61 protein-coding genes, 2 tRNA genes and 1 pseudogene (2 of these 64 running past the window's edge) are annotated in these 56,376 nt (G+C 61.9%); 37 read left to right on the top strand and 27 right to left on the bottom strand.

Annotated features, from left to right (window positions below):
- A protein-coding gene (locus tag O1W68_RS07055; RefSeq protein ID WP_269302187.1) for a MerR family transcriptional regulator crosses the window boundary here: on the top strand, window positions 1-451 show its 3' portion. It extends 293 nt beyond the left edge of the window; 451 of the gene's 744 nt are visible here — the last part of the coding sequence; its start codon lies beyond the left edge, outside the window; it ends in the stop codon at window positions 449-451.
- 3 nt (window positions 452-454) lie between these two features.
- On the top strand, window positions 455-1,120 hold the full coding sequence (locus tag O1W68_RS07050; RefSeq protein ID WP_269302186.1) for a pyridoxamine 5'-phosphate oxidase family protein: 666 nt from the start codon (window positions 455-457) through the stop codon (window positions 1,118-1,120).
- Here O1W68_RS07050 and tgt read toward each other — a convergent pair.
- The 7 genes from tgt to O1W68_RS07015 all read right to left on the bottom strand — a co-directional run bounded on the left by tgt (window position 1,117) and on the right by O1W68_RS07015 (window position 10,331).
- Complete coding sequence (gene tgt, locus O1W68_RS07045) at window positions 1,117-2,382, bottom strand: tRNA guanosine(34) transglycosylase Tgt (protein WP_442972293.1); 1,266 nt, start codon at window positions 2,380-2,382, stop codon at window positions 1,117-1,119. The two genes, O1W68_RS07050 and tgt, sit on opposite strands and share 4 nt — an antisense overlap.
- Window positions 2,363-4,294: an ABC transporter ATP-binding protein gene (locus O1W68_RS07040; RefSeq protein ID WP_269302862.1), complete on the bottom strand. Its 1,932-nt coding sequence runs from the start codon at window positions 4,292-4,294 to the stop codon at window positions 2,363-2,365. Before O1W68_RS07040 ends, tgt begins: the two co-directional genes overlap by 20 nt.
- A 23-nt stretch (window positions 4,295-4,317) precedes the next feature.
- Window positions 4,318-6,048, bottom strand: a complete 1,731-nt coding sequence (locus tag O1W68_RS07035; RefSeq protein WP_269302183.1) for an ABC transporter ATP-binding protein — start codon at window positions 6,046-6,048, stop codon at window positions 4,318-4,320.
- Window positions 6,049-6,131: 83 nt separating this feature from the next.
- Entirely contained in the window at window positions 6,132-8,450 is a 2,319-nt protein-coding gene (locus O1W68_RS07030; protein WP_269302182.1) for an MMPL family transporter, read from the bottom strand.
- A gap of 11 nt (window positions 8,451-8,461) precedes the next feature.
- Window positions 8,462-9,085 carry a TetR/AcrR family transcriptional regulator gene (locus O1W68_RS07025; RefSeq protein WP_269302181.1) on the bottom strand — a complete coding sequence of 208 codons (624 nt, stop codon included), beginning with the start codon at window positions 9,083-9,085 and terminating at the stop codon, window positions 8,462-8,464.
- A gap of 115 nt (window positions 9,086-9,200) precedes the next feature.
- A complete protein-coding gene (locus tag O1W68_RS07020) occupies window positions 9,201-9,656 on the bottom strand; it encodes an RrF2 family transcriptional regulator (protein ID WP_269302180.1) in 456 nt (151 codons plus the stop codon).
- A 168-nt stretch (window positions 9,657-9,824) separates the two neighbouring features.
- Window positions 9,825-10,331 carry an alpha/beta fold hydrolase gene (locus O1W68_RS07015; protein ID WP_269302178.1) on the bottom strand — a complete coding sequence of 169 codons (507 nt, stop codon included), beginning with the start codon at window positions 10,329-10,331 and terminating at the stop codon, window positions 9,825-9,827.
- A 147-nt stretch (window positions 10,332-10,478) separates the two neighbouring features.
- Here O1W68_RS07015 and O1W68_RS07010 point away from each other — a divergent pair, with 147 nt between their 5' ends.
- Window positions 10,479-11,015 carry a DUF3558 domain-containing protein gene (locus tag O1W68_RS07010; protein ID WP_269302176.1) on the top strand — a complete coding sequence of 179 codons (537 nt, stop codon included), beginning with the start codon at window positions 10,479-10,481 and terminating at the stop codon, window positions 11,013-11,015.
- A 30-nt stretch (window positions 11,016-11,045) separates the two neighbouring features.
- Window positions 11,046-11,429, top strand: a complete 384-nt coding sequence (locus O1W68_RS07005; RefSeq protein ID WP_269302175.1) for a hypothetical protein — start codon at window positions 11,046-11,048, stop codon at window positions 11,427-11,429.
- A gap of 39 nt (window positions 11,430-11,468) precedes the next feature.
- Here O1W68_RS07005 and O1W68_RS07000 read toward each other — a convergent pair whose 3' ends face one another.
- Entirely contained in the window at window positions 11,469-11,819 is a 351-nt protein-coding gene (locus tag O1W68_RS07000; RefSeq protein WP_269302173.1) for a VOC family protein, read from the bottom strand.
- Window positions 11,820-11,910: 91 nt separating this feature from the next.
- A complete protein-coding gene (locus O1W68_RS06995) occupies window positions 11,911-12,597 on the bottom strand; it encodes a YceI family protein (RefSeq protein WP_269302171.1) in 687 nt (228 codons plus the stop codon).
- A gap of 164 nt (window positions 12,598-12,761) precedes the next feature.
- On the opposite strand from O1W68_RS06995, the gene O1W68_RS06990 reads away from it, so the two are divergent.
- The 5 genes from O1W68_RS06990 to O1W68_RS06970 are packed head-to-tail and all read left to right on the top strand — an operon-like array spanning window position 12,762 to window position 16,394.
- A complete protein-coding gene (locus tag O1W68_RS06990) occupies window positions 12,762-13,424 on the top strand; it encodes a hypothetical protein (protein ID WP_269302168.1) in 663 nt (220 codons plus the stop codon).
- Window positions 13,421-13,909, top strand: a complete 489-nt coding sequence (locus O1W68_RS06985) for an RDD family protein (protein ID WP_269302166.1) — start codon at window positions 13,421-13,423, stop codon at window positions 13,907-13,909. Before O1W68_RS06990 ends, O1W68_RS06985 begins: the two co-directional genes overlap by 4 nt.
- A 4-nt stretch (window positions 13,910-13,913) precedes the next feature.
- Window positions 13,914-14,924 (top strand): PHP domain-containing protein, encoded by a 1,011-nt coding sequence (locus O1W68_RS06980; protein WP_269302164.1) that lies wholly within the window; start codon window positions 13,914-13,916, stop codon window positions 14,922-14,924.
- The gene (locus O1W68_RS06975) at window positions 14,921-15,826 is read left to right on the top strand and encodes an alpha/beta hydrolase family protein (protein WP_269302163.1); all 906 of its coding nucleotides are present in this window, start codon (window positions 14,921-14,923) and stop codon (window positions 15,824-15,826) included. Before O1W68_RS06980 ends, O1W68_RS06975 begins: the two co-directional genes overlap by 4 nt.
- 31 nt (window positions 15,827-15,857) lie before the next feature.
- Window positions 15,858-16,394, top strand: coding sequence for a hypothetical protein (locus O1W68_RS06970; RefSeq protein WP_269302162.1), 537 nt, complete (start codon window positions 15,858-15,860; stop codon window positions 16,392-16,394).
- A gap of 47 nt (window positions 16,395-16,441) precedes the next feature.
- Here the strand turns inward: O1W68_RS06970 and O1W68_RS06965 are convergent, their stop codons facing one another.
- The 6 genes from O1W68_RS06965 to O1W68_RS06940 form a co-directional block, all read right to left on the bottom strand.
- A complete protein-coding gene (locus tag O1W68_RS06965) occupies window positions 16,442-16,930 on the bottom strand; it encodes an FBP domain-containing protein (protein ID WP_269302160.1) in 489 nt (162 codons plus the stop codon).
- A gap of 7 nt (window positions 16,931-16,937) precedes the next feature.
- A complete protein-coding gene (locus tag O1W68_RS06960) occupies window positions 16,938-17,516 on the bottom strand; it encodes a TetR/AcrR family transcriptional regulator (protein ID WP_269302158.1) in 579 nt (192 codons plus the stop codon).
- A gap of 157 nt (window positions 17,517-17,673) precedes the next feature.
- Window positions 17,674-17,764, bottom strand: a tRNA-Ser gene (locus O1W68_RS06955).
- Between the two features lie 59 nt (window positions 17,765-17,823).
- Window positions 17,824-18,021: a CsbD family protein gene (locus O1W68_RS06950; protein ID WP_269302156.1), complete on the bottom strand. Its 198-nt coding sequence runs from the start codon at window positions 18,019-18,021 to the stop codon at window positions 17,824-17,826.
- A 95-nt stretch (window positions 18,022-18,116) separates the two neighbouring features.
- Window positions 18,117-18,569, bottom strand: coding sequence for a nucleoside deaminase (locus tag O1W68_RS06945; RefSeq protein WP_269302154.1), 453 nt, complete (start codon window positions 18,567-18,569; stop codon window positions 18,117-18,119).
- 6 nt (window positions 18,570-18,575) lie between these two features.
- Window positions 18,576-19,139, bottom strand: coding sequence for a tRNA adenosine deaminase-associated protein (locus O1W68_RS06940; RefSeq protein ID WP_269302152.1), 564 nt, complete (start codon window positions 19,137-19,139; stop codon window positions 18,576-18,578).
- Window positions 19,140-19,222: 83 nt separating this feature from the next.
- Between O1W68_RS06940 and O1W68_RS06935 the strand changes: the two genes are divergently transcribed.
- Window positions 19,223-20,179, top strand: coding sequence for a prephenate dehydrogenase (locus tag O1W68_RS06935; protein ID WP_269302151.1), 957 nt, complete (start codon window positions 19,223-19,225; stop codon window positions 20,177-20,179).
- Here O1W68_RS06935 and O1W68_RS06930 read toward each other — a convergent pair.
- Entirely contained in the window at window positions 20,152-20,667 is a 516-nt protein-coding gene (locus tag O1W68_RS06930) for a putative glycolipid-binding domain-containing protein (RefSeq protein WP_269302148.1), read from the bottom strand. The genes O1W68_RS06935 and O1W68_RS06930 overlap by 28 nt on opposite strands.
- Window positions 20,668-21,002: 335 nt before the next feature.
- Here O1W68_RS06930 and O1W68_RS06925 point away from each other — a divergent pair, with 335 nt between their 5' ends.
- Entirely contained in the window at window positions 21,003-21,329 is a 327-nt protein-coding gene (locus O1W68_RS06925; RefSeq protein ID WP_269302146.1) for a hypothetical protein, read from the top strand.
- 13 nt (window positions 21,330-21,342) lie between these two features.
- Here the strand turns inward: O1W68_RS06925 and O1W68_RS06920 are convergent, their stop codons facing one another.
- From O1W68_RS06920 to O1W68_RS06910, 3 genes are read right to left on the bottom strand one after another with little or no spacing between them, the layout of a single operon-like run.
- Window positions 21,343-21,774: a MepB family protein gene (locus tag O1W68_RS06920; protein ID WP_269302144.1), complete on the bottom strand. Its 432-nt coding sequence runs from the start codon at window positions 21,772-21,774 to the stop codon at window positions 21,343-21,345.
- 45 nt (window positions 21,775-21,819) lie between these two features.
- Window positions 21,820-23,646 carry an ABC transporter ATP-binding protein gene (locus tag O1W68_RS06915; protein ID WP_269302142.1) on the bottom strand — a complete coding sequence of 609 codons (1,827 nt, stop codon included), beginning with the start codon at window positions 23,644-23,646 and terminating at the stop codon, window positions 21,820-21,822.
- The gene (locus tag O1W68_RS06910; RefSeq protein WP_269302140.1) at window positions 23,639-25,444 is read right to left on the bottom strand and encodes an ABC transporter ATP-binding protein; all 1,806 of its coding nucleotides are present in this window, start codon (window positions 25,442-25,444) and stop codon (window positions 23,639-23,641) included. The genes O1W68_RS06915 and O1W68_RS06910 overlap by 8 nt, the downstream gene beginning before the upstream one ends.
- A 213-nt stretch (window positions 25,445-25,657) precedes the next feature.
- On the opposite strand from O1W68_RS06910, the gene O1W68_RS06905 reads away from it, so the two are divergent.
- Genes O1W68_RS06905 through O1W68_RS06880 form a run of 6 tightly spaced genes read left to right on the top strand, consistent with a single transcriptional unit; the run spans window position 25,658 to window position 29,536 of the window.
- Window positions 25,658-26,806, top strand: a complete 1,149-nt coding sequence (locus O1W68_RS06905) for a DNA cytosine methyltransferase (RefSeq protein ID WP_269302860.1) — start codon at window positions 25,658-25,660, stop codon at window positions 26,804-26,806.
- Window positions 26,803-27,642 carry a hypothetical protein gene (locus O1W68_RS06900; protein ID WP_269302138.1) on the top strand — a complete coding sequence of 280 codons (840 nt, stop codon included), beginning with the start codon at window positions 26,803-26,805 and terminating at the stop codon, window positions 27,640-27,642. Before O1W68_RS06905 ends, O1W68_RS06900 begins: the two co-directional genes overlap by 4 nt.
- Window positions 27,643-27,647: 5 nt before the next feature.
- On the top strand, window positions 27,648-28,082 hold the full coding sequence (locus O1W68_RS06895; protein ID WP_269302136.1) for a very short patch repair endonuclease: 435 nt from the start codon (window positions 27,648-27,650) through the stop codon (window positions 28,080-28,082).
- 10 nt (window positions 28,083-28,092) lie between these two features.
- On the top strand, window positions 28,093-28,749 hold the full coding sequence (locus tag O1W68_RS06890; RefSeq protein ID WP_269302133.1) for a DUF998 domain-containing protein: 657 nt from the start codon (window positions 28,093-28,095) through the stop codon (window positions 28,747-28,749).
- 60 nt (window positions 28,750-28,809) lie between these two features.
- Complete coding sequence (locus O1W68_RS06885; protein WP_269302131.1) at window positions 28,810-29,034, top strand: DUF1049 domain-containing protein; 225 nt, start codon at window positions 28,810-28,812, stop codon at window positions 29,032-29,034.
- A gap of 10 nt (window positions 29,035-29,044) precedes the next feature.
- Complete coding sequence (locus O1W68_RS06880) at window positions 29,045-29,536, top strand: GAF domain-containing protein (protein ID WP_269302129.1); 492 nt, start codon at window positions 29,045-29,047, stop codon at window positions 29,534-29,536.
- On the opposite strand, the gene O1W68_RS06875 is transcribed toward O1W68_RS06880, so the two are convergent.
- Window positions 29,519-31,201, bottom strand: coding sequence for a dihydroxyacetone kinase family protein (locus tag O1W68_RS06875; protein ID WP_269302128.1), 1,683 nt, complete (start codon window positions 31,199-31,201; stop codon window positions 29,519-29,521). The two genes, O1W68_RS06880 and O1W68_RS06875, sit on opposite strands and share 18 nt — an antisense overlap.
- 103 nt (window positions 31,202-31,304) lie before the next feature.
- Here O1W68_RS06875 and O1W68_RS06870 point away from each other — a divergent pair, with 103 nt between their 5' ends.
- The 3 genes from O1W68_RS06870 (at window position 31,305) to O1W68_RS06860 (ending at window position 33,538) form a co-directional block, all read left to right on the top strand.
- Complete coding sequence (locus O1W68_RS06870; RefSeq protein WP_088942628.1) at window positions 31,305-31,661, top strand: hypothetical protein; 357 nt, start codon at window positions 31,305-31,307, stop codon at window positions 31,659-31,661.
- 86 nt (window positions 31,662-31,747) lie between these two features.
- Window positions 31,748-32,647 (top strand): oxidoreductase, encoded by a 900-nt coding sequence (locus O1W68_RS06865; RefSeq protein ID WP_269302127.1) that lies wholly within the window; start codon window positions 31,748-31,750, stop codon window positions 32,645-32,647.
- Window positions 32,648-32,725: 78 nt separating this feature from the next.
- Entirely contained in the window at window positions 32,726-33,538 is an 813-nt protein-coding gene (locus tag O1W68_RS06860) for a maleylpyruvate isomerase family mycothiol-dependent enzyme (protein WP_269302126.1), read from the top strand.
- A 12-nt stretch (window positions 33,539-33,550) separates the two neighbouring features.
- Here the strand turns inward: O1W68_RS06860 and O1W68_RS06855 are convergent, their stop codons facing one another.
- A complete protein-coding gene (locus tag O1W68_RS06855; RefSeq protein ID WP_269302125.1) occupies window positions 33,551-34,060 on the bottom strand; it encodes a TetR/AcrR family transcriptional regulator in 510 nt (169 codons plus the stop codon).
- Between the two features lie 33 nt (window positions 34,061-34,093).
- Here O1W68_RS06855 and zapE point away from each other — a divergent pair, with 33 nt between their 5' ends.
- A complete protein-coding gene (gene zapE, locus O1W68_RS06850) occupies window positions 34,094-34,975 on the top strand; it encodes a cell division protein ZapE (protein ID WP_269302124.1) in 882 nt (293 codons plus the stop codon).
- Window positions 34,976-35,147: 172 nt separating this feature from the next.
- On the opposite strand, the gene O1W68_RS06845 is transcribed toward zapE, so the two are convergent.
- Window positions 35,148-35,576 carry a hypothetical protein gene (locus tag O1W68_RS06845; RefSeq protein WP_269302123.1) on the bottom strand — a complete coding sequence of 143 codons (429 nt, stop codon included), beginning with the start codon at window positions 35,574-35,576 and terminating at the stop codon, window positions 35,148-35,150.
- Window positions 35,577-35,943: 367 nt separating this feature from the next.
- Here O1W68_RS06845 and O1W68_RS21580 point away from each other — a divergent pair, with 367 nt between their 5' ends.
- The 4 genes from O1W68_RS21580 to O1W68_RS06825 all read left to right on the top strand — a co-directional run bounded on the left by O1W68_RS21580 (window position 35,944) and on the right by O1W68_RS06825 (window position 39,563).
- Window positions 35,944-36,237 (top strand): hypothetical protein, encoded by a 294-nt coding sequence (locus O1W68_RS21580; RefSeq protein WP_269302122.1) that lies wholly within the window; start codon window positions 35,944-35,946, stop codon window positions 36,235-36,237.
- A 586-nt stretch (window positions 36,238-36,823) separates the two neighbouring features.
- Window positions 36,824-37,723 carry a PrsW family glutamic-type intramembrane protease gene (locus tag O1W68_RS06835; RefSeq protein ID WP_269302121.1) on the top strand — a complete coding sequence of 300 codons (900 nt, stop codon included), beginning with the start codon at window positions 36,824-36,826 and terminating at the stop codon, window positions 37,721-37,723.
- A gap of 303 nt (window positions 37,724-38,026) precedes the next feature.
- A complete protein-coding gene (locus O1W68_RS06830; protein ID WP_269302120.1) occupies window positions 38,027-39,121 on the top strand; it encodes an LLM class flavin-dependent oxidoreductase in 1,095 nt (364 codons plus the stop codon).
- The gene (locus O1W68_RS06825; protein WP_269302119.1) at window positions 39,099-39,563 is read left to right on the top strand and encodes a MarR family winged helix-turn-helix transcriptional regulator; all 465 of its coding nucleotides are present in this window, start codon (window positions 39,099-39,101) and stop codon (window positions 39,561-39,563) included. The genes O1W68_RS06830 and O1W68_RS06825 overlap by 23 nt, the downstream gene beginning before the upstream one ends.
- 1 nt (window position 39,564) lies before the next feature.
- Here the strand turns inward: O1W68_RS06825 and O1W68_RS06820 are convergent, their stop codons facing one another.
- A complete protein-coding gene (locus tag O1W68_RS06820) occupies window positions 39,565-40,128 on the bottom strand; it encodes a ribonuclease H family protein (protein WP_269302118.1) in 564 nt (187 codons plus the stop codon).
- A gap of 57 nt (window positions 40,129-40,185) precedes the next feature.
- On the opposite strand from O1W68_RS06820, the gene O1W68_RS06815 reads away from it, so the two are divergent.
- The 3 genes from O1W68_RS06815 (at window position 40,186) to O1W68_RS06805 (ending at window position 43,408) form a co-directional block, all read left to right on the top strand.
- A complete protein-coding gene (locus tag O1W68_RS06815) occupies window positions 40,186-41,250 on the top strand; it encodes an acrylyl-CoA reductase family protein (protein ID WP_442972292.1) in 1,065 nt (354 codons plus the stop codon).
- An 85-nt stretch (window positions 41,251-41,335) separates the two neighbouring features.
- Window positions 41,336-42,211 carry a DNA-3-methyladenine glycosylase family protein gene (locus O1W68_RS06810; RefSeq protein ID WP_269302858.1) on the top strand — a complete coding sequence of 292 codons (876 nt, stop codon included), beginning with the start codon at window positions 41,336-41,338 and terminating at the stop codon, window positions 42,209-42,211.
- 246 nt (window positions 42,212-42,457) lie between these two features.
- Window positions 42,458-43,408 carry an aldo/keto reductase gene (locus O1W68_RS06805; protein ID WP_269302116.1) on the top strand — a complete coding sequence of 317 codons (951 nt, stop codon included), beginning with the start codon at window positions 42,458-42,460 and terminating at the stop codon, window positions 43,406-43,408.
- 20 nt (window positions 43,409-43,428) lie between these two features.
- Here the strand turns inward: O1W68_RS06805 and O1W68_RS06800 are convergent, their stop codons facing one another.
- On the bottom strand, window positions 43,429-43,812 hold the full coding sequence (locus tag O1W68_RS06800; protein ID WP_269302115.1) for a hypothetical protein: 384 nt from the start codon (window positions 43,810-43,812) through the stop codon (window positions 43,429-43,431).
- A gap of 69 nt (window positions 43,813-43,881) precedes the next feature.
- Here O1W68_RS06800 and O1W68_RS06795 point away from each other — a divergent pair, with 69 nt between their 5' ends.
- The 3 genes from O1W68_RS06795 (at window position 43,882) to O1W68_RS06785 (ending at window position 46,385) form a co-directional block, all read left to right on the top strand.
- Window positions 43,882-45,162: a multidrug effflux MFS transporter gene (locus O1W68_RS06795; protein ID WP_442972291.1), complete on the top strand. Its 1,281-nt coding sequence runs from the start codon at window positions 43,882-43,884 to the stop codon at window positions 45,160-45,162.
- 6 nt (window positions 45,163-45,168) lie between these two features.
- Window positions 45,169-45,639: a DUF309 domain-containing protein gene (locus O1W68_RS06790; protein ID WP_269302114.1), complete on the top strand. Its 471-nt coding sequence runs from the start codon at window positions 45,169-45,171 to the stop codon at window positions 45,637-45,639.
- 77 nt (window positions 45,640-45,716) lie between these two features.
- Entirely contained in the window at window positions 45,717-46,385 is a 669-nt protein-coding gene (locus O1W68_RS06785; protein ID WP_269302113.1) for a hypothetical protein, read from the top strand.
- Here O1W68_RS06785 and O1W68_RS06780 read toward each other — a convergent pair.
- A pseudogene (locus O1W68_RS06780) lies at window positions 46,382-47,146 on the bottom strand (deoxyribonuclease IV). The gene O1W68_RS06785 and the pseudogene O1W68_RS06780 sit on opposite strands and share 4 nt — an antisense overlap.
- Window positions 47,147-47,222: 76 nt before the next feature.
- Here O1W68_RS06780 and O1W68_RS06775 point away from each other — a divergent pair.
- The 5 genes from O1W68_RS06775 to O1W68_RS06755 all read left to right on the top strand — a co-directional run bounded on the left by O1W68_RS06775 (window position 47,223) and on the right by O1W68_RS06755 (window position 54,969).
- On the top strand, window positions 47,223-47,954 hold the full coding sequence (locus tag O1W68_RS06775) for an ABC transporter ATP-binding protein (RefSeq protein WP_269302112.1): 732 nt from the start codon (window positions 47,223-47,225) through the stop codon (window positions 47,952-47,954).
- A 2-nt stretch (window positions 47,955-47,956) separates the two neighbouring features.
- Entirely contained in the window at window positions 47,957-50,494 is a 2,538-nt protein-coding gene (locus O1W68_RS06770) for an ABC transporter permease (RefSeq protein ID WP_269302111.1), read from the top strand.
- A 148-nt stretch (window positions 50,495-50,642) separates the two neighbouring features.
- The gene (locus O1W68_RS06765; protein ID WP_269302110.1) at window positions 50,643-53,225 is read left to right on the top strand and encodes a non-ribosomal peptide synthetase; all 2,583 of its coding nucleotides are present in this window, start codon (window positions 50,643-50,645) and stop codon (window positions 53,223-53,225) included.
- Between the two features lie 188 nt (window positions 53,226-53,413).
- Complete coding sequence (locus O1W68_RS06760; RefSeq protein ID WP_269302109.1) at window positions 53,414-54,331, top strand: alpha/beta fold hydrolase; 918 nt, start codon at window positions 53,414-53,416, stop codon at window positions 54,329-54,331.
- A 2-nt stretch (window positions 54,332-54,333) separates the two neighbouring features.
- Window positions 54,334-54,969 (top strand): LON peptidase substrate-binding domain-containing protein, encoded by a 636-nt coding sequence (locus O1W68_RS06755; RefSeq protein ID WP_269302108.1) that lies wholly within the window; start codon window positions 54,334-54,336, stop codon window positions 54,967-54,969.
- Between the two features lie 60 nt (window positions 54,970-55,029).
- Here O1W68_RS06755 and O1W68_RS06750 read toward each other — a convergent pair.
- Window positions 55,030-55,106 (bottom strand) — tRNA-Met (locus tag O1W68_RS06750).
- 138 nt (window positions 55,107-55,244) lie between these two features.
- On the opposite strand from O1W68_RS06750, the gene O1W68_RS06745 reads away from it, so the two are divergent.
- Entirely contained in the window at window positions 55,245-56,003 is a 759-nt protein-coding gene (locus O1W68_RS06745) for a class I SAM-dependent methyltransferase (RefSeq protein WP_269302107.1), read from the top strand.
- Between the two features lie 9 nt (window positions 56,004-56,012).
- Here O1W68_RS06745 and O1W68_RS06740 read toward each other — a convergent pair whose 3' ends face one another.
- A protein-coding gene (locus O1W68_RS06740) for a DUF998 domain-containing protein (protein ID WP_269302855.1) crosses the window boundary here: on the bottom strand, window positions 56,013-56,376 show its 3' portion. It continues 173 nt past the right edge of the window; 364 of the gene's 537 nt are visible here — the last part of the coding sequence; its start codon lies beyond the right edge, outside the window; its stop codon occupies window positions 56,013-56,015.

The raw sequence follows: 56,376 nt of genomic DNA, 5'->3' as shown, positions 1-56,376 counted from the left end.
GGTTCCACTCTCGCTCGTCGACGAATTCCTGGGTGACAGTGGCCAACTGACGCGCCTACAGTCACTCGGCCTTGCACGAGTCGAGGGCGACACCTGCGTCTTCACCGATCCGGAACTCCTCGGAAGTTTCTCGTCACTGTCCGAGTACGGTTTGACGATCGGTCAGCTCATCGACGTCCACGAGCGCATTCACGCCGCCGTCGACGGCATCGCCAAAGATATGATCGGTACCGCAAAGAAACACATCACCGACGTGCACGGCGAAGGCTGGCTGCCGGGTGACGATGAAGTCGGTGCCACTGCGGACATGCTGGTCAAGATGCGTGAGCTCGCCGTTCATTCGGTGAACGCGACCCTCGCGCGAGCGCTCGACGAGAACCTCGGGCGCGAACTCGGCGACTACCTCGCCCAAGCTATGGAACAAAAAGCTGAGCATCAGGACCAGGCCTGAGCCATGCCCAACAACCACTATCACCATCTGATGTTCGGGCCTTCCACCATCGAGCGGCAGACCGCGACCGGGAGCTACACCGCGTACGGTTCACAGACCGAACGCGCCGACGACGGCCCCATGCCGCTGGATACCCGAGAGAAACTCATCATCCGTGAGGCCGATCAGTTTCACATCGCCTCAGTCGCCGAATCCGGCTGGCCGTACATTCAGTATCGCAGTGGCCCACAGGGTTTCCTTCAGGTACTCGACGATTCGACGCTGGGATTCGCTGATTTCGCCGGCAACAACCAATATGTGACCACGTCGAATATCGATCACGACGGCCGCGTTGCGCTATTTTTGGTGAACTATCCACTGCGCCAGCGACTCAAGCTCTACGGCCGAGCACGTGTGATCGAAGCGGACGCCGACCCCGAGCTGCTGGCAAGGCTCAAGGATCTGGGAACTCGAACCGTTGCCGCGAAGTCCGATCGCAGCATCGTCATCGACGTCGAGGCGTTCGACTGGAATTGCTCGCGCAGCATCATTCCGCGATACGACAAGGCATACCTCTCCGAGTTGTCGAAGGTGTACCAACGCAAGGCGGCAGAACGTGAAGCCGAGCTGCTCCAGCGGATCGCAGATCTGAAAGAGCAACTTGCCCAGTCCAAACGGACTACCGGCTAGCGCTTTGCGTAGAAGCGACCGAGATACTCGGTCTTGAACTCCTCGAACCGTCCCTCGTTTATCGACGCTCGGATATCGTCGACCAGTTTCACGGTGAATCGCTCGTTGTGAATGGTGCACAGCGTCGAGGCCAACATTTCCTTCGCCTTGAACAGGTGGTGGATGTAGGCCCGCGTGTAGTGCCCACATGTGTAGCAGTCGCAGTGTTCGTCGATCGGTGTGAAATCACGACGATTCTTTGCCGTATTTATGTTGAAACGTCCTGTTGGGACATAGATTGCTGCATTGCGTGCGACGCGAGAAGGGTTGACGCAGTCGAAGGTATCGGCGCCGTTCTCGATGGCAGTGAAGAAGTCGTCCGGCTCACTGATACCGAGCATGTGACGCGGCTTGTGTTCGGGCAGTTCTTCGTTCACCCAACGCACGATCGTCCCGAGGTTCTGCTTCTCGAGTGCGCCGCCGATGCCGTAGCCGTCGAAACCTCGCCCGGTCTCACCGGTGATCGTCTCCAGGTCGTGTGCGGCCTTGCGTCGTAGATCTTCGTACTGCGCGCCCTGCACCACACCGAACAAAGCCTGATACGGCTTCCCGACGCGTTCTGCGGTGAGCCTCTCGTGCTCCTCGACGCACCGGACGGCCCATGCTTGGGTTCGGTCGACCGATAGTTCTTGGTAGCCACGGGTGTTCATCAGCGTGGTGAGCTCGTCGAAGGCGAACATGATATCGGCGCCGAGTCGATGCTGGATCTGCATCGACACCTCGGGCGTGAATCGATGCTTCGATCCGTCGAGATGTGATTTGAAGGTGACGCCATCGTCGTCGACGTGGGCGAGACGCTCCTTACCTTCGGCGATGACGTCGTCGGACTCCACACGGCTCGCGTCCATGGAGATGACCTTCTTGAAACCGACACCGAGCGACATCACCTGGAAGCCCCCACTGTCGGTGAAGGTCGGCCCGTCCCAGTTCATGAACTTACCGAGGCCACCTGCCTCGTCGATGATGTCCGAGCCCGGCTGCAGGTACAAGTGGTACGCGTTGGCGAGTACGGCCTGGGCACCGAGCTCCTTCATCGCCTCTGGCAGAACCGCTTTGACGGTCGCTTTGGTGCCGACGGCAATGAAGGCCGGGGTAGCGATGTCACCGTGGGGGGTGTGGATGGTACCGGTTCGACCGAGCTGACCGTCGAGACGGCTGTCTATGTCGAAGAAGGGATCGTTTGGAGCGCTCACTCGACCAACCTTAGGCGAACTGCGACGCATACAGCCTGTTGTACGCCCCGCCCGACTCGACGAGCGAGTCGTGATCGCCTTGCTCGACGATCCGGCCTTCCTCCATGACGACGATCAGATCGGCGTCTCGGATGGTCGAGAGTCGGTGCGCGATGACGAAGCTGGTGCGGTCGCTACGCAACGCTGCTGTTGCTTTCTGCACCAGCAACTCGGTGCGCGTGTCGACCGAGCTCGTCGCCTCGTCGAGAATCAGGATCAGCGGTTTGGCCAGGAACGCGCGGGCGATGGTGATGAGCTGCTTTTCTCCGGCGCTGACGTTGTTTCCTTCCTCGTCGATGATCGTGTCGTAGCCGTTGGGCAGAGAGTGCACGAACTTGTCGACATAGCTGACTCGCGCCGCCTCGAGAATCTCTTCCTCCGACGCGTTCGGATCTCCGTAGGCAATATTGTCGCGAATCGTTCCGCCGAACAGCCAGGTGTCCTGCAAGACCATTCCTGTCCGTCCACGTAGCTCATCGCGGCTCATAGCGCGGGCGTCGATGCCATCGATGGTGATTCGGCCCGAGTCGAGTTCGTAGAACCGCATGATCAGGTTCACCAATGTCGTCTTGCCCGCACCCGTAGGCCCGACGATTGCAACGAGATGGCCGGGTTCGGCGACCAGCGAAAGGTCCTCGATCAGCGGCTGACTCTCGTTGTAGCGGAACGAGACGTTCTCGAAGGCGACGCGGCCGAGATTCGACACGGGGACGGCAGGTTCGGTTGGATCTGCATCCTCGTCGTCGGCATCGAGCAGGTCGAAGATCCGCTCGGCCGAAGCGACGCCGGACTGGACGAGGTTCACCATCGAACCGACCTGCGTCAGCGGCTGGGTGAACTGACGCGAATACTGGATGAATGCCTGTACTTCACCGAGGCTCAGCGTGCCCGATGCAACTCGCAACCCACCCACGACGGCGATGATCACGTAGTTGATGTTTCCGAGAAACATGATGGCGGGCATGATCATTCCGGAGATGAACTGTGCCCGGAAGCTCGACTCGAACAGTTTGTCGTTGCGGTCGCCGAACTCCTGCTCGACCTCCGCCTGCCTGCCGAATGCCTTGACCAGTTCGTGACCGGTGTAGGTCTCCTCGATCTGCCCGTTGAGCCGCCCCGTGTGCTTCCACTGGGCGACGAAGTGCGGCTGCGATCTCTTGGCGATGACGGCTGTGACAACGAACGAAGCCGGAACCGTCAGCACCGCAACGAAAGCGAGCAACGGCGAGATCCAAATCATCATCCCCAAGATGCCGAACACGGTCAGCACGGAGGTGATCAACTGACTCAATGTCTGCTGCAGGCTGGTGGAGACGTTGTCGATGTCATTGGTGACACGACTGAGCAACTCACCCCGGGTTCGAGAGTCGAAGTACTTCAAGGGAAGTCGGTGAATTTTGCGCTCCACACTGTCACGCAGATTGCGCACGGTGCGCTGGAGCGCGATGTTGAGGATGTATCCCTGGGCCCAGGCGAGCACCGCCGACGCCAGATACAGCGCGAGTACGAACAGCAGAACCTTCCCGACGGCCGAGAAGTCGATCCCGACGCCAGGGGTGACGTCCATTCCGGACACAAGGTCTGCGAAGGTTCCCTGACCCTGCGCACGAAGTCCGTCGATCGCTTCCTGCTTGGTCTGGCCGGCGGGGAGCTGGTTTCCGACGACACCGTTGAAGATCAAGTTGGTTGCGTGCCCGAGGATGTTCGGACCGGCGACGGTCAGAACGACGCTCACGACGGCGAACGCCAGCATCAGCGACAGCAAGGTCCTCTCCGGCTTCAGAAGTCCGAGTAGTCGTTTGAGCGAGGACTTGAAGTTCAGCGCCTTCGTTCCGGGCGCTCCAGGTGCACCGGGTGCGCCGGGACGTCCTGCTGCCGGCTCCGCCGATGGGGATTTCGTCAGTACAGGCTGTGTAGCAGGCTTCGTCACGATGCTGCCACCGCATGCTGCGAGTCGACGATTTCGGCGTAGGTGGGGCACGTGATGACGAGGTCTTCGTGCGTACCGAGCCCAACCGGTCTGCCGTCGTCGAGCACAAGGATCTGATCCGCGTCGACGATGGTCGAGACGCGTTGTGCAACAACGATCATGCAGGCATCCTTCATGACGGGTTTCAGCGCGCCTCGGAGGTTGGCATCGGTGGTGAGGTCGAGCGCGGAGAACGAGTCGTCGAACAGGTAAATGCTCGGACGTCGCACGAGGGCCCGTGCGATCGCGAGCCGCTGACGCTGACCACCGGATACGGTTGTTCCCCCCTGCGCGACGGCGGTCTCGAGGCCGTCCGGCATCTTTCGGACGAAATCTGCACCTTGCGCGATCTCGAGCGCCTCCCACAGTTCTTCGTCGGTGGCATCGGACTTGCCGTATCGAAGGTTGGTGGCGATGGTTCCGGAGAACAGGTACGGCTTCTGCGGGATGAGGCCGATCTCCGATCTCAGGATGTCGATGTCCAGTTCGCGAATATCGACGCCGCCGACCATGATCTGCCCCGCCGTGACGTCGATGAGTCTGGGGATCAGGTTGATCAGTGTGGTCTTACCCGATCCGGTACCGCCGATGATGGCGGTGACCTTGCCTGGTTCGGCGACGAGGTCGACACCGCTCAGTACGGGGAATTGCGCTCCAGGAAAGGAGAATTCGGCGTTGCGCAGCTCGACACGGCCGGGCGTCGTCACGAACGCCTTGGGGGCGGCAGGCAGTACGACCGAAGATTCGGTGGCAAGCACCTCGCTGATGCGGTCGGCACATACCGACGCCCGCGGCACCATCATCGCGATGAACGACGCCATCATGACCGACATCAGGATCAACATGATGTAGCTGAGAAGCGCTGTCAACGAACCGATTTCCATGGTTCCGTCGTTGATGGCATGGCCGCCGAACCAGATCACCGCGACGCTGGTCACGTTGCTGATCAGCATCACTGTCGGAAACATGAGGGCCATCAACCGACCGACACGAAGCGCGGCATCGGTCAAGGAGTCGTTGGCGACGGCGAATCGATCGATCTCGAATCGCTCACGCACGAAAGCTCTGACGACGCGGATGCCGGTGATCTGCTCACGGAGTACGCGGTTGACTGCGTCGATACGGATCTGCATGGACCGGAACCCCGGCACCATGCGAACGACGATGAGTCCCATCGAGATTGCCAGTCCGGGAACCGCGATCAGCAGGATCCAGGCCAGACCGATGTCCTCCCGAAGCGCCATCACCACCCCACCGATACACATGATCGGCGCCATCACCAAAATGGTGAAGCCCATGACGATCAGTAGCTGGACCTGTTGCACGTCATTGGTGTTGCGGGTGATGAGCGACGGCGCGCCGAACTGCCCGACTTCACGTGCCGAGAATGTTCCGACGCGATGCAGAATGGACTTCCGCAGATCGCGACCGGCACCCATGGCAGCTTTCGCACCGATGAGCACGGCCGCGACCGAGCAGACGATCTGAACAAGCGAGACACCCAGCATCCACATGCCGGTGGACACGATGTAGTCCGTGTCCCCGCGAGTGACGCCGTTGTCGATGATGTCCGCGTTGAGTCGCGGTAGGTAAAGCGAGGCAGCCGTGGCCACGAACTGCAGCACCACCAGTGCCGCAATCGAACGCTTGTACGGGGCCAGATAGGTCTTCAGCAGTGGAATCAGCATGACGGCCGAAGGTTACTCGTGCACATATAGAACAGTCTCCACACTTTTCGGGGTGTACGAGGCAACCTTCGGCCGATCTCGACTCAAGCCGTGACTGGTTGCTCCTCCTTGGCCTTCGGCCTGGCTGCGTTCAACTTGGCACCTTCGATGTCGACGTCGGGAAGAATCTTGTCGAGCCACTTGGGCAACCACCACGCTTTGTCGCCGAGAAGCGCCATCACCGACGGGATGATGACCATGCGGACGACGAATGCATCGAAGAAGACTGCGGCAGCCAAGGCAAAGCCGATCGACTTGATGAACGAGTCCGGTTCGGCCATGAAGGCCGCGAACACGGAGATCATGATGATGGCAGCGGAGGTGACGACGCGTGCGCCGTACTTGAACCCGTTCACGACGGCGTCCTTCGCAGTTGCGCCGTGCACGTACTCCTCGCGCATTCGAGAGACCAGGAACACCTGGTAGTCCATCGCGAGCCCGAACACCACGCCGATGAGGAAGATCGGCATGAAGCTCACGATCGGTTGCGGGTTACTGATCAACCCCAGGCCACCTTCTTGGAAGATGAACACCGTGGCGCCGAACGTGGCGAGAACGCTGAGCAAGAAGCCGATCGTGGCCGTCAACGGCACCAGAATCGAGCGGAACACCAGCATCAGCAGCACGAACGCCAGTCCGACCACCACTGCCAGGTACGGCACCAACGCGTCCTGTAAACGCTCGGAGACGTCGATCTCGAGTGCGGTCTGACCCGTCACGCCGTAGGAGACGCCGGTGCTCTCCTTCACTCCGGATTCCGCAGCCCTCAGGTTCTCGACGAGGTCCTTGGTTTCCTGGCTGTTCGGCCCACTGGACGGTGTCACGATGATCTGAGCGGTATCGCCGGCCTCGTTCACCGCGATGACCTGAGCGTTGGACACATCGGATTGTTCGTAGATCGCGTCGACGACCTTCTGGAAAGCAGCGGTGCGATCGTCCTCGGCCACGTCGGTGGCGTCGGCGATGGTCAGAAGCGGGCCACTCTTGCCCGGTCCGAATCCTTCACCTTCGAGGTCGTAAGCCTTACGCACGGATGTCGCCGGGTCGGCCGTGGCAATGCTCGGCAGTGCGAGCGAGAGTCCGGTCGTCGGGCCTGCGATGACGCCGAGGAGCACGATGCCGCCGATGAGACCCAAAGCTGGGCGCTTGACCAGGAAGCGTGCCCAACGAAGGCCGTTGGTGGGCGTCGCGTTCGGATCCTCGGGGTCGGTGGTGTTGACGAACTTGATCTTGCCTGCGAAAGCCTTGCCCTTGTAGAGGCCGAGCATTGCGGGCAGGAAGGTCAACGCAATCAGCACTGCAGTGAACACGGCAAAGGCAGCGGCCAGACCCATCTGCGACAGGAACGGAATCCCGACGACGCGCAGGGCAACGAGCGCAATCAACACAGTTGCGCCGGCGAACACGACGGCCGAGCCTGCCGTTCCGACGGAGCGTCCGACGGCTTCCTCCCGATCATCGGTGAGCGTCAGCTCATGCCGATATCGAGCGAGAATGAACAGTGAGTAGTCGATGGCGACCGCGAGGCCGATCATCACCGCGAGAATCGGGGTGAACGAGGACAGATCGGCGAAGCCGGACGCGGTGGTGATGGCGAGGCTGCTGATACCGATGCCCACGATGGCAGTGATCAGCGGAAGGCTGGCCGCGGCGGCCGACCCGAACATGATGAGCAGCACGATAGCGGCGACGGCCAGGCCGACGATTTCGGACGTCCCGCCCGGTGGGGACGCATCCTGGGCGACACTGCCACCGAGTTCGACGGTGAGGCCCGCATCGCGTGCCGGCCGAGCAGCATCGTCGAGTGCGGTACGCAAATCGTCGGTGACGTCGGCGAGCTCGGTGACGATCGGGACATCGAGCGTGCCGATGTTGCCCTCCGGGCTCAACGGCGACAGCGCTGCGGCGTTGGCGGCCGCGACGTCGGGAGCGGTGCCGTCCTTGGCTGCGAGTTCGTTGTACTGGTCGACGATTGCTTTGTTGCCTGCAACCGGGCCGGCCAGCGGCTTCTCTCCGCCTGGCTTGACCGAGGCCTCGACGTCGGCGATCTTGTCGATCTCGGCGATGGTGGCATCGATCGCTGCGGTGTACGCAGGCGTGTCGAGGCTTTGACCGTCAGGCGCTGCGAAGACGTAGTTCGCGGAGACGGCTGTCAACGGGTCTTCGGCGTCGCCGAATCGCTCGGACTGTAGATCGAGTGCCGACTGCGCGGGCGTGCCCGGAATATTGAACGAGTTGGCAGTAGGCCCCGAAAGGGTCGACGCCCCGATGCCCGCCAGCACCAGAATTGCGAGCCACAGGGCAATGACTATGCCTTTTCGTCGGTAAGCGAACTTGCCGATTCGGTATAGATAGGTGGCCACTGGTTGATTCCTCAGTTCGTTTTCGTTGTATTCGGGGCCGGAAGGCCTGCTTGCAGTTGATCGAATGCATCCTCGACGAGCTGTTTGGGTGAGAGCATTCCCGAGGTGTCGTTGGTCCAGAGGGTCAGCGCTGCAACGACAGCGGCGCCGACGGCCATCTGCAGCAGGTTTGGATAGAGATCGGTCTCGATGTCGGTGCCGGTTCGTTGCGCGATCGCTTCGCCGAGTACGCGGGTGAGTGACTGATGAATCTCGAGCTTGCGGGCCATCACGGCGGGATTGGATTCGATGAGCTGTGCGGCCGCGAACGTCTCGCCGAGATCACGCTCGGGATCGGTCACGATCGACACCGCGATGTAGCGCAGCGATTCCCAGATCGGCTCCTCCGCCGGCCGCGCACGAAGCATGCCGAACCACTCGAGCGCAGATGTCTCGATGTGATGGAGGACAGCTTCTTCCTTGTTGGCGAAGTAGTTGTGAAATGTCCGCGTGGATACGCCAGCCTCGGCAGCGATGGCGTCGGCTGTGACCGCGTCCAGTCCCCGAGCCGTACCGAGACGGACAGCCGCGAGACCGAGAGCATCGCGGGTTGCCGCCTTCTTCAGGTCACGAAGGCCGGTGTTGGGAACAGTCACTCCACCTAAACTACGGACTTTGCAGAGTTCTGCAATGTTGCACTCGACTGCAAGTATGTCGAATGCATCACAACGCCTATTGCTTATGAACTAGGACACATCACTAAAGGCTGCTTCAGCGTCGTGCCCACGCCGCCGGATCGCTGGTCAGGTCGAAGATGAGCGACGGCAGGTCGTCGTCGGCGATCTCCGCCAACGAGACAGCCTCCAGAACGGCACGCATGTTCGATCGCACAGCAAGCCACACCAACCGAAGCGGTTCGGCAGGACCGGGATAGTCGACATCCTCCGGGCGCTGACCCCGAACCGACGCCAACGGGCCCTCGACCGCTCGAATGACATCGGCAACGGAAATTTCCGCGGGCGGACGGGCCAACCAGTAACCGCCGTCCGGGCCACGCCTGCTGCGCACCAAATCGGCTCGCCTGAGATCGGCGAGAACGGACTCCAAGAACTTGTGCGGGATGTTCTGCGCCGTCGCCAGCGCCTCCGCCTTCCCCACAACTCCGCCGGCAGCGGCGAGCTCGAGTAGCGTGCGCACGGCATAGTCCGCCTTGGCGGTAATGTGCACCGTCGGTCCCTTCGTAGGATGTCTACAATTCCTATCATTGGAATAGGGAATCAGCCAGTTCCTCACCGGTGGAGCGGACACCCATTTGGAGCGGACACCCTTTTTGGTAAGCCCGTACCGTTTCTCACACGCGAATACTGGGGCATGCTTGGTAAAGATGGTGCGCGCTTATACCGTCCAGCAGGCTGCGATCGTGTCGAGTACGCCAACGAACTGGTGCCCACCCGATCTGTGCTCGTGAACCGACGCCGAGGGCAGACGGATCGAGTGCAACTTCAGGTGGGCAAACGGGACGACGTCGTCGTCTCGGCAATGATGCAACGCCAGCGCCATCTCGGGTTCTGGTCCGGTGAACGCATAGTCCTCGACGTCCCAGCCTTGCGGAGTCCAGTCCGGCATTGCCAGCAGCACAGCATTCGACGGTATCGCCCGACGCTTCTCCGCCAGCACACGTAGCAGGATCGATGCGCCGAAAGAATGCGCGACGACGAGATCCCCGGACTTCATCGCGTCCATACACCTGCGAACAATCGTGGCCCATGCCTCGAACGACATGTCTTCGTCCGGGATGTGCGGCATCTCCACGGCGCACCCGAGTCTGTCCGCAAGCCCCTCCGCTATCGGGCGATCGTCGATGAATCCGCCGGCACCGTGGAAATAGAGCAATCGCCGCATGATGCATCCTCCTCGAATCTGGTTGGTCCAGTAGGCAGACCCGGGCGGTCGAGCCGAATCACCGGTCTGGGCTCAGGCGCCGCCGGAAGGGAACCGATTCTGCCTTGGCTGCGTCTAAACTGTCGACGGAACAATCAAGGGGGATCGATGGGACGCGGAGTGCTGGCGACGGCAGCTGCTCTGACCCTCCTCACCAGCTGCGGCCAACCCGTCGAAGGCACCCCGGTCGCCGGCGAATCCTCATTGGCAAACCAGTTCGACCCCTGCACCATCCCCGACGACGCCATCGCACGAACCGGACTCGACCCCGACTCCCGTCTCGCCGAGGCAGATATCGGGATTTCGACCAAGGAATGGAAGAGATGCCGCTGGCAGGAAGCGTCAACAGTTCCGCGATACTCCTACCACGTCCTATTTTCACAAAAGTTCATCCTTGCTGACGTACGAAATAATCCAGACAACGTCGGATTCTCCGACGTCATGGTCGGTACTCGTGCAGCGCTGCTCTACCGATTGAGGGTTTCCGACAGCAAGGGAATTTGTGACCTCGCATTCGACACCGAAGAGGGTGTCGTCATAATTTTTGCCAACAGCCAAAGCCCCAGTGACACTGTCGGACAAGATCTTTGCGAGATCGTCCGGCGACACACGGAAGATGTCGAATCGCATCTGCCACCATCGTGAACAATCGAGCTTCCGTCAAGAGGAGCACACGTGCCCCCGAAATCAATCGAACCGAATCTCCTTACGCATTGGCAAGACCTCGCTGCCGCAGCAGACGATGGCCACCTCTACTTGACCGCAGACGCCGCAAGAGCGTGCGATGTGGCGTGCAATCAGTATCTCGATGTACTGAAAACCTGCAAGAGTCGCGCCTACGAACTCGCGCACGTCAAAGGCATGGGTGACTTCGTATCCGGCAGGGCGCTGGCGCGGAAGTTTTCGCTCAAAGCAGTGGGCGGTGACAACAACCTCGTCGACGTCTTGGATAGTCACATCCTCGTCGTCGAATCCATGCAAGCCGTCTTCCGCAAGTTCATCGTCAGCACCACCGCAACGGATGTAGAGAACGCGGCGAGTATCGACGGACCGAAGTAGGAGTCGACGAACCCTATAGCACGGCAAAACAGAGCTATCTCAGTGCTGTTGGACGATATTGAAGACGTTTCCATCTGGTGCCCGGACGAAGAACCGAGTTACTCCCCAGGGTTCGGTGGTCAGCGGATGCACGATGTCGTACCCATTTTCCTGCGCCTCGGTGAGGGCCGCGTCGATGTCCTCGACTTTGATCGAGACGACGGGGTTGGCGGAAGCAGATGCGTCGTGCGTGAGTATTTGTATGTGGGCACCGGTCTTCGGCGACGTATACCGGGCGACCCATCCCAAGTTGAACTCTTCGACGCTCAGGCCGAGGTAGTCGGTGTAAAAGCTTCGAGCCTCGCCCATATCGGGTACCGAAATGTCGGCGATGATGTCGGTGATCTTCATGTGCATCTCCTCCGCGAGGTGATTTCTCTTCTTCGAATCCTGCCATGAGACTGCGCCGGTGGCCCGCGATCGACGATCTTGAATCGGTGTTCTAAGAGTTCAGGTTGATCAGAAAGTCCACGGATCCGGCTGCTTCGACTGTCACGAATCCTAGTGACGGCGGTTCGATTCCGTAGTCGCTCCACGTCGTCGGGATACTGCCCGACGCGATCAACGAATCACCGGATTGCAGCACCTCCATCTGAACCGAGACCTTCCGGGACTGGTCTTTGAGCGTCAAAGTGCCTTCTGCTGTGACGGTTACGGTGGTTCCGTCCTTCGGGAGAGCCGCGAGGTCGATGGGCGAATCGATGGTGAAGGTTGCCGTCGGGTAGGTCGCCGTGTCGAAGATGTTCCCGCGGAACTGACTGTCGCGTCGCCCACTGTCGGTGCTGATCGAATTCGTCTGCACCACAACCTCACCCGCGGTGAGCGAATTATCGGCGATGGTGACGCTGCCGCTCACCTCGGTGGTCGAACCTACAACCGTGACGTCGGCACCGTTGAGAACCTCCTTGACGGTGTATCCCGCTGCCGTTGTGTTGGCTGCATCTCCTGCGACCACCGTCCAGCGTCCGTCGATGTCGTCGGTCGATGCGGCCTGCGCTCCTGATGTGGACACGGTAGCCGCGGGGGCGTCGTCCTCGGCGAAAACTTTGCCGTAGATCCAGGGCCCGACGAGAATTACGAGGGCCACTACGACCACTACTCCGAGTGCACTCCACCGTTTCTTGGTCATGTAGCCCGATGCTAGTTGCACCTTCAAGTCGATGGGTGCCCTAGCGCCTGGCAAGTTACTGAGAAATTTGTCCGTCTCGGCCGGCAGGGCTCGGCCTGGATAGCCGAGACAAAACTCCTCCCGAACTGGAATGCTGGTATTCGACGATCAAGGTGGTGGCGCGTATGCCGGACGAAGTACGACTGCTCAACCTCGCCGCCGGCATGGCGGTGACGGCAGCAGGTGCCGCACGCGGGTCCTTGCGCATGCTGACCCGGCTACCCGGCCTGTCCGGACCCGCCGAGGCTCTGTCGGTACGCGGGGAGCGCGCGGTAGCTGCAGCCGCTGTAGTCGTGGACGCGTTGCTTCGTGTCACGATCACCAAGGTGGTTGCTGCCGCCCTGGACGAGATCGATCTGACGCGGCTCATCCGAGAGAACGTCGATATCGATTCCATCGTCGAGGGCGTCGACCTGGACAGAGCTGTCGCGAGGGTAGATCTCGACAGAGTGGTCGCACGAGTGGACCTCGACAAGGCCGTGGCGCGGGTCGATATTGCCGCCGTCATCGGTCGAGTCGATCTCGATGCGGTCATCGAGACCGTCGACCTCGATCGCGCCGTTGCACGGGTGAACCTCGATTCCGCGATCGCCAAGGTGGACCTGATCGCTCTGGCGAACTTCGTGATCGAGGGCGTCGACCTGCCGGACATCATTCGCGAGTCGACGGGGTCTCTGTCGGCAGAGGCTGTGCGAGGAGTCCGCAGCCAGGGAATGCAGGCTGACGACGCGGTGACGCACTTCGTCGGACGGCTGTTCGGACGCGATCCAGGTCCGGCGACTCCATGAGCCATCCGCAGCCGTCAGTCGAGGACATGCGGCCGGCCGGGATCGTCACGCGCGGAGTTGCTGCGTTCATAGATCTCGCCGTGGTCGGGGCGCTGATGGGCTCGGTGTACGTGGGCTCCCTCTTCGTGCAACTGTTGTTCAGTCCGCAGTCCTTCAACTTCCGGTCTCCGGCGGTATTCCTGTCGATTTCGGTTTTCCTCGCGCTGTCGATCGGTTATCTGACGCTGTGCTGGGCGACGACCGGTCGTACGGTCGGCGCAATTCTGATGGGTGTCCGGTTGGTCTCTCCTCGTCACAGAGTGCTGCGGTGGCCGTTGGCGGCGTTACGGGCCGTGCTCTGTGTCGTATTCGCTTTCGGTCTGTTGTGGGCGGCTGTCGACGGGCGCAGGCGATCGTTGCAGGACATCGTGCTGCGCACCGCGGTGGTGTATGACTGGCAGCCGAACGCCGAGTTGGTCGATCCGCACGCGACTACTGGACAATAGGGACATGGACCCGATCGAAGCACTCCGCGAGATCGCTTACTGGCTCGAACGCTCCCGAGCGGACACACACCGCGTCAAGGCATATCGACGGGCAGCCGACGTCGTGGAATCGTTGGACGAGGCTGCGCGTTCGGCGCACAACAGAACCGACTCGTGGTCCGCTCTGCCGGGGATCGGCGCCAAGACCTCCCTCATCATCCGGCAGGCCGTGGCCGGAGAGGTCCCCGAATATCTCGAAGAGAAGCGCGCCGAGGCCCAACCGATCGGCGAAAACGATCTACGTGCCGCGCTTCGCGGTGATCTGCACACCCATTCGAACTGGTCCGACGGCGGAAGCCCGATCGAGGAGATGATGCGTACGGCGCGCAGTCTCGGCCACGAGTACTGCGCGCTGACCGACCATTCTCCGAGACTCACTGTCGCGCACGGACTGACGGCCGAGCGCTTGCGCCGTCAACTCGACGTCGTCGCCGAACTCAACGAGAAGCTGGCGCCGTTCCGTATCCTCACCGGGATCGAGGTGGACATCCTCGACGACGGGAGCCTCGACCAAGACGAAGGGTTGCTCGCCGAGCTGGATATCGTTGTTGCAAGCGTGCATTCGAACCTTCGTGCCGACTCGGACACCATGACGCGGCGGATGGTCAACGCAATATCCAACCCCCACGTCGATGTGCTCGGTCACTGCACCGGCAGGCTCGTCGAGGGCGGCCGCGGCACTCGACCGGAGTCGAAATTCGACGCCGAGGTGGTGTTCGAGGGCTGTAAACAGTTCGGCACTGCGGTCGAGATCAACGCTCGACCAGAACGCCAGGACCCACCAGAGCGGCTCATCGACATCGCACTCGAACGCGACTGCCTGTTCTCCATCGACACCGACGCCCATGCGCCGGGCCAATTGGATTGGCAGGGTTACGGATGTATTCGAGCCGAGAACCAGGGAGTTCCGGCCGAACGCATCATCAACACTTGGGCACTCGATGAACTCCTCGATTGGACCGGTGGTAGTCAGTGAGATTTGGCCGAACCCTCACTTGCATAACGACACTCGCACTTCTATCCGGATGCACCTCCACCCAGCAGCCCCCAGCGCCGCAGGCACTTCCAACACCGTCGCCCGAGCTGGTCCCAGCACTGTCCGATCCACCGATCAGACTTGCGTACGGTGCGGACAAAGACAACATCGGCGACCTCTATCTCCCCGACAACGGCGTCGACGGACTCCCCGTTGTAGTCATGGTCCACGGCGGCGGTTGGCAGGCGAAGTACGACATGACGTACTTCGCTCCCATTTCGCAGGCCATTGCCGATCGCGGAATCGCCGTGTGGAACATCGAGTATCGCCGCGGTGTCGACTGGCGGGACACCCTCGCCGACGTAGACAACGCAACCGAAGCACTTGCGAACACCGTTCAGGAAGCCGCCGGTGGTCGATTGGACTTGGACCGCGTACAGGTTGCGGGGCACTCCGCAGGCGGACAACTCGCGGCATGGATCGCCGGCCGGCACACACTCGACGCGTCCGCGCCGGGGGCACAGCCACGCATCCGTCCAGCCAGCGCGACAATCATGGCCGGTGTCCTCGATATGGCGCGGGCAGCGAACATCGGCAACGACAGGTTCGTCCCGGCCTTCCTCGGCGGCATGCCCGATCAGGTTCCCGATCGATATCGCGTCGCGTCACCGATCGACCATCTTCCGACCGACGTCGCGGTCACCGCAATTCACGGGGACAACGACGTTACCGTGTCGGTGAATCAAAGCAAGGTGTACGTCGAGGCCGCTCGATTGGCGGGAGATTCTGCCGAGCTCGAGATCCTGCCTGGCCTGGGGCATAGTGACTTCGTCGATCCCACGTCCGTGGCGTGGTCGACGTCGATCGATATCATCGCCGAACACGCTGCATCGCTGGACTGATCGAGCCACTCCCCTGGTACATACTTTCCTCATGATGCGGATGATGTGGGTCGGCGTGTTCGCGGTTCTTGCGCTCACTGGTTGCAGTTCGGAGGCGTCCAACTCGTCGAGCGAGGCATCGGCTCCGTCCACCTCGGCGACGTCTTCCACAACAGCGAGGGCGGCTACGACTGCATCCTCGGTTCCCGCCCGCCCCTCCGACGCAGCGGATAGACCACCGGTCGCGACGCCGAAGCAGTCCCCAGAGCCGGTGCCCGAGGGAGTAAATTCACCTCAGCTCGCGACGCCGCCCACATCCCCAGAGCCGATGCCGGCACCGGAGGCGAATGTGGCTCTACCGCCGGAAGGAACGGATATGCCGCATGGCGAAGCGTTGTACCTCGACATCTGTCAGCGTTTTCTTCCCGCGATCGATGCGTTGGAGTCGACAGGCGCAGCTAGCCGGGAACAGTCCGTCGTGGGGATGAGAGGAAAAATGGAATCGAATCCGAGCTGGTCGACGGTGTCGGTAGAGGATCAGCAGGAAATTGAGCGCGGACTCACCGCCGCTGGAAACGGAAGTTGCTGAACGCAACTGCCGCTTTCCAGCGCTTCGACCGCTGGGCCCACCCGTCCTCAGACGTGAAGACGACGGACGAACAGTTCGATGTTCTCCCGCACTCGCTCCGCACGTTCTTCGGGAGTGAGGTTCTCGCGGTATCGATTTCCCAGCGCTGGGGTCTTCTTACCTCTCGCGTACAGCGAGCAAGCGAGGTCGGTGCACATGTACGTGCCGATAGTGTTGCCACGTCGACCTGATTCACCGACTTTTTTCGCCGTCATCAGCGACACGTTTCCCCTCGAATGCGTGGTCGTACATATCGTGCACATCTGCGCACGATCGGATCCTGTTGTCTCGTAACGCAATGCGATCCCAATGACACCCGCTGGACGAGGAACGACGAGATAGCCTCGGCCAGCATACGAGCTATCGGTCCATCCGAGGAAATCCAGCTCCTCCCAACGTTTTTCGTCGAGGTCACGCGGAATGCTCATGCGCTTCGTGTCGCCCTTGGAACAATTGACGAACGATGCACGTATGTCCTGTTCGGTGACAGAGTCCATGGTGATATCACTCCTTGGTAAGTGTCGGCCATTGTTCGAGTGCGTGGTGAAGCACGTCGAGCACCCTTGTCCACGAGTCCTCGGATTCTCGCGGGGTGTAGGCGAAGCCGCCCGCAGTCTCGAGCGCGATGAAACCGTGAAACGTACTGCCCAGCAGCCGGACCGCATCGGTCTCGTCCGGTTCGGCGAGAGCGTAGGCACGCAAGACAGCACGCGACATGACAGAATGCCGTCGGGCATCACTGGCCACCGCCACGTCCGGGTCGAGCTCGAATTGCGTCGAAGCGTAGCGACCCGGATGCTCCCTGGCGTAGTCGCGGTAGGCGTTCGCGAAGGCGACGAGTGCGTCCTTGCCCGCCCTGCCGGCCAAGGCGTCGGAGACACGGTCTGCGAGCTCGGACAACGACGCCACGGATACCCGCTGGCGTAGATCTCGCAGGTTCTTTATATGCGAGTACAGGCTCGCGTCCTTGACGCCGAACGAGCGTGCCACGGCGAGCACTGTCACGTTCTGGAAACCGATCTCGTCGGCCATGTCCGCCGCCACCTCGGTCAAGCGAGAAAGCGTCACCCCTGCGCGTGCCATCGAATTTCCTCCAGCCTTGCCAGCACAGCTATTTAGCTAGCTGCCCTAGGAATAGTAGAGTAGTCCGACGCTTTATGCCACCAATTTCGGGAACCGTGGTTGCAGGTGATGAAGGCACAAAAAAACTCCCCACCTGCGAGATGCAGGTGGGGAGTTCTGGCGGTGGCGGAGGGATTTGAACCCTCGGACGGGGGTTACCCGTCACGCGCTTTCGAGGCGCGCTCCTTAGGCCGCTCGGACACGCCACCGCGGAAAACTGTACCGCAGTGGCGGCGCGACACTAAATCGCCAGCTCAGCGTTGGTGGATCAGTGTCCGGTGAGCTTGTCCTTGATGTTGGAGGCTGCGTCCTTGACCTTTTCCGCGCCATCCTTGACTGCGGAAGAGACCTGATCGCCCTTGCCCTCGTTCTCGAGGTCTTTGTTGCCTACGGCCGAACCGGCAGCTTCCTTTGCCTTGCCGCCGAGATCCTCGGTCTTGTTCGAGATCTTGTCGTCGAGTCCCATTAGTGCCTCCTAGGCAATGGAGTTACCGAGCGCGGGTGCCGCGCCCCTTGCTATAGGGGTTTATCCAATGGGTGCGGGCGCCAAACATGAGAAGTTCATAAGCGTTCGCGGGCGAAGAATTCACGCAGGATGAGACCGCACTCCGCTTCGAGAATCCCACCACGGACTTGCGGTCGGTGAGTGAGCCGCCGGTCTCGAACGACATCCCACAGCGATCCGACGGCGCCCGTCTTCGGTTCCCACGCCCCGAAGACCACCCTTCCAACACGAGCCAGGACCAGCGCTCCGGCGCACATCGTGCAGGGTTCCAGGGTCACGGCCAGTGTGCACCCCTCGAGCCTCCACCCATCGCCGTGCACCGCAGCGGCCGACCGCAACGCCAGAATCTCGGCATGAGCCGTCGGATCGCCGGTGGACTCGCGCGCATTCGCGGCACGGGCCAGTTCGCGTCCGTCGGCGTCGAAGATCACTGCGCCGACCGGAACGTCACGATCGGACGCATCCCCCGCGGCGGCCAGTGCCGCACGAATCAGATCCTCGTCGACCACGCCGGACTACCGGGGAAGCTTGTCCAGAACGGCCGCGAGTTCGTCGGGGAAGCCGAGTCGCTCTGCGATCGAACCGAGCTGCTCGTCAGGATAGAGGTCGGTTTCGGCCACGATGATGCCCAGGACCGCCTCAGGCAGGCCTAGATCGGCCAGCAACGCAAGATTGCCCTCTTCCCAGGGCTCGATGTCATCGAGGTCATCCGGGTCGATATCCGGGATATCGACGTTGAGTGCGTCGAGCACCTCGGCAGCGATGTCGTAGTCGATCGCGGCGGTGGCATCGGAGATCAGCAGATGCGTGCCCGACGGCGCGGGCCGAAGAATGACGAAGAACTCGTCGTCGATGTCGAGTAGCCCGAATACGGCACCCGAACTGCGCATCTCCCGTAGTTCGGTTTCCGCCGCCGACAACGACGTCAGTGCCGACATCGGTAGCGGCGTCACTCTCCACTTGCCGTCTTCCCGGACGACGGCAACGCCGAAGCCGTCCAGGTCGTCGTAACTGTTGTCATCCGGACCGTCGTCGTTCTTCGCCTTGGCGGAGTTGTTGCTCCCGCGCTGTGCAACCATGCGCGCAACGGTAGTCGTGAGGACCACCGAAAATGAAGTCCGCCGTCAAGAGGCCGTTGGGAGAGGTGTGTCAATCTGTTCTGATGACTATTGCTCCTGTGTGCGTTCTCGGACTCGGCCTGATCGGTGGATCGGTTCTGCAAGCTGCCGTTCGAGTTGGTCGGACCGCATGGGGATACAACCGGTCCGCTGACGCGATCGCCGGTTCCGTCGAAGCCGGCTACGACACCGATACCGATCTGGCCGCGGTGCTCACCCGTGCCGCCGAGACCGGTGCGTTGATCGTCATCGCGGTCCCGATGCCCGCCGTCGATGCAATCCTCGCCGCAATTGCAGAGCATGCGCCGAACAATGCGCTCACCGACGTCGTCAGCGTCAAAGCCGAGGTAGCAGCGGCGGTGTCACGGTGGGGGTTGTCCTCGCGGTACGTAGGCGGGCATCCGATGGCCGGCACCGACCAGTCGGGTTGGTCCGCTGCCGATCCGGAACTGTTTCGCGACGCAGTCTGGGTTGTCGGCGTCGACGACGCCGTCGATCCGGAGGTGTGGCGTGAAGTGGCGTCGCTGGCACTCGAATGTGGTTCGGTCGTCGTACCCGTCGAAAGCGGCGAGCACGACCGCGCTGTCGCTCGGATCTCGCATCTTCCGCATCTCCTGGCCGAGACGCTCGCCCTCGTCGGAGCCTCCGGCAGCCCGCTGGCGTTGAGTCTGGCAGCAGGTTCGTTTCGTGACGGAACACGCGTCGCGTCGACGGCACCGGCTCTGGTTCGTGCGATGTGCGAGGCGAACTCCGTCGCCCTCACCGACGCTCTCGACGAAGCGCTCGACGTGCTGACCCGGGCCCGTGAAGAACTGGCGACGGACGGGTCGACACGCACGCTTGTGACAGCCGGGCATCGCGCGCGCACCCTCTACGAGGAGCACCAGCGATTCGACATTACCGGCATCGAACCAGGTGATGATCAGTGGCGTGAGAAATTCGGCTCCGCGGGAAGAAGAGGCGGAGTGATCCGTCAGATCCGCTCGGCAAGCCCCGGGTAGTCGAGTACGAACCCGTCGGAATCGACCTTCAACGTGGATGTCGAGACCGGTGAGAGGACATGGATGCCGTCGGCGCCACTGCTGTAGGTGAGTTCGGCTTGCTGGATGGACAGGTCGAGCAGGTTGACGTAGATAACAGGCAGCTGCACGTCGGAGGCATCGGTGTGCAACTCGAGCCGACGGATCGGCAGCGTATTGAAGAACGGGCTGAACACGACGTCGACATCGAGCGCACCGTTGTAGGTGGACCGCTGATGATTGGACGAATTCTCGATCATCCAGTAACCCTCGTCATCGCGACTCACCGAAGCCTGCTTCTCGCCGCCCGCAACGAATGTTCGCAGCGAGAGCCTGCGAGTGATGCCGTTTTCGTCGGTCACCAGGTCGTACGACGCGCTGAATGCGGGATGCTCCGCGCAGGCCCCGCCGATGATCCGGCCGGCTGCTTTGATGCGGTTTCCGCTCAGTTGGACGCGTACCGACTCCATGCGGGGAGCATCATGTGCCCGCCACGTCAGGACGGCGGGGAATGCCTGCGTCGACGAACCTCTCGAGTCTCGAGTGGAGCCCGCGGAAGGACTTGTATTTGCTGGGGGGGAAACGCGTTGTTCACCCGGGGCTGGAGTGGTCACCCGACTACGGTAAGCGACAGAGACCCCTGTAGAACAAGCGGTGGCGATTTTTCTTCTTCGAGTCCGGCTGACGCACTCCTACTTCAGCCGGTTTCAAGCGTCGTAACCCCACATTTCAGGCACATTCGTGGTGGTGTCGATTACATCGAACCGGATGTTCGAAACTGCTCACTTTCACTAGGGTTGTCGTCGTGACTGCAGGTGACTTCGATTTCGCGCACTCCGAGCAGGCCTCGAAAAGTAGACGGGACAAGGCGACAGCTCTCGCACGCTTCGTCTGGGAACGCGGCATCGACGCCGAGGAGCTTCTTGGGTTGACCGACGCTTCTCGACGCAAGCTCGCCCGTGCAGCCGACATTTCTCCACCGAGCACGATGGAGACGTGGACCATCGCCGCCGAGTTGGTGGACACCAAGCGCGCGTGGGCGCTCGCGAACCCGAACCACCCCGCGGCCGAGCCGAAGCATGCCGACGAGAAGATCATGTGGGTGAAACCGCCCATCACGCCATGGACCTAGGGCGAGCCGGAGCTCAATACTCCTCGAACGCGGACGCCTGCGCGCGTTGCGTGGCGGTGGCCTGAGAATTCAGCCCTGCACACCAACTCGGATACACCCGGAACCCACGCTTGCCCGGCCATTTCCCTGAGGTGATGGCGAGTTCGGCAAGATGCGCGCAGGTGAACCGAAACACGCCGCGTCGGCCCCGCTGTTCCACGAAGACAAGCAGGCCCGCGGCGAGATCGTCATCACCGAACGGCATCGTCGTTCCGTCCGTGTCTCGCTGCCAGAAGCTGACGAAAGCGCCAGGCTTGGTCGGAGTGTTTCGCGCAGTCCGGATATGCCACGCCTCGTCGCAGATCTGGGCAATGCCCGACTCGTAGTCACTGCTGTGCACCTCGGGTGTAACCGCTGCAGTCAGCCCCACCTCGGCTGCATAGGCCTCGAACGCACTGAATTGCACGAAGCCAAGCTATCTCACCCATCACCACTGCCCGAGGACGCGCACTCACTGGACGAGGCTGGTTTCCCACGCATCGTGCAGTTCGGCGAACCTGCCTTGCCGGGCAATGAGTCGATCCGGAGTCCCATCCTCGACGATGTTGCCGTTCTCCATCACCAGGACGCGATCGGCGATCGCAACTGTCGACAAGCGGTGCGCGATGATCAACGCGGTCCGCCCCCGCAGAATTGTTTCGAGGGCGCGCTGGACCAACCGCTCGCTCGGGATGTCGAGGCTCGAGGTCGCCTCGTCGAGGACGATCACCGCTGGCTCGGCGAGGAACACTCGGGCGAACGCGACGAGTTGCCGCTGCCCCGAACTGAGCCTGCCCCCTCGTTTGCGGACGTCGGTGTCGATTCCGTCGGGAAGTGTGGCGATGAACTCCGTGAGCCCGACGGCATCCGCAGCTGCTCGCACATCCTCGTCGGTGGCGCTGGGCCTGCCGAGTCTGATGTTGTCGGCGACCGAGCCGGAGAAGAGGAACGACTCCTGGGTCACCATGACGATGTGCTCGCGCATGTTCTCGTCGTCGAGTCTGCGTAGGTCCACTCCGTCGAGGCTGACCGTACCCTCCGTCGGATCGTAGAAGCGTGCGAGAAGCTTTGCGAGAGTCGACTTTCCTGCACCGGTTGCGCCGACCATCGCCACGACCTGGCCAGCCGGTACGTGCAACGAGAATTCCGGCAGCACCACGCGGTCCGTGTTGTACGCGAACCGAACATGGTCGAAGTCGATGTCTCCCTGGGCAGAGCGGAGCAACACCGGATCTTTCGGCGTCGGCACCGACGGCTCCTCCTCGAGCACTCCGGAGATCTTCTCGAGTGCGGCCGCAGCGGACTGATACGAGTTGAACACCTGCGCCAATTCGTCCAACGGTCCGTAGAAGCGGCGCAGATACAGCACGTAGGCGGCGAGCACGCCGATATCCATGTGTCCATTGATCACTCGGTAACTGCCGAACACCACGATGATCACGAGCGAGAGATTGCCGATCCACCGAACGATGCCGGTGTAGCTCGCCATTCCGCGCAACGCGGCCGTCGTCGCGTCTCGGTATTCACTGTCCTCGACCTCGAGGATCGCATCGTTGCGCTGCTCCCGGCGGAAGACCTGCACCGCGCGAATGCCACCCATCGACTCGACGAAATGAACGACGACCTTCGCGATCGCTACCCGTGTGCGTCGATATCCGGTGCGCTGCCTGCGCTGCGACCACCGCGTCACCAGAACCAGCGGAACGAAGCCTGCCAGGACCACAAGTGCAAGCGGCACATCGAGATACACCAGAATGACCGCGATGGTGACGATCGACAGAACTGCGGACAAGGCGTCGTTCAAGGCACTTTCGAGCAACGTCTGCAGCGATTCCACATCGCTGGTCAATCGCGATATGAGCCGGCCAGAGGTGTACTTCTCGTGGAACGACAAGCTCAGCTGCTGCGCGTGCCCGAACACTCGTTTACGAAGATCGAACAGAATCGCCTGACTGAGCCGCCCGGACACGATCAGGAACGTATATGTGGTGATCGCACCGAGAACACCGAATCCGATGTACCCCAGCACCGTCCACACCAGCGGCATCCAGCGACCGTCCTGTGCAGCGGAGATACCGTTGTCGAGCGCGTACGCGATGAACAGAGGACCGGCGACGAACGCCAGGTTGTCCACGATGATGACCGCCAGCGCCAGCAGCGCCTGCTTCTTGTACGGGCGAACCAACGACGCCAACAGTCGACGAGACCTCGCCGCCAGAACCAGGTTTCCCGTCGAATCGACATCGGAATCCTCGTTGCCGACGCCGCGCCAATCACCGACTTGCTGCTGCTCAGCCATCGACAGATCCCGCTTCGATCGAACCCATCACGTGGCGGTACTTCGGCGACGACGCCAGAAGGCGCTCGTGCGTTCCCTGTTCCACAATTCTTCCGTTCTCCAGATACAGCACTCGATCCGCGAGCGCCGCAGTCGACGGCCGATGCGCGACCAGCAGCGTCGTGGAATGAGTCAGGACGCGCCGTAGATCGTGTTGGACCAAAGCCTCGGTGTTGACGTCCAGGGCCGAAAGTGGGTCGTCGAGGACCAGAATTCGCGGTTTGCCGAGCACCGCACGCGCCAGGGCCAATCGCTGACGCTGCCCACCGGACAGGCTCATTCCCTGTTCCCCGATTCGAGTGTCCAGCCCCCAGGGCAGCTGATCCACGAACTCGACGGCATGAGCGATCTGCAACGCTTCCTCGACGTCGACATCCGATGCGCCCGGCCGGCCGAGCGCAATGTTCTCGCGCACGCTCGCCGAGAACAGGACCGGATCCTCGAACGCCACCGACACCACCGACCGCAGGTCCTCGAGTGCCAACGTCCTGATGTCGATACCGTCGATGGTGATCGCACCCGCGGTCACGTCGTACAGTCGCGGCACCAGATTGGTCAGCGCAGTCTTCCCACTACCAGTCACCCCGACGAGCGCGACCGTCTCACCCGGTTCGATCCGGAAATCGACATCGGTCAGCAGCGGTGCCGACGCGTCGGGAAACGTGAAACCGACGCCATGGAACGCCAACGCCCCGTGCAGGTCCTTCGGAAGCGGCACCGGCGCAACAGGTTCGCCGATCGTCTCGGGTGTGTCCATGATTTCCCAGTAGCGATCTGCGGCCGTGCGTGCATTGTTCAGCTCGGCGAGCAGGAATCCGAAGGATTCGATCGGCCACAGCAGAAAAGACACGATGGCCATCGAAGCGACCAACATTCCTGCTGTCATCGTGCCCGCCACGATCGAGTAGGTACCGAACGCGAGCATCAACCCGATTCCGAGCGGAGGGATGCCGACGATCAGCGACCACAAGATCGCGAGATATCGAACTTTCCGCAGTTCGGTGCCCCGCAGCGTCGCCGCTTCGGAAAGGAACCGACGACCCAGATGCGCGCTCCGGCCGAACGCCTTGAGCACCCGGATGCCCTGAATGGATTCCTCGACGGTTGTCGTGACGTCGCCTGCCTGATCCTGCGCATCGCGCGCGAGAACGCGATAGAGCGACTCGAACCGCGCGCAGATGATCACCAGGGGAACAGCTGTCACGGCCATGATGAGACCGAGCTGCCAGGACTGCACGAACAGAACGCCCAGCCCGACGACCAGCGTCACCGTGTTGATGATCAAAAAGGGGCCGATGAAGGCGACGAACCGTCTCAGTGCCGACAGGTCCGCTATCGCGCGAGAGAGCAACTGGCCGGACTCCCAGCCTTCGTGCGCGGACACCGACAGCCGCTGCAACTTCTCGAAGACGGTTGCCCGTGCAGAAATTTCGAACTGACTCGACGGCCCCGACACCAGATAGCGCCGAATCCAGATCCCCACGGCATCGATGGTGCCCAGCAGCAGGATCAATGCCGCAGGCCGCCACACGCCCGCCACGTTGCCCTCGGTGATGGGGCCGTCGATAATGCCCTGGATCACCAGTGGAATCGCCAATCCAGTGAGAGTCGCCACCAACGACACCGCAATCGAGACGAAAAAGTACCACCGATACGGTGCGATGAACGGCAGAAAGCGGGCCAACGAACTGCGTTCGTCAGGAATCGAGGACGACGACTGGACCGTCCCTACCTCGGGCTCGAGCACACTCGTGGACACTGCGAAACTCCTTCGGACTGTTGGAGGAATGGTTTCACTCCACAGTCCTTCGACCAACCGATTTTCGGGCCGCCACATTCCGCGGCCGGGGACCTCGTACGCCTTACCGTGCGCCTGGCCTAACCTGTCGGAGGTCTCGAGTAACCTTCTGTATGAATTTTGTTCTCGATCAGTTCCAGTAGCCACAGAAGGGTGCCCGTGAGTTCACGATCGATGGTCGGGCTGTTCGCCGGGATCGGCGGGCTCGAGTTGGGGCTTTCGGAGCAAGGGTGGTCGACCGAACTACTGTGCGAGATCGACCCGGGGGCACAGGCCGTTCTCGGGGCTCGATTCCCCGATACTCCAGTGCACGGTGACGTGACGAAGTTGCGATCGTTACCTTCGGGCACCGAGTTGGTCGCGGCGGGATTCCCTTGCCAGGACCTGTCTCAGGCCGGCCGGACTGCGGGTATCACCGGGTCTCGTTCCGGGCTCGTCGACGAAGTATTTCGGCTCGTCAAACGACGCAACGGTCCGCGTTGGCTCCTGATCGAAAATGTCCCCTTCATGCTGCAACTGAGCCGGGGTGCGGCAATGCGTCACATCACCGATGCGTTGTCCGATCTCGGCTACATGTGGGCCTACCGCGTCGTCGACGCTCGGTCGTTCGGGCTTCCGCAGCGGCGCCAGCGTGTTTTGATGCTGGCCTCGCGCACCGAGGATCCGCGAGAGGTGCTGTTCGGTCAGGACGCCGGTCCCGTGCCCGAGGGCGACCCGAGTGAGCAGCCGTGTGGTTTCTACTGGACCGAGGGCACCCGTGGGCTCGGTTGGGCGATCAATGCCGTCCCGACGCTCAAGGGCGGATCTTCGATCGGCATCGCCAGTCCACCTGCCATCCGGTTGCCGTCTGGGGAGATCGTGACGCCGGGCATCATCGGCGCCGAGCGCCTGCAGGGCTTCGACCCCGATTGGACGGCGCCCGCGCTGTCGCTGCCTGGGGTACGGGCCGGCCATCGGTGGAAGCTCGTCGGCAACGCGGTCAGTGTGCGGATGGCGTCGTGGGTCGCCTCGCAGCTGGATCGGCCGGAGCCGCACGACGATTCCGAGGACACCCCGCTTCTACCTGGGCAGGCTTGGCCGACGGCCGCCTGGGGACGCAACGGCTCTTCGTTCCGAGTCCACCGAACCACCTGGCCGGTGCACGAGCCGTACGAGAATCTCAGCGACTTCCTCGACGACTCTCGGCTGCTGTCCGCCAGGGCCACCGCGGGCTTCCTCAAGCGCGCGAAAATGGGCAACCTTCGATTCGTTCCGGGTTTCCTCGACGACGTGGAGAGCCACCTCGACCGCATGGGCGGGCACCCCACACCTCGCGCCGCATGAGCGATCACTTGTTTCCAGACCCTCCCGCGCTGGCGCGGCCATTGACGTTGGCCGGGGCCAAGCCATCTCCGAGCGCAGACCGCAGCGACAAAAAGAACTACGCCCAACGCTTGTCGAACCATCTCGCGCAGACGGTGGCCGACGCGTTGCGGCCCCACTATCCGGGAATCACTCCCGACGCGATGGGGATGGGCCAGGAAGCGCAGGTCGACGTCGCAAAAGGCCGTAAAAGACTCGACGTCAAGGCGCTCGACCCGACGCTGGGCCTGATTCTGTGTGTGTCGATCAAGACCTACAGCTTTCAGGACTACAGCCCGAGGACCGGCAAGTTGGGGCGTTGGACCAAGAACATCGTCCGAAACGACCACGAACTGCGCGGTGAGGCGATGGTGTTGCATCAGCGCCAGCCGTACAGCGTCCTGATCGCGGTCATGTTCGAGCCCCTGTCGACGTGTGATGACGGAGATCCGGCGAAGGCGAGCGACATCGGCAAGTCCTCGTTCGCGCATCATGTGACGACGCTGTCCAAACGCTCCGGTCGCGGAAAACGTCCGGTCGTCGGCGGGACCGGGAAAATGTGGGTCGATCTGGGCGCCGAGGACACGCGTTACGACCTGTTCGAGAAGGTATTCATCGGCCTCTACGAGCCGGACGGCCCTGATCGCGGTGAGGTCCGGTTCTTCGACGTCGACGAGTCCCCACCGCGGAATGGACGTCCTTCCGACGCCCAGACATTGTCGTTCGAAGAGTTCGTCGCACTTGTGCACGGCGAGGTCGAGCGCAGAAACCGATTCGCGCCCACCTGGTCCGAACCCGAAGACAGCGAAGACAGCTAGTTCACGTGGCCGATCGCCCGCGCACCGATGCCGCAACCAGCGCGCGTCTGAGCAAGCAGCGTCGGCGCGACACGGGTCCCGAACTGGCGCTGCGTCGTGAACTCCATCGCCGTGGCCTGCGGTACTTCGTCGATCGGGCTCCGCTGAAAGGTTTACGTCGACGCGCCGACGTCGTGTTCCCGCGACGCAAAGTGGCCGTGTACGTCGACGGTTGTTTCTGGCACAGCTGCTCTGTTCACGCCACCTCGCCCCGCAACAACGCACAGTGGTGGACCGACAAACTTGCCGCCAACGTGGTCCGCGACCGTGATACCGATGCCCGATTGGATGCTGCGGGGTGGACCGTCGTGCGCGTCTGGGAGCACGAGGCGGCCCGAGACGCAGCCGACAAGGTCACTCGTGCACTCGACGAAGATGGCTCGGCGCGGCCGGAGAACTAGGGTGGCGGGAGTGACGCAACGGAAAGCCACCACGCTGATGGTGATTTCGATAGTCGCCGGGCTGTTGTACTCGGCATGGGTGGCGGAGTTCTTTCTCGACACAGGATTGGATCCGGCGCACTCGTTTCTCAGTGAGCTCGATGCCGCCGATCAGCCTTACAAGGAATTCTTCGGCACGGCCGATCTGATCACCGGGCTGCTTCTTGTTCTTGCCGCGGTCCTGGGGTTGTGGTGGATTCGACGACATCGCCTCACGACACTCGGCTGGATCGCTCTCGGCATTTTCGGGATTGCCACGATCGCAGATTCCCAATTGCCGATCGAGTGTGTGGCCGAGAACGACCCCAGCTGCCCTGTCGAGCCGAGCGGTCTCTTTCCGCAGTTGCACCACATTCATGCGCTCACCAGCACGATCGCAGTGTTTGCCGTTTTCACCGCCATGCTCGCGTTCACGATAGCGTCGTTTCGGTACCGGTCGATGCCGCTCTTACGTACTATCGGGACAGCAGTTCTGATCGTCACCTCGGTGGCGACGGCGTGGTTGCTGATCGCCGACAACCTGCCCGGAGAGTATGGACTCGGTATCGCGCAGCGGATTCAAGTCGGGGGAATGTCGCTGTACCTCGTCGTCCTCGGCGCGAGCATAGGCCGCGACTGGGTTCGGTGAAGTGAGAGCTGTGTGCGGTTCGCCACCGAGAGTCGCTCTGAGAAGGTAGCTTTTCGGTGTATGTCGGGAAAAGATCGAGCACTGGGCATCGTCCGAAATCATTGGATATCCATCGTCCTGGTGATTCTCGCGGCGGTATTCATCGCCCAGAACCGGTACAGAACCACCATCGAGCTGTTCTGGCTGAACGTCACCTCACCTCTATGGCTGATACTGCTGGTGCTGTTCGCTGTCGGATTCGCGGCAGGTCGCCTCAGTGCCAGGGGCAAGGTTCCGAAGAAATAGACTCGGGCCCATGTCGTTCACCTCCACCTCACTTGCCGGTACCAAGACCGAGCAGTACGCCCAATTGGTACAGCAGGCTCGAGCGCTGGTGTCCGGGGAGTCGGATCGCATCGCCAATGCCGCCAACATTTCGGCTCTGGTCTATCACGCGCTCCCCGAGGTCAACTGGGCCGGTTTCTACCTGTACGACGGCGTCGAGCTGGTCGTCGGACCGTTTCAGGGGCAGCCTGCGTGCGTGCGCATCGCACTCGACAAAGGAGTGTGCGGGGCCGCAGCGACAACCCTTACGACACAGCGTGTCGACGACGTCCATGCCTTCCCCGGACATATCGCTTGTGATGCTGCCACGCGATCGGAGTTGGTGGTTCCGCTCAGCCGCGATGGCAAGTTGATCGGAGTCTTCGACCTCGACAGCCCGAGAACGAATCGGTTCGATGCCGACGATCAAACCGGTCTCGAAGCACTGGCGCGAGTGTTTCTCTCCTCATTGGGCGAGCACTGACTCGGCAGCATCCGACGCGGCCTCGAAGTACCACGCCATCACCAGCGCGCCCGGGTCGGTGACGCCGCGGGCCGCGTCGCCGACATACGACGCGCGGCCGCGGTTCGCCGTCAATTCGCTGGTGGATGCGGCACCTTCCTTGGCAGCCGCGGCGGCCGCATGGAGTCCGGCCACCAGTGACGTCGCCTCTTCCAACGCCGCCACGGCAGGAGCAAGGGCGTCGACCATGGTCTTGTCGCCGACCTGTGCGCCGCCGAGTTCGGTGATGCTGTCCAGGCCGTTCCGTGCAGCGCGCACGATGGTGTCGAGGTCCACGGTCTCACCGAGTTCACGGTAGAACTGCCGAAACCATAACCCGAACAGTGCGCCGGAAGTTCCACCCGCGTGACCCAGGTACGCCTCGGACACTGCCTCGAATACCGTTGCAGCCGGGAGTTCTTCGCGGATGCTGTCGAGATCGAGTCGATGGAGCGCGGCCACCATGTTGGTTCCGAAGTCCCCATCCCCGGCTTTCCGGTCCAAATCTGTCAATGCCGGCTCTTCGTCGAGTACGCGCCGCACCCAACTCGATATCCACTTGCCGACGAATACGCTTGTGTCACTGCTCGTTACGCTAGGGGTGAAGCTCGGGCCGAAGCTGCCTCGCTCGCCGACACCGCGGTACTCAGATTGCGGCGTGTTGGGCCACCCGGGCGCAGATGTCGGCGCGTCCCACAGTCGAAGGACCTCCTCGTCCACACGGACCAGCGTGATCGAAGCGCCTGCCATGTCCAGTGCCGTTACGAAGCTCCCGACGAGGGTGCGGGCAATAGCTATTCCCTTGTCCGACAGGTACTCTGCCAGCTCGCCGAACAGTAGATGCAGTTCCAGTGGATGGGTGCCACCCAAACCGTTGACGAATGCGAGCACGGTGTCGCCGCGTTCGAGCGCGAGCGAGGCCACCACGGCGCCCGCCAACTCGGCGACGATGTCTCGCGCCGACATCGTCGGAACACGGGACGTTCCGCGCTCACCATGGATACCGATGCCCAATTCGATCTCGTCTTCGGGCAGGTCGAACGACGGTGAAGCCGAACCGGGGAGAGTGCACGGACCCAGGGCCACCGCCATGCTGCGCGAGTTCGATGCGACCCGTCGACCGAGCGCTGCAACCGCATCGAGCGAGTCCCCCCGCTGAGCCGCTGCACCACATATCTTTTCGACGACGACCGTCGCTGCAGTCCCGCGCCGACCTGGACCGTCCCCATCGGAACGTTCGGTCGCGACGTCGTCGTCGACCAGGACGAAATCCGTCTCGATACCGTCCTCGCGCAACAACTCCCGAGCGATGTGGAAGTTCATCACATCACCGGTGTAGTTCTTCACGATGTGCAACACACCGCCGCCTGCACTGATCGCCTTGGACGCTTCATGCACCTGCAGTGCGTTCGGTGAGGTGAACACCAGCCCAGGGCAGACTGCGGTGAGCATCCCTTCGCCGATGAAGCCTGCGTGCATCGGTTCGTGGCCTGATCCGCCGCCGGACAGCAACGCGACCCGTCCCTGCGGGATTCGGTCGCGCCGGGAAAGAAATCCTGGATCGGGTTGCCAGGCAATGTCGCCGGTGGAAGCCACCAGGCCGCGGAGGGCGTCGGCAACAAACGTGTCGGCTGAGTTGACGAACATCTCTCCACACTAGACAGAGAGAACGGCTGCCGCCCTGACCGGGCGTGATGCGACATCGCATCGACTGCTCATTATTGCTGGTCGTCACCGATAGGGTGACGACATGGAATTCGTATACAACGTCGTGGTGCTGGTACACCTTGTCGCAATGGCCGCCATCGTGGGCGGGTATCTCACCGTGATCAAGGCACCGCGGATCACCGAGGTGATGGTGTGGGGCGCGCGGATCGCATTCTTGGCCGGCATCGTCCTCGTCGGATTGGGCGAGAGCGTGGATTCTCTGGGCAAGGACTACAACATGGGGAAGATCGGCGTGAAGTTGCTCGTCGGCTTGGCCGTCGTCGCCTGTGCCGAGATAGCCCGCGCCCGCCAGAAGCGCTCCGAGCCAGTGGTGAACTTGGTCCATGCTGCCGGGGGACTGGCGATCGTGAATGTGATTGTCGCCGTGCTCTGGAACTAGCGGGCGGTAAATCGACCGGCGCTTCCTCGACCCTGCGCCTATTTCGGTCATAGGCAGATCCGATTCGCCGAAGGTAACCTTTGCCCGTGCCAGACAACAAGCAGCGAAATGTCATTCTCACCGGCGGAAACACCGGTATCGGTTACTTCACCGCACTCGAACTGGTCAAGCAGGGTGACCACGTCACGTTGGCCTGCCGAAACTTGGACAAGGCGAACAGGGCGGCGGAGAAAATCGCCGCAGAAGCACCCGAAGGTACTGTCGACACCGCACACCTCGACCTCGCCGACCTCGGTTCGGTCCGCGAGTTCGCCGAGTCCGCCCCGAAGACTCTCGACGTTCTGATCAACAATGCGGGCGTGATGATGCCTGCGAGGAGAGCGGAAACCAAGGATGGTTTCGAGCTCCAATTCGGAACCAACCACCTGGGACACTTCGCATTGACCGGCCACCTGCTGCCGAATCTGCGTGCAGCAGATCACGCAACGGTCGTCACCGTCTCCTCGGTTGCACACAAGCAGGGACCGAAGTTGGACTTCGACGACCTGCAAGCCACCAACGGTTATCAACCGCAGCGGATGTATGCCAATTCGAAACTCGCGAATCTACTGTTCGCTCTCGAACTACAACGCAGGCTGGACAGGGCGGGAATCTCGATCACCAGCAATGCAGCGCACCCGGGTATTTCCGAGACTGCGCTGTACACCAGCCCGGACGGTTTGGGGAGTTCGAAGATCGCCGCCCTCGCCGCTTCGATCGGGCTCAAGTTCATATCCCAGTCCGCGCGCGCAGGTGCTCTTCCTACGCTGTACGCCCTCGAGAGCGGCGGGCCGGGTTCGTACAGCGGCCCGAGCTCGTTGTTCGAATCCAGGGGCGTCCCCGGCCCTGCCAAAATATCGTCCAGAGCTCAGGACGCGGAACTTGCCGAAAAGCTTTGGCACGCAAGCGAAAGACTCACCGGAATCACGTACGACTTCGGGAAGTAGCCGAACGCTCCTGTGCAGCAATTACTTCTACCGCGACAGCCGGCCGACCGGACAATCTCGAACGAACGGGAGCACGCAGTGATCGACAAGGACAGCATCGTAAAGGCACTGATCGAGGAGTGGGCATCCATCGACGCGCTGGTGCGCGAACTGGACGAAGACCAGTGGGCCGCTTCCACGCCCTGCCCGGGCTGGAGCGTCCACAATGTGATCGCGCACATCATCGGCACCGAACTCTCGCTCGCCGGGCACACGCCTCCTGAATCCGACATCGACGTCAGCGCACTCGGGCACGTACACAACGACATAGGCGTGCTCAACGAGAAATGGATTCAGTCGTTCAGCCACTCGAGCCCTGCCGAGTTGATCGAACGGTTCCGGACGGTCACGGGCGATCGCGCTCGGACTCTCGAAGCGATGTCGGACGAAGACTTCGGCGCGCCGTCGTGGACCCCTGCCGGAAAAGCGACGTACGGCCGATTCATGCGTATCCGGGTGTTCGACTGCTGGATGCACGAGCAGGACATCCGCGACGCCATCGGTACGCCCGGTGGTACGGACAGCGTCTCCGCCGACTACTCGGTCGACGAGATCGTCCAAGGACTCGGATACATCGTCGGCAAACTCGGCAAAGCACCCGACGGCTCGTCGGTCACGTTCGACCTGACCGGTAGCCGGCCTCGCCGCGCACACGTCGACGTCACGGGGCGAGCACAGGTCGTCGAAGAACTGGCCGGCCCCGCGACGGTCACGATCGTGCTTCCATCCGGAGACTTTACCCGCCTGTGTGGGGGCCGAATCGACGCTTCCGCTGCGGTCGACCGGATCGAATACCTCGGCGATGAGTCGCTCGGCCTGCAGATCGTCCAATCGTTGGCGTTCACCAAATAGTTTCTGCCCGCGCTACGCCCCGGGGCCATCGAGATATCTGGCTACCGGGGTCCGTAGTGACTCAGCTCGGTACCCACGCATCAACGCAACCGCGATGAGCCCTTCGCACAGGGCGAGAAACCCCTCGCCTTGCCCTGCGTCGCCGAGCAGCTCAGTGGCACCCTCGGCTGAGAACAGACACCGCGCCAGGCGCTCGCGCGCAGCGGGTTCGACAGTCGGATCGATGGTCAGCGCGTGCCGTGCTCTCAGTTGATCCGCACGTTCGGTCAGGAGATCTGCCAGGTAGGCGACCGTCATCTCCACGGGATCGCCGGAGGTCGCTTGACCGAACGCTGCACGTGAGAACTCCGTGATTCGTTCGACCACCGCATCGATCAGGTCCTTCTTGGTGCGGAAGTAATACGAGGTAGAGCCGGGAGACAATTCGAGTGTCGAGTCGATCGCTCGGTGCGTCAGCGAACGCACGCCGGAGTGTGCGATCAGCGAGATCGCAGCGTCAGCAATCACAGTTCGACGGTCCATCACCTAGACTCTACATGTGTAGAGTCTAGGTTCATGAGACCTGGAGTTCCCCGTTCCGGCTTCGACTCGTCGTTCACACTCGACGAGGCCCAAGCTGCGGCTGCCGACGTTCTCGCCAGTGCAGATATCCGAGGTGTCTACCTCTGGGGGCCCGCCGGGCGTGGCAAGACCTGGCTCCTCGACCACTATGCCGAATCCATTACCGGTGTCACCACGAAGCGAGTGCACTTCCACAGCTTCTTTCGTGACCTCCACGCGTCGTATTTTCGGCATGGATTCTCGCTGAAGCACGCCCTGGACGAACTGCTCGGAGACATAGCCGTGTTGTGCTTCGACGAATTGCATGTGCACGATATCGGCGACGCGAGGCTCCTCGCTCGCATGCTCGACGAACTGTTCGCCCGCGGGGTCACGCTGGTGGCGACGTCGAACTACCCACCCGCAGGCCTGTTGCCCAATCCACTGTTCCACGAGGCGTTTGCGCCCACGATCGCGCTGCTGGAATCTCGGATGCAGGTAATCGCAGTCGATGGACCACTAGATTATCGAGCCGAAGGAATCTCCTCGACCAGATTCTCGACGGGCACATGGTCGATGGTGGATTCGTCTTCCGGGTGGTCGTTCGCCGAACTCTGTGTCGAACCCAGGTCGACGGGTGACTATCTGGCGATGATCGAAGGACTCGGCTCCCTGACAGTCCGCGGCATTCCTGCACTGAGGGATGCAGACGACAATGCAGTCCAGCGCTTCTGCAATCTGATCGACGTGCTGTACGACGCCGATGTCCCGACGCAGTTTCACGCCACGGTCCCGCTGGGTAGCTTCACAGTTGGATGTAGCGGCCTCGACCTGGCGAGGATTTCGAGCAGACTGAGCGAGCTGACCACTGAAAGTAAGAGAGACACCCACTGCTGACGGCGGTCGGGGGCGACAGCAGCAGCGGGTGTCTCATTGTTCATTCGCCGCCGGTCGAAGGGTGGATGGGTAATCTGACGACACAGTTTCGGAGAACACGGTGGCAGATACCGACTGTGGCGCTGCACTCTCTCCAGGACGGTATCGGGCCGGTCTCTTTAACGTCTCGGAGTTACGTCCGAGTGCGAGATCTGAAGAATGCGCCGCTGGCCGGAACGAACATCAACACAACAGCGGCAACGAAGACCACCAGGTAAATCCAGTTGAAGATGCCTGCAACTCCGCCGCCGGAGAACACGCTCAGTAAGTAAGCGACGCCCACGATCGTCAAGACGATACGCGCCCAGTTGCGCCCGGCGCGCATTCTGAATGCCAGCCAAAGCTGGATCAAGGCGAGAACAATGGCGATGATGCCACCGCCAGCCAGAGCACCAGTAGACATTCCGTCAGCTTCGCTGATACCGCTCAGTGCGGCAGCGCCCGGTCCGATCAGGACAGCGATGCCACCGATGATCCCAACCACTGTGACTACAACCCAGCAGATGAACGAGTATCGGACAGTATCCGGGTTCGATGCGGCGGTACGACGTTCAACATTCATCAAAACTCCGTTCTCTGGTGGTTATCGGGACTCGGCGTCCCTACTGAAATCAACAAAGCAGTGTGGCGTGACCGCCGTCCCGAAGACGGTGGCCACGCCACGGTGGAGGCAAGCTCAATTGCCCCCGTTGTTGGGATTGGTGCAGATAGTGCCGTCGCAGTTGTCGGTGTCGCTCCCGGGCAATCCTGGCGCGGGAGGCCCATTGGGATCGGTATTTGCCCCCTGGTCCGGGTTGGTACAGATTGTGCCCTCACAAGGAACATAGGAATCGGTTCCGTCGGGATTGGGAATTGCATTCGGGCCGACGTAGCTTCCTGCTGGGCAGCCCGGGTCTTCGTTCTGTGCGCAGTAACCCGCGGAAAGTTGATTGCCTGTCGATCCGTCGGCACCCTGCACTCCTGGCGCCGGAACTACCGGGGCCGCAGGGGCCGCCGGAACCGCCGGAGCGGCCGGGGCCGCCGGAGCCGCCGGGGCCGCCGGAGACGCCGGAGCCGCCGACTTCGAGGGGGTGGGGGTCGAGGATGTCGCGGAGGTAGATGTCACGCTCGACGTCGAGGTGCTCGGACTACTCGCATCGTTCGAACACGAAGCGATTAACGTCGCTGCCGTAAACGCCAACCCCAGCACAAATATTTTTTTCATGACCACTGCCTTCACTTAGGTATCGAGGGACCTTTCTGAAAAGATATCCCACTCCGCGGGAAAAAAAGAGACGAAGTATTCATTTTTTACTCAGAAGTCTTGAAGCAAAAGTCGTTCGTACCCCGCGCAGATACCATCCGGTCCCCGTATTCGACTGTCTCGAGCGACAGATTCGATAGGACTTTTACAATTAAGAATTACATCAGTACCCACGACATGCTTTCGCTAAACCGTCAGCGGGTACTTCCAGTTTTTTCTTTGCGCGGATACCGGACGCCCGTTGCCGCACTTGCCCGCCATGTCATGCACCTCTTCGGCCCTGACCACGTTCGAGGATCCATCTTGCTGCAGTCCCCGGCCATGGGTACCTCCATCCGTATCCTTATTCTCGAGGCGAGATGACAGGTAACTCGCCGCGCCGACGGGAGAGTTCGTTGAACGAGATAAATAGCCATGGCACTTCGCCGGTAAGGGTCGAAGCAGTCACGCCCCCCTGGTATCCAACGACACGCTCCGGGGTCGCCGGCGAATGGGATGGCCGGGCTTGGACTGGAGCAACCCACCCGGATCCTCACGCGGTCCCACCACCGTTACCAACTCGGCACTTGTTCGGATTCCTCTCCCAAACCTGGTTCCGGCTGTTCATTCTGGGTTGGCTGATCACGGTCTGCGGCGGGATCATCGGTACCATTCAAAGCTCGGAGAACAAATGGTGGCTGGTGCTCGTCGCTCTCGGACTGATCATCAGCATGTACGGCTTCCTCCTGATATTCGAACGTCACTTGCGTTTCTCAGAGCTACCCAACCTTCGGTCGATCGCCATAGCCGGTGTCATCTCAGGTCTAGTCGGATTCGGCATCTCTGCGGTTGTACAGAGTTGGCTCGAGCCGCTTGCAAAAATGCCCTTGTCGGACCAGATGTGGCTTACCGGACTGGTGGAGGAGTCAGCCAAACTACTGGTTCCTTTATTGCTGTGGAAGATTGCCGGGGACCGTTTCCGTGACCCCCGCGCGGGAATGCTCATGGTGTTGATCAGCGGCGCCACGCTCGGGATCATCGAGGGAGTTTTCTACATCTTGCCTTCGGGCGAGCATGTCCATCTAGTGATGTCGGGGATCCGCCCCCTTACCGAGATCGCGCATCCCCTGTTCACGGCAATAGCGGCCGCGATAATTTGGCTGGCGGCCTATCGATCCACTCACCTGTTCACCATCGCTGGACTGGGCGGCTGGGCATTGGCCGCGGCGCTGCACTCTTTGCAAGATGGAGTCGGTGCCGGGGGATCGGATGCCCCGGTCGACTATGGCCCAATGGGCGAGGTGATCCAGACGCTCCTCTTGGGCAATGCGCTCTCGGCGCTTTATGCGGTGGGGCTGTTCTTGGTGCTGCGACACTTCGCGCGCGAGCTCACACCACCGACTGCGCTGGCCGCGAACTCAGCGCACTGGCGACCTCAAATCAAGCAGTGGGGCGTTCCCCGCAACCAGCGGACAGACCAGAAGTAAACTCTGGGCGACAGATTGGCCCTTGCACGACCGGGCCGGCCCACTCTCTGCGACGGCAGTTGGCCAGTCGAGTGAGGTCAACTGAACAAAGTAAGTGAGACACCCACTACCGACGGCGGTCGGGGGCGACAGCAGCAGCGGGTGTCTCATTTTTCATTCGCCGCAGGTGGGAAGGCGGATGGGTCAGGGTTGAAAATTTCTTTTCCCTGGCGAACGGAATAGTCCTCACGGGTATCTGGTTACCGTAGAAGTCAATGCAAACGCATGAACTTTCGTTTCGACAACTCGGTGCTAGGAGCAGACATGCAATTCGGAATCTTCACCGTCGGCGACATCACGGTCGACCCGACCACAGGGCAGGCACCCACCGAGCATGAGCGCATCAAAGCGATGGTCACCATCGCCAAGCACGCCGAGGAGGTCGGCCTCGATGTCTTCGCGACGGGCGAGCATCACAACCGTCCATTCGTACCGTCCTCACCGACGACAATGCTCGGATACATCGCTGCCCAGACCGAGAAGCTGATTCTTTCCACGTCCACGACGCTGATCACCACCAACGACCCGGTGAAGATCGCCGAGGACTACGCCATGCTTCAGCATCTCTCCGAAGGACGCGTCGACCTCATCATGGGCCGCGGCAACTCGGCACCGGTGTATCCATGGTTCGGTCAGGACATCCGTCAGGGCATTCCGCTGGCACTCGAGAACTACCAGCTGCTCCGACGCCTGTGGACCGAAGATGTCGTCACTTGGAAGGGCAACTTCCGCACCCCGCTCGACAACTTCACCTCTACGCCCCGCCCACTCGACGACATCCCGCCGTTCGTCTGGCACGGTTCGATTCGAAGCCCGGAGATCGCCGAGATCGCCGCGTACCACGGCGATGGATTCTTCGCGAACAACATCTTCTGGTCGAAGGAGCACTACATTGCGCTCATCAACCTTTACCGCGAACGCTACGAGCACTACGGACACGGACGCGCAGACCAGGCGATCGTCGGCCTCGGTGGCCAGGCATTCATGAGGAAGAACAGCCAGGATGCGGTGAACGAATTCCGGCCCTACTTCGACAACGCGCCCGTCTACGGACACGGCCCGACCATGGAGGAGTTCACCGAGCAGACCCCGCTGACGGTCGGTTCACCGCAGCAGGTGATCGAGAAGACATTGGCGTTCGCAGACTTCTTCGGTGACTACCAACGCCAGCTGTTCCTGATGGATCACGCTGGGCTGCCGCTGAAGACCGTACTCGAGCAGCTCGACCTGCTCGGCGAGGAAGTGGTGCCGACACTGCGCAAGGAATTCGCTGCGCGTCGTCCCGAAGGAGTGCCGGAGAACCCGCCGACGCACTCGGCGATGCTTGCGGAAAAGAATGCCGTCAGTGTCTCCGTCTAGTACCGAGCTGGCAGTCGATGCCTGGGAGTCCTTGTTTCGCTCCCAGGTATCTCTGATGCGTCGGTTCACCGCCGACGACATCTGGGATCCGATCAGCCTGCGCGAGTACGACGTCCTGTTCACGTTGAGCAAGTGCACCGAATCGGGGCTTCGGCTGCACGATCTGAATCACGAAATCCTGCTCAGCCAACCCTCGCTGAGCCGGATGTGCGAGCGACTCGAAAAGTTGGGTTATGTAGCTAGACAGCAGGATCCGGATGACAAGCGCGGAACTGTCGTCGCACTCACCGATGAGGGGCGTGCGGTACAACGGTCCATCGGCCTCAAACACGCTGCCCGAATACGACGGTACGTCGGCGAGGCACTCGACGACGAAGAACTGACCCTTCTCGAAAGACTGTGCACCAAACTCAGACTCGCGCAGGTCGACATCAGCGAGTGAACTAGAAGAGGGTCGCGACCTCGTCGGCAGGTTGTGCGACCTTGGCTTGCTTGCTCGCAACCGGCTTACTCTTGACCGGCTTGCTCGGTGCGACCATTGCAGGCGCAGCCTTCGCAGGCGTTGCAACTGCTCCGGAAGCGGCGACGGCACGCGCAGCTTCACCGGCCAGTGCGTCGGCGGCTTCGTTGAAATGATTCCCAACGTGTCCGCGCACCCAACGGAACCGGACCGGCCCGGTGCGCTCGGCGATCGCGGCATCGATGCTCTTGATGAGTTCGATGTTGCTGACAGGGGAACCGGAAGAGGTTATCCACCCTTTTCGCTTCCACCCGGGAAGCCATTCGGAGGCGCACTTGATGGCGTACTGGGAGTCCGACTCGATGGACAACGGCTCATCGCCGGGATGGGCGAGAATTGCTTCGAGGAGAGCCCGTAACTCGGCGATCTGATTGGTTCCCGACGGCTCGCCGCCGGAGTTGCTGGGACCGGTGTGATCGACCCAAGCCCACCCGATTGCGCCTCCCGGATTACGCAGACACGAGCCATCCGTACTCACAATGATCACGAAACAGGACCCTACTTCGGTCCCCCGACAAACAACAGGCGCCGCGCTGGATTGGATATGGTCGGTACGCAACCGAAACCGGAAGGATTATCTCTTGTGAGCAACTCCGTGCCCTCTTCGTTCAAAGCTCTTGTCGCCCGGGAATCCGACGGGATCGTGCTCGCTCCGGAACGGGTGGACGAGTCGTTTCTACCGACGCACGCCGACCGATCGGGTGTTGTCACCATCGCTGTGGAGTTTTCGTCCGTCAACTTCAAGGACGCTTTGGCGATCACTCCGAAAGGTGGCGTCGTACGCGAATATCCGATCATTCCCGGAATCGATATCGCAGGAACCGTCGTCGATTCCACGAGCAGCGACTTCACTGTCGGACAATCCGTGGTCGCTCACGGGTACGACATCGGCACCGCGCAACACGGTGGCTACTCCGAATTCGCTCGCGTACCGGCGGATTGGGTCGTGCCTCTGACCGCATTGTCCACCCGTGACGCGGCCGCGATCGGAACGGCTGGATTCACGGCAGCTTTGTCCGTCTCGGCTCTGCTCGACCGAGGCATCACACCGTCGGACGGCCCGGTTCTGGTGACCGGCGCAAGCGGCGGCGTGGGGACTGTCAGCGTGGATCTGTTGGCCGGAGCCGGATTCGAAGTTCATGCATCGACTGGAAAGAAAGAGGCGGCCGCATTGCTGACCAGCCTCGGTGCGTCCACGGTGATGGGGCGAATTCCGGAAGATCCGGATGCGCAGCCACGGCCGCTGGGGCGTGCAGAGTGGGCCGCAGGGGTGGACTGCGTCGGTGGCACGACGCTCGCCCATCTCCTGAGCACGACACGTTACGGCGGCGCTGTGGCTGCGAGCGGTTTGACCGGCGGAACCAGCCTCCCGACGACTGTGCTTCCGTTCATCCTGCGCGGGATCGCACTGCTCGGCATCGACTCGGTGCAGTTGCCGATCGAGCGTAGGCGGGCAATCTGGCAGCTACTCGAGTCCGATATGCGTCCGCGACACCTCGCTGCGCTCACGACGGAGATTCCCGTTACCGACGTCCAGTTCGCGCTCGACAAGATCCGGGAAGGGCAGATCACCGGCCGAACCGTCGTTTCGGTCGCCGGTCGGTTCTGAGCGCTAGGCTCGACAGAACATGTTGTCGTCCGATCTCCACACCGCCGCGAACTCGGTCGTGACCGAGTTCGTTTCGGAGCACTCGATGGACGTGGCGATGACGCTCTCTCCGCTTCGTCGAGGCAAAGTCGACCCCACTTTCGAGCGCGATTCAGCGGGCTCGGTGTGGCGAACCTCACGCTTGAAGTCGGGCCTTCTCACGTATCGATTGACGCAACTTTCTCGGTTCCGCGTTCGAAGCGAGGCATGGGGGGCAGGCGCCGCAGAATTCACGGGCATGCTCCCCGCACTGCTGGGAAATGACGACGACGCGTCGGATTTCGGGCCCGAGCATCCGACGTTGATTCAAGCGCATCGGGACTTTCCGCACCTGCGGCTCGGCCGTACCGGCCTCGTCATGGAAGCGTTGGTTCCTGCCATTCTGGAACAGCGTGTGCATGGAGTTTCCGCGTTCGCGTCGTGGCGCCGACTCGTCACCAAGTTCGGCGAGCGCGCTCCCGGGCCGACGCCCAGGCCGATGTTCGTGCCTCCCGCGGCGGACGTGTGGCGGATGATCCCGTCGTGGGAGTTTCATCTGGCGAATGTCGATCCGGCCAGGTCGAAGACCATCGTTCGCTGCGCGCAGTCGGCCGGCAGGCTCGAGCAGACGGCGACGATGACCGCGGCGGATGCGACGCGTCGACTGCGGGCTATTCCGGGGGTCGGCGTCTGGACCGCCGCCGAGGTAGCGCAACGTGCGTTCGGAGATCCCGACGCGTTGTCGGTGGGTGATTATCATTTGGCCGCCGTCGTGGGCTGGTCACTGCTGGGACGGCCCCTCGATGATGACGCGATGGTCGAGTATCTCGAACCTCTTGCGCCGCATAGATTTCGGGCGGTGCGCCTTCTCGCAGTGAGCGGCAAGGCCATCAAGCCGAAGTTCGGTCCCCGCACGCCGCTGGTGGACCACACCGGCCACTGACGGCCGCCGCCCAGTGGCTCGTAGCCGCGTTTTCCGTTGGGACGTTCCTGCGCAAATGCTCCGCCTGTTGGGATTCGAACCCCCTGCAGGAGGTTCGAATCCCAACACGGAGAGTAAATTTCCCGAGCGGCTCCACACCCGCGCCCCGCTGCGCCCAACCCGCGCCGGCCCGCTCGAGCGGAATAACCGACACCGAGGCGATGTTCCCCGTCACGGTTTAGTTCTGGACGACTGAAGGAGTACTCGGTGGCAACAATCGGACATTCGAACCTCGACATCTTTCCACTGGCTCTCGGTGGCAATACTTTCGGCTGGACCAGTGATGAAAGCGCCTCCTTCGAGATTCTCGACGCGTTCTCCGCCGGTGGCGGGAATTTCATCGACACGGCCGACTCATATTCCGCGTTCGTCGACGGCAACTCCGGTGGCGAATCCGAAACCATCATCGGAAGCTGGACCGCCGCCCGTTGCAACCGTGACGACGTCGTCATCGCCACCAAGGTCAGCCAGCATCCCGAGTTCAAGGGACTGACGCCGAAGAACATCGCGGCCGCGGCCGAGGCGTCGTTGAAGCGGTTGCAGAGCGATCACATCGACGTCTACTTCGCCCATACCGATTCCGGCGATGCTCCACTCGTCGACACGCTCGCAGCGTTCGATTCGCTGATCGAAGAGGGCAAGGTTCGGTACGTCGCGATCTCCAATTTTTCGGCCGATCGCGTCGAGGAGTGGTTGAAGGTCGCACGCGAGAATAATTTCGCAGCACCGATCGCTCTGCAGCCGCATTACAACCTGGTTACCAGGGCCGCGTACGAATCCGACCTTGCCCCACTCGCCGCCGATAACAACCTCGGGGTCTTTCCGTACTTCTCGTTGGCGTCAGGGTTCCTGACCGGAAAATATCGCGTGCGCAAGGATCTGGAAGGTGACCAACCCCGGAAGCGGCTCGCGAAGGGCTACTTCACCGACAAGGGACTCGACGTCGTCGATGCACTGAGCGAGATCGCTGAGGCTCACGAGGAAGAGATCGCCACCGTCGCGCTCGCGTGGCTGCTGCATCAGCCGAAAGTCACTGCGCCGATCGCGAGTGCGAGCACGATTTCTCAGCTGCCGGCACTGATGGCCGCCCCGACGCTGACCTTGTCGCCCGCCGAGCTTGCCCGGCTCGACGCGACGTCGGCTGCCGTGTCCGCGTAGGCGGGCTCGACATCCAAGTTTCAGACAGTTGCGCGTGCCCGCCCGAGGGGGATCCGAAGTTTCGCGCGAATGTGGTGGATGGTGCCGTCCGGGATCAGGAAGCTTTCCTCGACCGCAACGGTCACCATCCGCTTGCCACGCAATCCCGCATCGATGAGGAAGGTCGAGTGGACCGTGTCTCCGGATTCGGTGAGCTCGATGTTCCGGATCGCGATGATCGCGCGGTAATAGAACGCGTTGCCGAGCGCCTTGATCAACCCGGGGCCTGAAAATCCTGTGGTCAGTCCGTTTTCTACGCGGCGTGCGTGGGGCGCGAACTTCACTGCGCTCGGATCGTGGGAGAGCAAGGAATCGATGTACGCGCGGGCGATAGCCTGCCGCGGACTGTCCTCTGGCGTGGTCACGATTGCGGACTCTAGCCCCACTGCCTCCCTCTTGGGAACATATCGGTCATCTTCGTTGCTGACCTTTGGGTGTCTCGAGCCCCGGAACGAACTACCACTGTCGACCCACCCGTAGCAGCGGTCACCGAGCCGACATCGTCCGAGCGGCTGAGGGTGATTCTCGTTCTCGGTGCGCTCATCGCGCTGGGCCCGCTGACCATCGACATGTATCTACCCGCGCTGCCTGCAATCGTCGACGATCTGAACTCGTCCTCGGCTGCTGTGCAGCTCACGCTGACCGGAACACTGATCGGATTGGCCCTCGGCCAGCTCGTCATCGGGCCTTTGTCCGACATCGTCGGCCGCCGGCTGCCACTCATTGTCGGCACAGCAATCCACGTCTTCGCATCACTGCTGTGCGTCGTCGCTCCCAACGTCGCCGTCCTCGGTCTCTTTCGTGGGCTGCAAGGCCTCGGCGCAGCGGCAGCTGCAGTCGTCGCAATGGCCGTTGTACGCGATCTGTTCACCGGTAGAGCCGCCGCAACTGTTCTCTCCCGCCTGATGCTGGTCATGGGCGTTGCGCCTGTCCTGGCGCCGTCGCTGGGTGGGGCAATTCTTCTTGCCGGCTCGTGGCGCTGGGTGTTCGGTGTCCTTGCCGTGCTCGGTGTGGCGTTGCTCGTCCTCGCCGTGTTCTCACTTCGTGAATCCCTGCCACCGGAGCGGCGTCGCAGTCGCGGCATCATGCCGGTGGTCCGCACCTACGGCGGCCTCCTGCGCGACGGACAGTTCGTCGTACTCGTGCTTGTTGCCGCTCTTGCGATGTCCGCCCTGTTCGCCTACGTCGCAGGTTCGTCGTTCGTGCTCCAGGAGCAATTCGAACTCGACGAGCAGCAGTTCGCTGTTGTATTCGCGCTCGGTGCGATTGCCCTGATCGGTGCCTCACAGCTCAACGTCATTCTCCTCGCCCACTTCACACCCGTACGCATCGTGATCAGCGCATTGTCGGCGGGCGTGTTCGCCGCCGCAGTGATGACCGTCCTCGCAGTCGCGGACATCGGCGGAATCTTCGGCTTCCTGATCCCGCTGTGGTTCGTCCTCGGGGCAGTCGGATTCGTCATGCCGAACGCACCTGCCCTGGCACTGTCCCGGCACGGTGAAGCCGCAGGAACTGCTGCGGCACTGCTCGGCGCTGCACAGTTCGGCTCCGGCGCCATAGTCGCGCCGGTAGTCGGTGTTCTCGGTAACGATGCCGTGGCAGTATCGGTCACGATGGTCGGTGTCTCCGCGATTGCGCTTCTCGCGCTGATTGCAGTAACAGCGAGGAACCCGACCGTGACGACCCCAACGGTGACGACGACCAGCAAGGTGTGACCGCACATGCCGGAACGAGAACGCGATGCCAACGGTAAACCGTCGAATGCACGCCCCCGCGACGGTCTGGGAAGGCCGCTATCGCGCGATGAAGTCGGCGTCGAGCGGATTCCCGAGGACCTCAGGCTTCCGCCGCTAGAGTCCATCGCGAAAGCACAACAATTGCTCGATGCCGACATGCCCTTCCATGCCCACGAAATACTCGAAGGAACGTGGAAGGACTCACCGGAAGCGGAGCAGATGCTCTGGCAGGGTCTCGCTCAGCTCGCCGTAGGCCTGACGCACCTTCTACGTGGTAATGCCGTGGGGGCTCGATCTCTGCTCGAACAAGGCCACGACCGAATCGTCGGTTACGAAGTCGATCCGCCGTACGGACTCGATGTGGCCGGGCTTCTGGTGTGGTCGCAAGAGCTACTCGACCGCGTGAACGACGGGGATCTCCCGACGTCGACTTCGGCTCCTCAGCTTCTGGGCTGACCCCCTCTCGCCAATCGTTCCTGATCTCGCTACAGTGAGATTAGTTAGGTTAGGCGACACTGAGCGGAAGGCAATCGGTGACAGCACAGTCCGCAGCGGCACAGGTTCCTTACTGGGTTGCAGTTCTCACTCCCGAAGAACGGCCATTCGGAAGCCGTCGCACCGATCCCCGAATAGATACGATCGATTCCTCGGTCGTCACCACCTCGCGTACGCAATGGGCGGGTGAGCATCATCCACCGGCCACCACCCTGCTTGCCGTCCTCGCAGCCACCGTCGGTTCGTGGCTGAGCGATCGCTGTCGCAACTGCACCTCCGGAGTGCTCGTCGACATCGAAGCCGGCCGATTCGGCAATCTCGACGCAGCGCCCGAAGATCGCGGTTTCTTCCCGGTTCGTCTCCCGTCCACCGGCCATGTCGACGCACTCACCTCCGAAGTCCGTCGACGCGTCGCCGCGGCCCCCAACGACGGCTTGGACTTCGATACCGCCAAGCACGTCCTGAGCACTCCGGCACTGGTGCGAAGAGCAGGCGCTCAGATTTCGTTCGAGTACGGCACCGGTAGTGCTCTCCCCGACGACAGTCACCCGCTGACCCACAACCTGTCCGTCACCTGCGACGTCATCGAGATCGACGGAGTCACGATGGTGGACACCGAGTTCCGTTGGAACAGCCGAGTCTTCACCTGCGCGGACGTCGACGACTTCGAACGCTTCTGGGAGAAGACGATCTCGATGTTCCTCTAGAGGCTCTTCAGAAATCGAACGTCCTCGGCCAGACCGTCGGCGGGTGTTTCGAGGATCACCGGAGCGCCTGCTGCCTCGGCGACCGCGACCAGCACGTCTGCATCGATCGTTCCGTCGGCTAGGTTGGCATGCCGGTCGCGCGCAGAGCCGAACTCGTCGCGCGAATTATTGAGGTGCACCAGGTCTATTCGACCCGTGATGGCTTTGATTCGATCCACGACGCCGACGAGCTCTTCGCCTCCCGCCCAAGCGTGGCATGTGTCGAGACAGAAACCGGCACCGAATTCGCCGACGGCGTCCCACAGCCGCGCAATGTCGTCGAAATGGCGAGCCATGGCGAAATCTCCGCCTGCTGTGTTCTCGATGAAGATCGGCACGCCGAAGCCCCCTACATCCTGCTGGCGCTCGAACAGCTTGCGCCAGTTCTCGACACCTTTCGTGGTGTCCTCACCATCACGCACGTGACCGCCGTGCACGACCAGACCGATCGCGCCGATCTCGGCAGCGGCCGCAGACTGCTCGATCACTGCCTTACGCGAAGGAATCCTGATCCGATTGTTCAGGCTCGCCACGTTCAAGACATACGACGAATGCACCACGACGTCGATGCTGCCGGCTTTCAAATCCTCGCCCTGGGGGTGGGGCTCGAGCTTGTTCCACTTCTGCGGATCGGTGAGGAAAAGCTAAACCAGATCGACGCCGAAAGTCTCCGCGGAACCAATGGGGTCGGCGGAGTCGCGGACGTGTGCCCCGATACGCATGTATCCATGATAGGTGGGCGCACCTCAGGGTGTCCCCCGATAGTGAAGACTCCCGAACACTGAAAGACTGAACACTATGACTGATATCGCCGCCAGCGCGATCGCCCTGACCAAAACCTACGGCTCCGGGGATACCCAAGTCCACGCTCTGCGCGAGGTGAGCGTGGAGTTCGCGCGCGGCGAGTTCACGGCAATCATGGGCCCCTCCGGTTCGGGAAAATCCACTCTGATGCACTGCCTCGCGGGTCTGGACTCCGCAACTTCGGGGACCGTGACGATCGGTGACACCGAACTGACCGATCTGACCGACAAGCAGATGACCGGATTGCGCAGAGATCGAATCGGTTTCGTGTTCCAGTCGTTCAATCTCGTCCCCACCCTGACGGCACTGGAGAACATCACCCTCCCGCTCGACATCGCCGGCCGCACGCCGGACAAGGAATGGTTGGACACCGTAGTGAGAAAACTCGGGATCGGCGATCGTCTCGATCATCGTCCGAGCGAACTCTCGGGAGGACAGCAGCAGCGAGTCGCCTGCGCGCGAGCACTCGCAGGCCGACCCGACATCGTCTTCGGCGACGAGCCGACCGGCAACTTGGACTCGCGTTCGTCCGGGGAGGTGTTGAGCATTCTGCGCGCCGCGGCCGACGAGTTCGATCAGACGGTAGTGATCGTCACCCACGATCCGCGCGCGGCAAGCTACGCGGACCGCGTAGTGTTTTTGGCCGACGGCGCTGTCATCGATCAACTGGCGAATCCGACCGCCGAGACGGTCCTCGACCGCATGAAGCAGCTGGAGACGGTCTGATCATGGCCGCCAATCCCATGCGCAAGGTCTCCCTGAGAAATCTTGCCGCACACAAAGTTCGTCTTGCACTTACAGTCCTGTCGGTCGTACTCGGAACGGCCTTCGTCGCCGGCTCGTTCGTGTTCACCGACACCTTGCAGCGCACGTTCTCCTCGATCTTCTCCGACACCGCGGCAGGTGCGGATGTTCGGGTCAGTGCGGAAGAAGTCGGCTCGAGCGGAGTCCCCACCCAGGATGCCGCGACCATTGCGGCTCTACCGAACGTGGCCGCGGTGATGCCCTACGTCGGTGGACAGATCGTCGTTCTCGACGAGTCCGGAACGACCGTCCAGTCCGGCGGTGCGCCCACCATCGGGGAGGCCTACATCCCCGATGAACAGCGACTCGGAGCGAAAGAAAACTTTCTCTCCGGCGTTGCGCCCACTGCCCCCGGTGAAGTCGCGATCAACGAGGGTGGCGCAGAGAGGTCCGGCCTCACCGTCGGGGACTCGACGCAGGTCCTCATCCCGTCCAAGGGCACGGTCGATGTCACGGTGACCGGAATCTACGACACCGCAGCCGAATCCGGCGGTTATATCGGAGTCCAGTTCCTGCAGAGCCAAGCGAACGAGCTGTTCTCGGACGGCTCACATGTCCAGTACTACGACGTCGCAGGTCGCGATCTCGCGGCAAAGGGCATGACCCAGGCCGACCTACGCGAAGAGATCGCCGCCGCACTCCCGGATGCGAAGGTGCAGACAGCAGACGAGGTACGCGCCGAGGCCCAGGACGAGATCGAGTCCGCGTTGTCCTTCGTGAACTACTTCTTACTGGCATTCGGCGGCATCGCCCTGCTCGTCGGCACGTTCATCATCTACAACACCTTCTCGATGATCGTGGCGCAACGGGTCCGTGAACTCGCATTACTCCGTGCAATCGGCGCAAGCCGCGGCCAGGTCAGCCGCTCGGTAGTGCTCGAAGCGCTCATCGTCGGAGTCATCGGTAGCGCATTGGGATTCGCCGGCGGCGTAGGGCTCGCCTACGGCCTGCGCGCTCTGCTCAATGCCTTCGACGTCGGACTCCCCTCGGGGGCACTTGCTCTCGAACCGAGAACCGTCCTGGTGGCCTTCCTCGTCGGGATCGTGGTGACGGTCCTGAGCGCCTACGCGCCGGCCCGTCGTGCCGCCAAGATCCCGCCGATCGCGGCCATGAGAGAAGAGTTCGCCTCTGCGGGTGACAGTCTTCGCACGCGCACGATCATCGGGATCGTGATCGGTGCACTCGGCGCGGTCGCACTCGTCGTGGGCGCGCAATCGACAGGTGGAGCAGCTGCCGGCACCGTGGGAGTCGGAGCCGTCGCCGTCATCATCGCCGTCGCGCTGGCCGCGCCGTCACTCTCGCGTCCGATCGTCGGCGCCTTGGGATCGGTGCTCACTCGGCCCTTCGGTGCGATCGGCCGTCTCGCACGAACCAACTCGGTCCGCAACCCCCGCCGCACGGCAGCAACTGCCTTCGCTCTGATGCTCGGTCTGATGCTCGTTTCCGTCATCGGCGTACTCGGTGCGTCGGCGAAGGCCAGTGTGGACGCGCTCGTCGACACTGGAATCGAGGCGGACTACATCCTGAGTGGACCTCAGGCCATCGGTGTTCCCGTCGGGGCAGGACAAGCCGCCCGTAACACCCCCGGGGTGGACAAGGTGGCGATTCTGCACCCGGTACAGGTGAACATCTCCGGTGAATCCACTTTCGGAGTTGCTCTCGACGGAAGTCCCGACGGCTTGTTCGATCGAAAAGTTGTCGAGGGCGATCCAGAACTCTCCGGCAACAGCATCGCTGTCTCGCAGTCGGCGTCGAGTGAGAAGAACTGGCAGCTGGGGACAGTGGTGGACTTGGACTCGTTCGACGGTGTTCGCGTCCCGGTGACCGTGACCAGCATCTACGAGGACAGCCCTTTGGTAGGTGACTGGCTCGTATCCGAGAGCGTCTACGAGCAGGTGACCCCGAGCATCGTACGTTCGGACATCGTGGTTCTCGTCGGTGCGGCCGCCGGTACCGATCTCGATGTCCTACGCAGCGACCTCGAAGCGTCGACGAAGCCGTTCGTCGTCGTGCAGGTACAGGATCGCGAGCAATTCAAGGGCAGCCAGAGCCAACAGATCGATACTCTGCTCGCAGTTCTCTACGGGCTCCTCGCGTTGGCAGTCGTGATCGCGATTCTCGGCATCATCAACACCCTCGCTCTCTCCGTGGTCGAACGCCGTCGAGAGATCGGGATGTTGCGTGCTGTGGGGATGCAGCGTGCGCAGGTGCGTCGCACCATCTATCTCGAATCCCTCTTGATAGCGCTGTTCGGTGCCATCGTCGGGCTGGTCCTCGGAATAGTGTTCGGCTGGGGTTTCGTGCGAACTCTTCGCGACGAAGGCCTCGGGGTGATGACGGTTCCGTGGGGACAGGTCATCGGGATGCTGATCGGGTCTGCGATCGTCGGAGTCGGTGCGGCCCTCTGGCCGGCAGCCAGAGCAGCGCGCACACGCCCGTTGGAGGCCATTGCAGACGCGTGATCGTGGGGTGCCTACCGACTTGGGGAAAGTAACAATTTCGTAAGGGTTGCGCATAAAACGACCCTGGGGTTACCTTGTAGCGCGTAAACAGACTCGAAGACGGTTTCTAGTCAAGACCCGAATGGGCTGTGGCACTGCAAGGGGGGGCATGTCGCTTCAACCGACCGACACGTCCCCGCACTCCGAGCTAGCGCCCATGTGCAAACCCGATCTGCGGGACACACTGTTGGATCGGTTGTGCGAGGTCGCCCACGCGCTGCCCGACGCGACGGCTCTGGTCGCCGAAGACGGCGTGCTCACCTTCGATCAGCTTCTGCACCGGACCTATGCGGTGGCCCGCAAGATTGCGCACCTGGCCCAGGTCGATCGAAGTCCCATCGCGGTGGTCGGGCGCAGCACCACCGAGTCGATCACGTTGATGCTTGCGGTCATCGCGTCGGGGCGCTCACTGGTGCCTCTCGACTCGAATCTGCCCGAGGCTCGACGGCAGCACATCATCGAGCAGGCATCCGCGCTGCGGATGGACAGTGCCGACATCTCCGAGGCCGAGGACTCGGCTGCGCCGCTCCCGACGGTGACCGGGGATCGCATTGCGATGATCGCATTCACTTCCGGATCGACTGGCGTCCCCAAGGGAGTGCTGCTCAGTCACCGGATGTGCCTGAGCAAAGCGTACGAAGTCAGCTCGGCCCTGGCGCTCAGACCACGTGACCGTGTGGGGAATGTACTTCCAGTGAGTTTCAGTGCCGGCATCAACACCCTGTTGGCAGGTCTTCTCAGTGGCGCACAGGTGCATTGCCGCGATCCACGAGCTTTCCACGCGGAGCAGCTGGCGACATGGATCGAGAGGTGCTCCATCACGACTTTGCATTGCTCGCCTTCACTGGTGGGTAGCGTGCGCACCACGCTACCCACCTCCAACGTGCCCCCTTCTCTCGTAGGCGCCGTACCCGAGAACACAATCCCGTCTCTTCGCGTCGTCACCACATACGGCGAAGCACTTCACTCCTCCGACGTACGCTTCTTTCGGTCTACGCTCGGCACTGATGCAACCTTCGTAAACTGGTATGCCACAACCGAATCCGGTGTAATCGCCTACACTTCCCACAGCGCGGATCAGGCTCTTCCCCACGGGTTCATTCCTGCCGGGTGCAGCCCGCACGGAAAGATCGTGGAGATCGTCGGAGCGGGCGGTCGGACGCGGAAGCTGGGTGAGATCGGCGAAATTCGGATCTCGGCGCCGATGTCGGCTGATGGATATCTAGGGCTGGAAGAGTTGACGCGCTCGCGTTTCAGTACTCACGACGCGACGCACCGATACCTCACCGGAGATGTAGGTCGCATCGATCGGTTCGGGGTTCTGCACCTCGTGGGTCGAGTCGATGATGTGATCAAAGTGTCGGGTTACCTGGTGGATCCCACGGAAGTCGAAGCCGCACTTCGCTCTGTCGACGGTGTGGACGACGCCACGGTCGTTGCACGCGATGTCGAATCGGGCAAGGAACTCGTCGCATATTTCGTCTCCGATCGATCTTCTGTAGCCGCCGTGCGTGATGCGCTTCGCAGAGACTTGCCGGAATGGACGGTCCCCACGCACATCACCCGGGTGGACAGGATCGACCGGAACGCAAGAGGGAAGGTCGATCGTTCGAAGCTCTTCGATTCCGAACATTTGCCGGAGTCCGCTTCCGACAACGCTTTCGATGGGCCCACCGAAAGGTGGATCGGTAAGATCGTTCAACAAGAACTAGGGCTGGACGAGATCGATCGAGACGCAGATTTTGCCGCGCTGGGTGCCACCTCACTTGCTTTGACCACGATCGTGGTAGGAGTGCGACAGTCCTTCCACGTCGAGATCTCCACGGAGGAACTCGCGCACGCGATGAACATCCGGAGCTTGGCCCGGACTGTCGATACCAAGCTCGCCGATGTCGATCGGGACACCGCAAGGTCATCACACGATGGAGTCGTGGTTCCACTGCGGAGCGAAGGTTCGGCGGCTCCTCTCTTCGTCATCGCGGGGGCGGGCGTACCGGCAGTCGGACTCATTCCGCTGGCCAATCACCTGGACCACGACCGCCCTGTGTACGCGATACAAGCCAAAGGTCTTGGAAGAAGGGCGCTTCCGGATCGCAGCACCAGCCGCGCCGCGCGTCGATACGTCCGCGAGATCCGTCGGATTCAGCCACAGGGACCGTATCTACTGGTCGGACATTCGCTCGGGGCGTGGATTGCCCTCGATATGGCTCACATTCTCGAATCGGACGGTGACATAGTCGCCGAGCTGATACTGCTCGACCCTCGCCTGTACCGAACGATGTTGGACAAGCTGTCGGAGGGTGACCCCGATTTGGAAGCGGCTCCAGACAAGGCACCGCACCGTAAATCCTGTCTCGGCACGCTCGCTCGCCGGGCAGTATCGGTGGCTCTTGCGGGCTTGGTTCGGTTTCCGACCACCGAACGTTGGCTGGCGTTCGGCATCATCGGTTCCAGAGCACTCGACGCTCATCGACCGAAGCCGTGGAGCGGCCCGGTCACTGTCGTCGTGACGGGTGAGAACACGTCCGATCGACGCTCCTGGGAAACGTTGGCGACGGGCGATCTCGTCATCAGTGAAGTTCCTGGCAATCACATCGACATGGTTCGTGAACCTATCGTCGCCCGAGTTGCCGACATCATCGACGACGCATTGCACAGGCGCAGGCGGCGGGAACGGACAGATCACAGATGACCGACTCGATAGTGCGGCACCGAGGCCGCAGACCGCTGATGACGTCCATCGCCAGTCATCGGGATAGCTACCACTCCTCGACAGAGCCTTATCGCGTGAGCCAGGACTCGATGAGCTGTCCTCGATCCCCCGAACCGCGTACGTTGGTTTTCGACGCTGTCGCAACGCAGCCGGGAGGCTCTCGACCCATGAACAAGGACTCACCGCGTTACGCACTGAACTCGGTCGAACTGCACAAGGACGTACTTCGCTACGTGGATGTCGGCGACGGTCCACCGGTCGTGCTGGTCCATGGCCTGTTGGGATCGCACGAATCTTGGGCAGGCCAAATCGAACGCCTGTCGGAGCGGCACCGTGTCATCGCGCCCGATCTGTTCGGCCACGGCCGATCCGACAAGCCGTCCGGAGACTATTCGCTCAGCTCGCATGCTGCGACGATCCGCGATCTGCTCGAACATCTGAACATCGAGTCTGCACCGATGGTCGGCCATTCGCTGGGCGGCGGGATCGTGATGCAGACCGTCTACTTGTTCCCGGGATTGGTCGAACGGCTGGTGCTTGTCAGCAGCGGCGGCCTCGGCACCGAAGTGAGCCTGTTGCTCAAAGCCGCCACCTTGCCCGGCAGTGAGCTCGTTCTTCCGGTACTGGCGTCCGATTGGGTGCGCAGGAACGCGGAGAGCGTCATCGGGCAGTTGAACAAGTGGGGGCTTCCGGTACGGCCGGGCGCGAGCATGGCGGAAACGTGGCGCTCGTTCAAGTCGGTGTCCGACAAACAGGCCCGCGAGGCGTTTCTTGCCTCGACGCGCGCCGTCGTCGGTCCGCGTGGACAGACGGTCAGCGCCAAGCAACACTTCGCGAAATTCGAATCGATTCCGTCACTACTGATCTGGGGTGGCAAGGACCGCATGATTCCGGCCTCCCATGCCGACAACGTCAGACGGGAAGTGCCGAACAGCCGCGTCGAGATCTTTTCCAATGCAGGACATTTCCCACAGCTGGACGAGCCGGATCTTTTCTTCCGCGTTCTCGACGAGTTTCTCACCGCGAACTCCGAGGTCGACGCAGCACCGACAACAGCAGCATCGACAACAACAGTGTCGGACTGACGATGTCGCTGTGGCCGATGTTTCCACTCGGCAGCGTGCTGTTGCCTGGAGAGCGTCTCCCTCTGCACATCTTCGAGCCTCGTTACCAGGAACTCCTGGCCGCTTGTCTCGCTATGGAGGACCCCAGTTTCGGGGTCGTGCTGATTGCGCGTGGGAAAGAATCCGGAGGCGGAGATGTCCGCCACCATATTGCAACGGCTGCTCATATTGTCGCCCACGAAGAGGTCGGCGACGGCAGGCATTACGTGGAATGTGTAGGAAGCGAAAGACTTCGGGTCGACGCCTGGCTGGAGGACGACCCATACCCGCGGGCTGATCTTCGCGTATGGGCCGACGAGAACGCCGCCGCACCGCTACCCGAATCCGACTTCGAGTCACTGCAGAACAAGATTTCTCAGTTGTACGCGTTGATCGGCAACCTGGCACGGGCCGAAGGCGCTGCACCACCGCCTGATCCGACGTTCTCGACTCTTCCCGCCGAGGCCGGCGAACGCTTGTTCACCCTTGCCGCGCAGGTTCCGATGGGGCAGTCCGACCGTCAGGACGTGCTGGAGGCACCGGGACCGTCCGAGCGACTACGGGTACTCGTCGATGCTGTCGACAACGTCACCGACATCGTCAAGTTCAGGTTGACCTGACCGGTAGAGATGGAAACAAAAAGAACCAGCACCCGAAGGTGCTGGTTCTTCTTTTAACATTGGTAGCGGGGACAGGATTTGAACCTGCGACCTCTGGGTTATGAGCCCAGCGAGCTACCGAGCTGCTCCACCCCGCGTCGTTGTGAAACAAACATTACATGCATCTGGGCGGATCTCCCAATCGCCAGGTCAACCACCGACTCAGCGGCCGAGGTGATTGCTCTTATGCCACGTCCGGGCGGATGATGAGAGCTATGCGCGAGGAGACTTCTCGGATGTTCGCAGCTCCGGCGGCGGGCTACGACCGGCTGATCGGGCGCTATCTGCCGACATTGGCACCGGCATTCGCCGATGCAGTCCCCGTCGAGGCGGGCATGCGCGTCGTCGACATCGGCTGTGGTCCTGGAGGTTTGACGCGTGAGCTGGTGTCGCGAGTCGGTGCGTCAGGGGTCTCGGCAATCGATCCGTCTGTTCCTTTCGTCAAGGCTTGTCGGGCCGGCAATCCAGGAGTCGATGTCCGCGAGGGCTTCGCCGAGAGCCTGCCCTTCGACACGGACTCGTTCGATGCTGCGCTGGCAAGTCTCGTCATCGGTTTCATGAGCGACCCGGTTGCCGGTGTGCGCGAAATGTCCCGCGTGAGCAGGCCTGGGGGGACGGTGGCAGCGTGTCAATGGGACCGCAGCGGAATGCCGGCCATGCGGATCCTCGGCCAGTTCATGGTCGCAGCAGACCCCACTGTCAGCGACAGAATGAAGCTGACCGGCGACACCGTCGGCGAGATTGCTGCGGTGTTTCGCGAGGCCGGCCTGACCGATATCGAGGACGGCGCGCTCACGGCCAGTGCCTCGTACGCGAACTTCGACGACTGGTGGGAGCCGTTCACCCTCGGTATCGGCCCTCATGGTGCCTACCTCGAGACGCTCGACGTCATCGGTCGCGCAGCCCTTCGACTGGCCTGCCTGAATACCTTCGATCGCCCGGAGCAGCCCTTCACGGTGGAAGCGCGCGCGTGGTTCGCTCGGGGAACGGTGTAAAGCGAACCGCTATCGCTTCGTGCGCGCAACGACCATCCCGAGCGCTGCCGCGGTGAGCAGCTCCCAGCCGGTGAACGTGTAGATCGACGCGCGCTCCATCACACCCACGGGGCCGACACCGGCGATCAGCAGACCGGATGCAACGAACCCGAGCACGCCCAATCCGATGCTGCCCTTCGAGTACCAACGCGGGCAGGTTGGAACGCCCGTACCGACGAGCAACGCAATGGTGTTACCGGCGCCGATCGCCAGGACGGCACCGATGATGTGGGCATTTCCGTCACCGGCATGTACGACGGCAACGAGCACGCTGCCGAGGGAGTATGCGGCTATCGCTCCGAGATACGCCCATCGCCGACGTCCGAGCAGCGAT

Source organism: Rhodococcus sp. H36-A4 (assembly GCF_027158005.1).
Classification (GTDB): Bacteria; Actinomycetota; Actinomycetes; order Mycobacteriales; family Mycobacteriaceae; genus Rhodococcoides.
Note: the sequence above shows the minus strand (reverse complement) of the source record. Positions and strands in the feature narration are given on the sequence as shown.

Coding starts and splice junctions, on each gene's coding strand:
- O1W68_RS07050 (WP_269302186.1), top strand. CDS start 455: ATGCCCAACAACCACTATCACCATCTGATGTTCGGGCCTTCCACCATC.
- tgt (WP_442972293.1), bottom strand. CDS start 2,382: ATGCGTCGCAGTTCGCCTAAGGTTGGTCGAGTGAGCGCTCCAAACGAT.
- O1W68_RS07035 (WP_269302183.1), bottom strand. CDS start 6,048: ATGCTGATTCCACTGCTGAAGACCTATCTGGCCCCGTACAAGCGTTCG.
- O1W68_RS07015 (WP_269302178.1), bottom strand. CDS start 10,331: ATGCGGCGATTGCTCTATTTCCACGGTGCCGGCGGATTCATCGACGAT.
- O1W68_RS07010 (WP_269302176.1), top strand. CDS start 10,479: ATGGGACGCGGAGTGCTGGCGACGGCAGCTGCTCTGACCCTCCTCACC.
- O1W68_RS07000 (WP_269302173.1), bottom strand. CDS start 11,819: ATGAAGATCACCGACATCATCGCCGACATTTCGGTACCCGATATGGGC.
- O1W68_RS06995 (WP_269302171.1), bottom strand. CDS start 12,597: ATGACCAAGAAACGGTGGAGTGCACTCGGAGTAGTGGTCGTAGTGGCC.
- O1W68_RS06990 (WP_269302168.1), top strand. CDS start 12,762: ATGCCGGACGAAGTACGACTGCTCAACCTCGCCGCCGGCATGGCGGTG.
- O1W68_RS06985 (WP_269302166.1), top strand. CDS start 13,421: ATGAGCCATCCGCAGCCGTCAGTCGAGGACATGCGGCCGGCCGGGATC.
- O1W68_RS06980 (WP_269302164.1), top strand. CDS start 13,914: ATGGACCCGATCGAAGCACTCCGCGAGATCGCTTACTGGCTCGAACGC.
- O1W68_RS06970 (WP_269302162.1), top strand. CDS start 15,858: ATGATGCGGATGATGTGGGTCGGCGTGTTCGCGGTTCTTGCGCTCACT.
- O1W68_RS06965 (WP_269302160.1), bottom strand. CDS start 16,930: ATGGACTCTGTCACCGAACAGGACATACGTGCATCGTTCGTCAATTGT.
- O1W68_RS06960 (WP_269302158.1), bottom strand. CDS start 17,516: ATGGCACGCGCAGGGGTGACGCTTTCTCGCTTGACCGAGGTGGCGGCG.
- O1W68_RS06950 (WP_269302156.1), bottom strand. CDS start 18,021: ATGGGACTCGACGACAAGATCTCGAACAAGACCGAGGATCTCGGCGGC.
- O1W68_RS06940 (WP_269302152.1), bottom strand. CDS start 19,139: ATGGTTGCACAGCGCGGGAGCAACAACTCCGCCAAGGCGAAGAACGAC.
- O1W68_RS06935 (WP_269302151.1), top strand. CDS start 19,223: ATGACTATTGCTCCTGTGTGCGTTCTCGGACTCGGCCTGATCGGTGGA.
- O1W68_RS06930 (WP_269302148.1), bottom strand. CDS start 20,667: ATGGAGTCGGTACGCGTCCAACTGAGCGGAAACCGCATCAAAGCAGCC.
- O1W68_RS06915 (WP_269302142.1), bottom strand. CDS start 23,646: ATGGCTGAGCAGCAGCAAGTCGGTGATTGGCGCGGCGTCGGCAACGAG.
- O1W68_RS06905 (WP_269302860.1), top strand. CDS start 25,658: ATGGTCGGGCTGTTCGCCGGGATCGGCGGGCTCGAGTTGGGGCTTTCG.
- O1W68_RS06900 (WP_269302138.1), top strand. CDS start 26,803: ATGAGCGATCACTTGTTTCCAGACCCTCCCGCGCTGGCGCGGCCATTG.
- O1W68_RS06885 (WP_269302131.1), top strand. CDS start 28,810: ATGTCGGGAAAAGATCGAGCACTGGGCATCGTCCGAAATCATTGGATA.
- O1W68_RS06880 (WP_269302129.1), top strand. CDS start 29,045: ATGTCGTTCACCTCCACCTCACTTGCCGGTACCAAGACCGAGCAGTAC.
- O1W68_RS06875 (WP_269302128.1), bottom strand. CDS start 31,201: ATGTTCGTCAACTCAGCCGACACGTTTGTTGCCGACGCCCTCCGCGGC.
- O1W68_RS06870 (WP_088942628.1), top strand. CDS start 31,305: ATGGAATTCGTATACAACGTCGTGGTGCTGGTACACCTTGTCGCAATG.
- O1W68_RS06855 (WP_269302125.1), bottom strand. CDS start 34,060: ATGGACCGTCGAACTGTGATTGCTGACGCTGCGATCTCGCTGATCGCA.
- zapE (WP_269302124.1), top strand. CDS start 34,094: ATGAGACCTGGAGTTCCCCGTTCCGGCTTCGACTCGTCGTTCACACTC.
- O1W68_RS06845 (WP_269302123.1), bottom strand. CDS start 35,576: ATGAATGTTGAACGTCGTACCGCCGCATCGAACCCGGATACTGTCCGA.
- O1W68_RS06830 (WP_269302120.1), top strand. CDS start 38,027: ATGCAATTCGGAATCTTCACCGTCGGCGACATCACGGTCGACCCGACC.
- O1W68_RS06825 (WP_269302119.1), top strand. CDS start 39,099: ATGCCGTCAGTGTCTCCGTCTAGTACCGAGCTGGCAGTCGATGCCTGG.
- O1W68_RS06815 (WP_442972292.1), top strand. CDS start 40,186: ATGGTCGGTACGCAACCGAAACCGGAAGGATTATCTCTTGTGAGCAAC.
- O1W68_RS06810 (WP_269302858.1), top strand. CDS start 41,336: ATGGACGTGGCGATGACGCTCTCTCCGCTTCGTCGAGGCAAAGTCGAC.
- O1W68_RS06790 (WP_269302114.1), top strand. CDS start 45,169: ATGCCGGAACGAGAACGCGATGCCAACGGTAAACCGTCGAATGCACGC.
- O1W68_RS06775 (WP_269302112.1), top strand. CDS start 47,223: ATGACTGATATCGCCGCCAGCGCGATCGCCCTGACCAAAACCTACGGC.
- O1W68_RS06770 (WP_269302111.1), top strand. CDS start 47,957: ATGGCCGCCAATCCCATGCGCAAGGTCTCCCTGAGAAATCTTGCCGCA.
- O1W68_RS06765 (WP_269302110.1), top strand. CDS start 50,643: ATGTCGCTTCAACCGACCGACACGTCCCCGCACTCCGAGCTAGCGCCC.
- O1W68_RS06760 (WP_269302109.1), top strand. CDS start 53,414: ATGAACAAGGACTCACCGCGTTACGCACTGAACTCGGTCGAACTGCAC.
- O1W68_RS06755 (WP_269302108.1), top strand. CDS start 54,334: ATGTCGCTGTGGCCGATGTTTCCACTCGGCAGCGTGCTGTTGCCTGGA.
- O1W68_RS06745 (WP_269302107.1), top strand. CDS start 55,245: ATGTTCGCAGCTCCGGCGGCGGGCTACGACCGGCTGATCGGGCGCTAT.